Origin of the sequence: Kineosporia mesophila, from assembly GCF_021129235.1 — a bacterium.
Classification (GTDB): Bacteria; Actinomycetota; Actinomycetes; order Actinomycetales; family Kineosporiaceae; genus Kineosporia; species Kineosporia mesophila.
Genome location: NZ_JAJOMA010000019.1, coordinates 1 through 57,311, shown reverse-complemented (window position 1 = coordinate 57,311; position 57,311 = coordinate 1). Strand labels below are relative to the sequence as shown.

The 57,311-nt window shown below is 63.8% G+C and carries 53 protein-coding genes and 2 pseudogenes (1 of these 55 running past the window's edge); 33 read left to right on the top strand and 22 right to left on the bottom strand.

Annotated elements, in window-relative coordinates; genetic code table 11:
* The 5 genes in view from LR393_RS24510 to LR393_RS24490 are tightly spaced (at most 26 nt apart) and all read left to right on the top strand, a layout consistent with a single transcriptional unit that may run on beyond the window.
* Window positions 1-123 carry the final stretch of a hypothetical protein gene (locus LR393_RS24510; protein ID WP_231487054.1) on the top strand. 654 nt of this gene lie to the left of the window's left edge, so the window shows 123 of its 777 coding nt (coding positions 655-777); its start codon lies off the left edge, out of view; its stop codon occupies window positions 121-123.
* Window positions 120-2,564, top strand: a complete 2,445-nt coding sequence (locus tag LR393_RS24505; protein ID WP_231487053.1) for a hypothetical protein — start codon at window positions 120-122, stop codon at window positions 2,562-2,564. The genes LR393_RS24510 and LR393_RS24505 overlap by 4 nt, the downstream gene beginning before the upstream one ends.
* Window positions 2,561-3,493, top strand: a complete 933-nt coding sequence (locus tag LR393_RS24500) for a hypothetical protein (protein WP_231487052.1) — start codon at window positions 2,561-2,563, stop codon at window positions 3,491-3,493. Before LR393_RS24505 ends, LR393_RS24500 begins: the two co-directional genes overlap by 4 nt.
* 26 nt (window positions 3,494-3,519) lie before the next feature.
* Window positions 3,520-4,743: an OmpA family protein gene (locus LR393_RS36635; RefSeq protein WP_231487051.1), complete on the top strand. Its 1,224-nt coding sequence runs from the start codon at window positions 3,520-3,522 to the stop codon at window positions 4,741-4,743.
* 1 nt (window position 4,744) lies between these two features.
* Window positions 4,745-6,016, top strand: a complete 1,272-nt coding sequence (locus LR393_RS24490) for a hypothetical protein (RefSeq protein WP_231487049.1) — start codon at window positions 4,745-4,747, stop codon at window positions 6,014-6,016.
* An 18-nt stretch (window positions 6,017-6,034) separates the two neighbouring features.
* Here the strand turns inward: LR393_RS24490 and LR393_RS24485 are convergent, their stop codons facing one another.
* From LR393_RS24485 to LR393_RS37150, 3 genes are all read right to left on the bottom strand, one after another.
* Entirely contained in the window at window positions 6,035-6,511 is a 477-nt protein-coding gene (locus tag LR393_RS24485) for a hypothetical protein (RefSeq protein WP_231487047.1), read from the bottom strand.
* Window positions 6,512-7,505: 994 nt separating this feature from the next.
* Window positions 7,506-7,721, bottom strand: coding sequence for a Uma2 family endonuclease (locus tag LR393_RS24480; protein WP_231487045.1), 216 nt, complete (start codon window positions 7,719-7,721; stop codon window positions 7,506-7,508).
* A gap of 174 nt (window positions 7,722-7,895) precedes the next feature.
* The gene (locus tag LR393_RS37150) at window positions 7,896-8,333 is read right to left on the bottom strand and encodes a DarT ssDNA thymidine ADP-ribosyltransferase family protein (protein WP_407937345.1); all 438 of its coding nucleotides are present in this window, start codon (window positions 8,331-8,333) and stop codon (window positions 7,896-7,898) included.
* Between the two features lie 1,670 nt (window positions 8,334-10,003).
* Between LR393_RS37150 and LR393_RS24470 the strand changes: the two genes are divergently transcribed.
* Both LR393_RS24470 and LR393_RS24465 read left to right on the top strand, forming a co-directional pair.
* Window positions 10,004-10,687, top strand: a complete 684-nt coding sequence (locus LR393_RS24470; RefSeq protein WP_231487043.1) for a hypothetical protein — start codon at window positions 10,004-10,006, stop codon at window positions 10,685-10,687.
* Window positions 10,688-10,729: 42 nt separating this feature from the next.
* Complete coding sequence (locus LR393_RS24465; protein WP_231487041.1) at window positions 10,730-12,916, top strand: restriction system modified-DNA reader domain-containing protein; 2,187 nt, start codon at window positions 10,730-10,732, stop codon at window positions 12,914-12,916.
* Between the two features lie 325 nt (window positions 12,917-13,241).
* Here LR393_RS24465 and LR393_RS24460 read toward each other — a convergent pair whose 3' ends face one another.
* The 5 genes from LR393_RS24460 to LR393_RS24440 all read right to left on the bottom strand — a co-directional run bounded on the left by LR393_RS24460 (window position 13,242) and on the right by LR393_RS24440 (window position 18,247).
* Window positions 13,242-13,820, bottom strand: coding sequence for a hypothetical protein (locus LR393_RS24460; RefSeq protein WP_231487039.1), 579 nt, complete (start codon window positions 13,818-13,820; stop codon window positions 13,242-13,244).
* Window positions 13,821-14,305: 485 nt separating this feature from the next.
* The gene (locus tag LR393_RS24455) at window positions 14,306-14,449 is read right to left on the bottom strand and encodes a hypothetical protein (protein WP_231487037.1); all 144 of its coding nucleotides are present in this window, start codon (window positions 14,447-14,449) and stop codon (window positions 14,306-14,308) included.
* A gap of 67 nt (window positions 14,450-14,516) precedes the next feature.
* On the bottom strand, window positions 14,517-14,744 hold the full coding sequence (locus tag LR393_RS24450; RefSeq protein WP_231487035.1) for a hypothetical protein: 228 nt from the start codon (window positions 14,742-14,744) through the stop codon (window positions 14,517-14,519).
* Between the two features lie 305 nt (window positions 14,745-15,049).
* The gene (locus LR393_RS24445) at window positions 15,050-17,572 is read right to left on the bottom strand and encodes a GmrSD restriction endonuclease domain-containing protein (RefSeq protein ID WP_231487033.1); all 2,523 of its coding nucleotides are present in this window, start codon (window positions 17,570-17,572) and stop codon (window positions 15,050-15,052) included.
* Window positions 17,573-17,725: 153 nt separating this feature from the next.
* Window positions 17,726-18,247, bottom strand: coding sequence for a hypothetical protein (locus tag LR393_RS24440; RefSeq protein ID WP_231487030.1), 522 nt, complete (start codon window positions 18,245-18,247; stop codon window positions 17,726-17,728).
* A 19-nt stretch (window positions 18,248-18,266) separates the two neighbouring features.
* On the opposite strand from LR393_RS24440, the gene LR393_RS24435 reads away from it, so the two are divergent.
* On the top strand, window positions 18,267-18,557 hold the full coding sequence (locus tag LR393_RS24435) for a hypothetical protein (protein ID WP_231487028.1): 291 nt from the start codon (window positions 18,267-18,269) through the stop codon (window positions 18,555-18,557).
* Between the two features lie 198 nt (window positions 18,558-18,755).
* A pseudogene (locus LR393_RS37145) lies at window positions 18,756-18,944 on the top strand (DUF2188 domain-containing protein); the annotation flags it as partial.
* Between the two features lie 106 nt (window positions 18,945-19,050).
* On the opposite strand, the gene LR393_RS24430 reads toward LR393_RS37145, so the two are convergent.
* Window positions 19,051-20,742 (bottom strand): DUF6119 family protein, encoded by a 1,692-nt coding sequence (locus LR393_RS24430; protein ID WP_231487026.1) that lies wholly within the window; start codon window positions 20,740-20,742, stop codon window positions 19,051-19,053.
* Between the two features lie 457 nt (window positions 20,743-21,199).
* Between LR393_RS24430 and LR393_RS24425 the strand changes: the two genes are divergently transcribed.
* The 5 genes and pseudogenes from LR393_RS24425 to LR393_RS24410 all read left to right on the top strand — a co-directional run bounded on the left by LR393_RS24425 (window position 21,200) and on the right by LR393_RS24410 (window position 24,826).
* On the top strand, window positions 21,200-22,840 hold the full coding sequence (locus tag LR393_RS24425) for an N-6 DNA methylase (RefSeq protein WP_231487024.1): 1,641 nt from the start codon (window positions 21,200-21,202) through the stop codon (window positions 22,838-22,840).
* 2 nt (window positions 22,841-22,842) lie between these two features.
* Window positions 22,843-23,258 (top strand): annotated as a pseudogene (locus LR393_RS24420) (type I restriction-modification system subunit M N-terminal domain-containing protein); the annotation flags it as partial.
* 66 nt (window positions 23,259-23,324) lie between these two features.
* Window positions 23,325-23,891, top strand: coding sequence for an HsdM family class I SAM-dependent methyltransferase (locus tag LR393_RS24415; RefSeq protein WP_407937348.1), 567 nt, complete (start codon window positions 23,325-23,327; stop codon window positions 23,889-23,891).
* Complete coding sequence (locus tag LR393_RS35680) at window positions 23,795-24,166, top strand: HsdM family class I SAM-dependent methyltransferase (protein WP_331282978.1); 372 nt, start codon at window positions 23,795-23,797, stop codon at window positions 24,164-24,166. The genes LR393_RS24415 and LR393_RS35680 overlap by 97 nt, the downstream gene beginning before the upstream one ends.
* 6 nt (window positions 24,167-24,172) lie before the next feature.
* Window positions 24,173-24,826 (top strand): hypothetical protein, encoded by a 654-nt coding sequence (locus LR393_RS24410; protein ID WP_231487001.1) that lies wholly within the window; start codon window positions 24,173-24,175, stop codon window positions 24,824-24,826.
* A 699-nt stretch (window positions 24,827-25,525) separates the two neighbouring features.
* On the opposite strand, the gene LR393_RS24405 is transcribed toward LR393_RS24410, so the two are convergent.
* Window positions 25,526-25,720, bottom strand: coding sequence for a hypothetical protein (locus LR393_RS24405; protein ID WP_231486997.1), 195 nt, complete (start codon window positions 25,718-25,720; stop codon window positions 25,526-25,528).
* 408 nt (window positions 25,721-26,128) lie between these two features.
* On the opposite strand from LR393_RS24405, the gene LR393_RS24400 reads away from it, so the two are divergent.
* From LR393_RS24400 to LR393_RS24380, 5 genes are all read left to right on the top strand, one after another.
* Window positions 26,129-29,287: a type I restriction endonuclease subunit R gene (locus tag LR393_RS24400; protein ID WP_231487132.1), complete on the top strand. Its 3,159-nt coding sequence runs from the start codon at window positions 26,129-26,131 to the stop codon at window positions 29,285-29,287.
* Window positions 29,288-29,325: 38 nt separating this feature from the next.
* A complete protein-coding gene (locus LR393_RS24395) occupies window positions 29,326-30,930 on the top strand; it encodes a serine/threonine-protein kinase (protein WP_231486994.1) in 1,605 nt (534 codons plus the stop codon).
* A gap of 628 nt (window positions 30,931-31,558) precedes the next feature.
* Window positions 31,559-31,819, top strand: coding sequence for a hypothetical protein (locus LR393_RS24390; protein WP_231486981.1), 261 nt, complete (start codon window positions 31,559-31,561; stop codon window positions 31,817-31,819).
* A 126-nt stretch (window positions 31,820-31,945) separates the two neighbouring features.
* Window positions 31,946-32,206 carry a hypothetical protein gene (locus LR393_RS24385; RefSeq protein WP_231486978.1) on the top strand — a complete coding sequence of 87 codons (261 nt, stop codon included), beginning with the start codon at window positions 31,946-31,948 and terminating at the stop codon, window positions 32,204-32,206.
* Complete coding sequence (locus LR393_RS24380; RefSeq protein ID WP_231486975.1) at window positions 32,206-32,664, top strand: hypothetical protein; 459 nt, start codon at window positions 32,206-32,208, stop codon at window positions 32,662-32,664. The genes LR393_RS24385 and LR393_RS24380 overlap by 1 nt, the downstream gene beginning before the upstream one ends.
* A gap of 50 nt (window positions 32,665-32,714) precedes the next feature.
* Here LR393_RS24380 and LR393_RS24375 read toward each other — a convergent pair whose 3' ends face one another.
* Together LR393_RS24375 and LR393_RS24370 are read right to left on the bottom strand one after the other, a co-directional pair.
* Window positions 32,715-32,927, bottom strand: a complete 213-nt coding sequence (locus tag LR393_RS24375) for a DUF397 domain-containing protein (RefSeq protein WP_231486972.1) — start codon at window positions 32,925-32,927, stop codon at window positions 32,715-32,717.
* Entirely contained in the window at window positions 32,924-33,718 is a 795-nt protein-coding gene (locus tag LR393_RS24370; RefSeq protein WP_231486969.1) for a helix-turn-helix domain-containing protein, read from the bottom strand. Before LR393_RS24370 ends, LR393_RS24375 begins: the two co-directional genes overlap by 4 nt.
* 591 nt (window positions 33,719-34,309) lie before the next feature.
* On the opposite strand from LR393_RS24370, the gene LR393_RS24365 reads away from it, so the two are divergent.
* From LR393_RS24365 to LR393_RS24355, 3 genes are all read left to right on the top strand, one after another.
* Window positions 34,310-35,068, top strand: coding sequence for a SprT-like domain-containing protein (locus LR393_RS24365; RefSeq protein WP_231486965.1), 759 nt, complete (start codon window positions 34,310-34,312; stop codon window positions 35,066-35,068).
* Window positions 35,069-35,457: 389 nt separating this feature from the next.
* Window positions 35,458-37,248 (top strand): N-6 DNA methylase, encoded by a 1,791-nt coding sequence (locus LR393_RS36630; RefSeq protein ID WP_231486963.1) that lies wholly within the window; start codon window positions 35,458-35,460, stop codon window positions 37,246-37,248.
* Window positions 37,245-37,871: a restriction endonuclease subunit S gene (locus LR393_RS24355; protein ID WP_231486961.1), complete on the top strand. Its 627-nt coding sequence runs from the start codon at window positions 37,245-37,247 to the stop codon at window positions 37,869-37,871. The genes LR393_RS36630 and LR393_RS24355 overlap by 4 nt, the downstream gene beginning before the upstream one ends.
* A 438-nt stretch (window positions 37,872-38,309) precedes the next feature.
* Here the strand turns inward: LR393_RS24355 and LR393_RS24350 are convergent, their stop codons facing one another.
* From LR393_RS24350 to LR393_RS24330, 5 genes are all read right to left on the bottom strand, one after another.
* Window positions 38,310-38,762 (bottom strand): hypothetical protein, encoded by a 453-nt coding sequence (locus tag LR393_RS24350; protein WP_231486959.1) that lies wholly within the window; start codon window positions 38,760-38,762, stop codon window positions 38,310-38,312.
* A 2-nt stretch (window positions 38,763-38,764) separates the two neighbouring features.
* Window positions 38,765-39,184 (bottom strand): hypothetical protein, encoded by a 420-nt coding sequence (locus tag LR393_RS24345; protein ID WP_231486956.1) that lies wholly within the window; start codon window positions 39,182-39,184, stop codon window positions 38,765-38,767.
* Window positions 39,185-39,700: 516 nt separating this feature from the next.
* A complete protein-coding gene (locus LR393_RS24340; protein ID WP_231486953.1) occupies window positions 39,701-39,961 on the bottom strand; it encodes a hypothetical protein in 261 nt (86 codons plus the stop codon).
* Window positions 39,962-40,154: 193 nt separating this feature from the next.
* A complete protein-coding gene (locus LR393_RS24335) occupies window positions 40,155-40,361 on the bottom strand; it encodes a DUF397 domain-containing protein (RefSeq protein ID WP_231486951.1) in 207 nt (68 codons plus the stop codon).
* A complete protein-coding gene (locus tag LR393_RS24330) occupies window positions 40,358-41,152 on the bottom strand; it encodes a helix-turn-helix domain-containing protein (protein WP_231486948.1) in 795 nt (264 codons plus the stop codon). Before LR393_RS24330 ends, LR393_RS24335 begins: the two co-directional genes overlap by 4 nt.
* 348 nt (window positions 41,153-41,500) lie before the next feature.
* Here LR393_RS24330 and LR393_RS24325 point away from each other — a divergent pair, with 348 nt between their 5' ends.
* Window positions 41,501-41,833: a hypothetical protein gene (locus LR393_RS24325; protein WP_231486945.1), complete on the top strand. Its 333-nt coding sequence runs from the start codon at window positions 41,501-41,503 to the stop codon at window positions 41,831-41,833.
* 30 nt (window positions 41,834-41,863) lie between these two features.
* Here LR393_RS24325 and LR393_RS24320 read toward each other — a convergent pair whose 3' ends face one another.
* Entirely contained in the window at window positions 41,864-42,748 is an 885-nt protein-coding gene (locus LR393_RS24320; protein WP_231486942.1) for an SDR family oxidoreductase, read from the bottom strand.
* An 86-nt stretch (window positions 42,749-42,834) separates the two neighbouring features.
* Between LR393_RS24320 and LR393_RS24315 the strand changes: the two genes are divergently transcribed.
* Window positions 42,835-43,401, top strand: a complete 567-nt coding sequence (locus LR393_RS24315) for a TetR/AcrR family transcriptional regulator (RefSeq protein ID WP_231486940.1) — start codon at window positions 42,835-42,837, stop codon at window positions 43,399-43,401.
* 49 nt (window positions 43,402-43,450) lie between these two features.
* Here LR393_RS24315 and LR393_RS24310 read toward each other — a convergent pair whose 3' ends face one another.
* The gene (locus LR393_RS24310; protein ID WP_231486897.1) at window positions 43,451-44,083 is read right to left on the bottom strand and encodes a hypothetical protein; all 633 of its coding nucleotides are present in this window, start codon (window positions 44,081-44,083) and stop codon (window positions 43,451-43,453) included.
* Window positions 44,084-44,102: 19 nt separating this feature from the next.
* Between LR393_RS24310 and LR393_RS24305 the strand changes: the two genes are divergently transcribed.
* The 4 genes from LR393_RS24305 to LR393_RS24290 all read left to right on the top strand — a co-directional run bounded on the left by LR393_RS24305 (window position 44,103) and on the right by LR393_RS24290 (window position 47,617).
* Entirely contained in the window at window positions 44,103-44,885 is a 783-nt protein-coding gene (locus LR393_RS24305; RefSeq protein ID WP_231486894.1) for a hypothetical protein, read from the top strand.
* Between the two features lie 167 nt (window positions 44,886-45,052).
* Window positions 45,053-45,865: an ABC transporter permease gene (locus LR393_RS24300; protein ID WP_231486892.1), complete on the top strand. Its 813-nt coding sequence runs from the start codon at window positions 45,053-45,055 to the stop codon at window positions 45,863-45,865.
* Window positions 45,828-46,661 (top strand): ABC transporter permease, encoded by an 834-nt coding sequence (locus LR393_RS24295; protein WP_345718774.1) that lies wholly within the window; start codon window positions 45,828-45,830, stop codon window positions 46,659-46,661. The genes LR393_RS24300 and LR393_RS24295 overlap by 38 nt, the downstream gene beginning before the upstream one ends.
* Window positions 46,661-47,617 carry an ABC transporter ATP-binding protein gene (locus LR393_RS24290; protein ID WP_231486876.1) on the top strand — a complete coding sequence of 319 codons (957 nt, stop codon included), beginning with the start codon at window positions 46,661-46,663 and terminating at the stop codon, window positions 47,615-47,617. The genes LR393_RS24295 and LR393_RS24290 overlap by 1 nt, the downstream gene beginning before the upstream one ends.
* Window positions 47,618-47,640: 23 nt before the next feature.
* Here LR393_RS24290 and LR393_RS24285 read toward each other — a convergent pair whose 3' ends face one another.
* Together LR393_RS24285 and LR393_RS24280 are read right to left on the bottom strand one after the other, a co-directional pair.
* Complete coding sequence (locus LR393_RS24285) at window positions 47,641-47,982, bottom strand: DUF3024 domain-containing protein (RefSeq protein WP_231486859.1); 342 nt, start codon at window positions 47,980-47,982, stop codon at window positions 47,641-47,643.
* Between the two features lie 158 nt (window positions 47,983-48,140).
* Window positions 48,141-48,365, bottom strand: coding sequence for a hypothetical protein (locus LR393_RS24280; RefSeq protein WP_231486858.1), 225 nt, complete (start codon window positions 48,363-48,365; stop codon window positions 48,141-48,143).
* A 708-nt stretch (window positions 48,366-49,073) separates the two neighbouring features.
* Between LR393_RS24280 and LR393_RS24275 the strand changes: the two genes are divergently transcribed.
* From LR393_RS24275 to LR393_RS24260, 4 genes are all read left to right on the top strand, one after another.
* The gene (locus LR393_RS24275; protein ID WP_231486856.1) at window positions 49,074-50,039 is read left to right on the top strand and encodes an oxidoreductase; all 966 of its coding nucleotides are present in this window, start codon (window positions 49,074-49,076) and stop codon (window positions 50,037-50,039) included.
* Between the two features lie 152 nt (window positions 50,040-50,191).
* On the top strand, window positions 50,192-52,456 hold the full coding sequence (locus LR393_RS24270; RefSeq protein ID WP_231486854.1) for a HelD family protein: 2,265 nt from the start codon (window positions 50,192-50,194) through the stop codon (window positions 52,454-52,456).
* 262 nt (window positions 52,457-52,718) lie between these two features.
* Window positions 52,719-53,054, top strand: a complete 336-nt coding sequence (locus LR393_RS24265) for an excalibur calcium-binding domain-containing protein (protein ID WP_231486844.1) — start codon at window positions 52,719-52,721, stop codon at window positions 53,052-53,054.
* 248 nt (window positions 53,055-53,302) lie between these two features.
* Window positions 53,303-54,604: a plasmid pRiA4b ORF-3 family protein gene (locus LR393_RS24260; RefSeq protein WP_231486841.1), complete on the top strand. Its 1,302-nt coding sequence runs from the start codon at window positions 53,303-53,305 to the stop codon at window positions 54,602-54,604.
* Window positions 54,605-54,636: 32 nt separating this feature from the next.
* On the opposite strand, the gene LR393_RS24255 is transcribed toward LR393_RS24260, so the two are convergent.
* A complete protein-coding gene (locus LR393_RS24255; protein WP_231486839.1) occupies window positions 54,637-55,260 on the bottom strand; it encodes an ArsR/SmtB family transcription factor in 624 nt (207 codons plus the stop codon).
* 61 nt (window positions 55,261-55,321) lie between these two features.
* Between LR393_RS24255 and LR393_RS24250 the strand changes: the two genes are divergently transcribed.
* Window positions 55,322-56,731, top strand: a complete 1,410-nt coding sequence (locus tag LR393_RS24250; protein ID WP_231486836.1) for a serine hydrolase domain-containing protein — start codon at window positions 55,322-55,324, stop codon at window positions 56,729-56,731.
* The last annotated feature ends 580 nt before the right edge of the window (window positions 56,732-57,311 follow it).

Sequence of the window (57,311 nt, the reverse complement as noted above, 5' to 3'; positions counted from 1 at the left end):
GAGAAGGCTGAGACGCCTGAGGCGCGAGTGTCTAACAATAACTCCGGGACGACCTCGATGGGCGACGGGAGTCCGGCCTTCGGTCAGGTGACAGGCAAAGTCAGTTTCGGCGGCGGGTCATGAGTAATGAAGCCCTGCCAGATAGGCAAGACCCGGCTCCGGCCCGTGACGTCACCACACCCAGCAGCGGAAGCGCGCTGGCAGTGCCCGGCGCCGAAGCGCCCTCCCAAGGCGCCGAATCGTCGAGAGCGCCGAAGCCGGAATCGTCGGATCAATGGGGCGATGCTGACGGGGGAGAGGAATTCAACCCGCAGCAGTCGCGCCGGGACCGGCGGGCGCGGGATGAAGGAAGGCGCAACTTCTCGGCGTCGGCGGCCGGGAACCGACGTAGCCAGGACAACCACGGCACCACGACGATGGGTGACGGCTCGCCCGCCTTCGGCACGGTCAACGGCAACGTCATCATCACGGCGCGGGACCGGGCCGGCAGCCATGCTTCGTTGATCGCCAGCGAATCGATTCTGGAATTGGCAAAGTCGTTCGTGCCCTGGCCGGACCACGGAAAATCGTCCCTGACCCTACTGGTGCAGGCACTCTCGGCAAGGGTCTGCGTACTCGTGGGGCCCGTGGGCTCGGGCCGGACCGCACTGGCACTTTGCGCGCTGCACAATCTGCTTCCACTGGACGCGGCGCTGGCGCGCTTCGACAGCGGTGTGCCGATTGCTCGGCTGACGAAGGATGACTTCTCCTCGGCTGAAGGATTCGTGCTGGAAGCTTCGGAAGCGGTAGCGCGCCGGGGACTGCGCGCCGTGGTGGAGTGGGTGGACGGCTTGCTGGAGTCCGACCCATCCACCCGAGTGGTGTTGGTGGTGGACGAGGAGCCCGGCGAGCGGCTGGTCCAGGTTCCGGCTGCAGGCTTCGTGCGGCATCGCAAGCCCAAGCCGTTGACGGTTCTCACCCAGCTACTCGTCCGTCGCCACCGCTTGGGGCTGCAGTTCGACGGCCCCCGGGCCAGGTTCGTCGTCTCCCCCGAAGGTCAGTTCCAACCGCCGACGGACGACTACCTGCTCAGGATGCTGCCCAAGGAAACGTTGGCGACGATCGGCTCCGCCACCATGGAGCAGGTTGCGGTTACCGCCGCAGCGATAGCCGCGGCGGTGGCCTACGGGGAGAAGCCGGAGACGTATCTCCGGTCGTCGGTCCGGCAATGGGTGCGAGCAAGGCTGCTCACTCCGCAGACTCGTAACGAGTCATTGTCCGGCGCCGACGAGGAACCCGGCTCATCAGTCGAGAGCAGGAACGAGGATCTCCTGCTTTTCCATCGCTGTTTCCTGCTCTCGGCCGGGATCTTCAACGGGCTACCGCTGCGGACCGTTCTGGACCAGACCTCGGCCCTGACCCGGGTGATCCGCGGCGGCACAGCTACTCTGGCGGCGGAGGACACAAGTCAACGCTCTGTTCCGGCCCCCTTCAGTCAGACAAGTCCGCAGCTCTTGTCCGGCATCGAGGCCATGCAGGAGGAACCAGAGACAGACGGACGAATCTCGGGAGTGACCTCTGAGCGCCGGCCCATGTGGTTCAGGAATCCGACGGTGCCCGACGTCGTCCTTGAAGTGGTCTGGACCGAGCACCATCTGGCCTCCAGCGCCGTGCTGTCGTGGCTGCTGGAAACCGCGGTGGTGCGACGTGACCGTGTCGCTGCTCCGCTGGAGGTTCGGATCAGAGCAGCTCAAGCCGTGGGACGTCTGGCCGTCTACGACTTCGAGCAGATCATGGCGGTGGTCGAGACCTGGGCCAAGAGCGGCAGCATCTCCGGTCGTCGCGCCACCGCCCTGGCGATGGACCTGATGCTCCAGGACAGCACGACCGCACCGCGGACCTGGGAACGCCTGCAGGACTGGGCGCGCAACTGGGGGCTGCCGCGCCGCCTGGCCGCCCTGACGGTCTATGCCTACGCATTGGACATCGAGCACGTCGACGACGCCCTGGAGCTCGTCAATCGCTCCCGGTTCCAGAAGGACTACGGGTACGCGCTGGTTGCCAGCGTGGTCTGCCGGATCTACGAGCTGAACCTGACCGATCGTGTCAACGACCTTCTCAAGGAGTGGATCGAGGAGCACGAGCGGTCGGTCCGGACGATCCGGCGACTGCGCGGTTCGGAGCGCCTGGTCGTGCAGAGCCAATTGCCTGGCCACCTCGTCCTCATCCTGTTGTTCCTCGGGGACGAGGAGGCTTCCGGGACCCGGGGGCAACTGCTGCGCCAGTTCGACACCGATGTACAGATGCGCCGGCATGTCCTGGTGCTCTGGCGGATGGCGATCAGGGACCAGCGGGTCGTGCGGTTCGCGCTGAACCTGCTGGCGGACTGGATCAAGGATTCCGATCAGGACCCCTTGCTGGATCGGGCCTGCCGCAGCGTGCTGCGCAGTCTGCAGCAGGACCGCGGCTGCCGGGAGCACCTGAAGTTTCACGAACGCCTCTGGCGGGACACCTGGGTATTGGACTTCCCGCATGCCCAAGAGCTTTTGGACCAGGAACTAGGACCGAGAGGATCACGACGATGACCGAAGCTTCCCCGAACCGTCCGGCCGATGAAACCCCGGTGACCGGACGCGTCCTCAATCCTGAGCCGATGGCGCCCGTGGAGCCGCAGGAGTGGCAGCGGCCGGGCTGGTGGACGCGGGTGCGCACCTGGTTCCGCTCGCCGAAGTTGCCGCCCCAGCCCCAGCGGCATGTGCCGCGCTCGCCCGCTCTCAGCTTTTCCTCTCCCTCCCGCGGCGACGCCTACGACTTCAGTGTTCGGCTGCGCTGGATCTGGACGGGTGGTACCTGGGACGGTCCGACCATTGCCAGGGACGTCGACCGTTTCAAAGGGGAGGTGTGGGAGGACATTGCGGTTGCGGTTCGCTGTATTCTCCGCACCTTCCCGCCGGATGCCGCGGCGGAGGCGGAGTCGGCGCTGAACCGCAGACTTGCCGAGATCACTGCGCAGAAGCAACCGAGCGGCACCGACCTGCACTGGAGCATCCGGGCCGAGGTGACGCCGCACGAAGACGTCCGTCAGATCCAGCAGCAGGGCTGGACGCATCGCCTGAGCTGGAACGCCGAGCAGAAACTGGCTCTGGTGATGGTGTCGGATCTGAAGGAGCTCACCACCAACTGGCGAGATCTGCTCAAGCATGTGGGCATTGGCACGGAGGAGGAGCTGGCCGCTATGGACACGCCGCCACCGTTCATCGCCCGTCACCTGATCCGCTTGGCCACCCAATCACCCCACAAAGCAGCGGAAGTCGTCGACCTACTGGCCCAGGACCGGGACCAGCGTGACGAACGCCTTCTGGAGGCTGTCACCGGAGCCGTTAACGGTCTGGACAGCGTGAACCTGCTTGAGTACGACGTGACCTACGACTCCGCGTTGCGAAGTCTGATGGCGTGGGCCGGTCTTCCCGTCCCGCCGTTGCCCGAGGTCAGTGGGAACGGCAGTGAGCGATGATGAATAAAGCCTTGAGGTTCGCTGTGGTGGCCGCCGTGGCGATGGCGATGGTCTGGACAGCCATTTCCTTGGGGCGCAGCCCTGAGACCACCGAAACGGCGTCCGGACAGTCTGGAGCGACCGCAGAGTGTTCCGATCCGGGCGGGAGCGTACAAGGCAGCCAGGAGTCCGGGCAGACGGTCGTGCTGATCGACCGGAGTGCCTCGGCCCAGACCAGTGCCGTCTATGCGAAGGCGGTGGATCCGATGCTGCGTAGTGCCGTTATGGAAGGCAGGACCGTCTGGGTCGCGGGCTTCGATGCCTCAGCGACCGTACTCGAGGCCGATCGGGCGGTTACTGCCGTCGTCGGCAACAATAACAACCGTATCCATGCACGGGCCGAGGCATTGAAGTGCCTGCGGCACTGGGCATCTGCACAGACCGCGGCCAAGGCGGCGAACTCCGACGTCCTTGGCGCCCTGGCCTGGGCCTCCACGACGGCGTCGGGGGTCAGCCCGAAGATCATCCTGTCCAGCGACGGCCTGTCCAATACCGGATGCGTTGACCTCAACCTGCTCAGCCGGGCCGAAAGTCCGGCCACCGTGGCCGCACGGTGCCAGGCTACGCAGGAGCTTCCGGAGCTGGACGGTTTCAGTGTTCTTCTGGTGGGTCTGGGCCTTCCGGCCGGTCAGTCGAGTGTGGTCCGGGACGGGGACCGGCAGTGGCTGATCGAATTCTGGAAGGGCCTGCTCACGGCGGCCGGCGCGCGCAGCGTGGAGGTGGCGACGGATCAGGACAAGGTGTCCTTCCAGGCCGAACGCCCGCCATCGACACCAACGGATGTCGATGTTGCCCTGCCCCAGATCGCCAGGACCGAGACGGGAAGCACTAGCACGGTCAGTCTGAACGATCGGATGCTGTTCCTCACCGGTTCCAGCGAACTCGGCCCCACCGCCGAGGACGCCCTGGGGCAGGTGCTCAGCGACCTGCGCGAAGTCGATGGAACCGTGGCCGAGGTCACCGGGCACACGGACTCCCGGGGAACGCCGCGCAGCAACGAACTTCTCTCTCAGGCCAGAGCCCAATCGGTGTCTGCCTACCTGAAGGATCAGGGCTACCCAGCGACCCGGATCAGGGGTGCCGGGGAGACCGAACCCGACCCCGAATGCCTGGAGAAGGACGCACCCAAGGAAGAGCTTGCCGCCCGCCAGGCGTGCAATCGCCGGGTCGAAGTGGTCATCACCTTCGGCCAGCCGCAGGGGGGACGTTGACATGGAACAGTTCTCGCTGGAACCGCGCCTGACTCCGAACTGCGCTGCGTCACCTCTGTGCGGGGTTCAGGAAGCATGCGTCTGCCTCTCTCTGAACGACCACCTGAGCCGGGAGACGGAGGGCGATGTCCTCGGAACCGCCCAGATCCTGGCCCGCCGGGACAGCGCCGAGATCGTCGCCAAGGCGCGTGCTGACCTGCAGAACCAGACGCGGGCGCTGGTCGAGGCCAAGACAAGAGCCGGCGCTACCCTCTCCGACCTGGCTTGGTTTCTGCGCACTCAGCAGGTGCGGATCGCGGTCGAGAAGGCCGAGGAGACGGAGCGGCGTTACGCCGGTGATGGGGCTTACAACCGTCGCCGCCGCCATGCCTGGCCTCGGTGGCTGCCGATCGACATCGTCGTGGTCCTGATCGCGGTCTTCGACACCTGGTTCATCGGGACTGTTTTCGCCACTGTCTTCGATATCGATGCCAGCACGGCAGCGGGGAAGTGGCAGCTTCCGCTGGCCTACCTGCCGGGGGCCGTGCTGGTCGCCGCGCTGATTACCACGGGCGTATGGCTGGGCGAGTCAGTGGCGCGATGGCGCGAAGGTCGTCAGGGCTGGGCAGATGCGGACACCATCCCCAAGGTCGAATGGATCGTTCCCGGCATTTTCACTGCGGCCCTGTTCTTCACGGTCTTCCTGATCGCGTCGGCCCGGGAATCCTTCATCAGTGCCGCCGCGAACGACGAAGCTGTCCTGGCCGGCGGCACTTCACCAGGTGCGTCTTACATCTCCTCCGACGCCTTGATCTGGCTCTTCACGATGATCACGGTACTGGCGATCGGAGTGAAGGTCGCTCACCACAACGTACATGCCGAAAGCCAGGCTGCGGCGGACGAAGAACGCTTACGTTCCGAACAGACGCTTCAGGCCGTCCTGGGCCCGGCCCGCTCCGCCACTGAAGCACACGAGCTGCGCTGGGGCGAGCTGTGGGAGGCGCTGGCCAGCGTGGTCAGTTCGGTGAACGACATTTGGTCCAGCGAGGACTGGTTCCGGCGCCACCGCGGTACCCCGGACCAGCCCGGAACCCAAGGCCCAGGTTCAGCAGATGCTGGGGCGATGGCGGCTCTGACCCGGAGCATGCCGGACCCGCCTCCCGCGTTCGGCCCCATCCTGCACGGCTGGCAGGCACTCGAACGCAGCCCCTGGCAGGAATCGGCCCGGCGTCTGGAAGACCTGCAACGGGAGGCCGAAAACCAGGCCACGCATCCGGCGTTTCGAGAACCGTGATGCGTGGCCGGTTTCACTTCAGCTGGAGACGGAAATGACGGCCAGGTAAAGAAGAGAGAGCAGGAACATCAACGAAACCGCGAGGAGGGCACGGACGACGTTGTGGTTCTTGGCCACCGCGATCCGGGCCAGCACCTCACCCCAGCGTCGAGCGTCCTCCGTCATCGTCACCATGTCCTTCGGCTGGTGCTGATCGACGGAGGCCGCACGGGCTACATCGGGAAAGGAGAACCGACTGGCCGAATCGACCAACGGCAGCCTCGGCCGGTTTGCCTGCACCAGCCAGTAACCACCCGCAAGGAACGCCAGGACAAAAAGCGCTGCGGCCGGCCAGATGATCCCTGCAACGAGGCCGTCGGCTTCGACCAACTGCCCGGCCTGGGTCGCCGCGGCGGTGGATAGCGCGAGATAGGCGGCGGCTACACCACGTGCCTTCTCATCCGCCTGAAACGTGGCTTCCTGGAAAGAGGTCGCGATTGTCAGGGCGATCTGCATCTCCTCAGCAGGCATCAAGTGCTCCGAATTTACCGGGGGAGTCCGCAGACGCCAGGTGATGTGAATGGTTCGAAACTTCCGGCGCAACATGGGCCCTCATCTCAGCGGGGATCTAGGTCTCCCTCAGTAGCTCAGATCCCCGCGGGGACGAAAACGCAGATCTGGGTCATGTTGGGTTGTACGGCAATGACCCGTCTCCTGACGATCAGCGAGGCGATTCGTGCGCTGTCGCGTCAGCACGGGCAAGATGTGGCTGCGGGAACTGCTGCGGTCATGGGGTCCAGCGCCGCAGATCTTTGTGGCGTTAAAGCTCGAGGAAGTGCTCAGCGAGATGCCGGGGATGTCACTGCCTCGGATGAAGAGACCGACTTCGAGGTTGTGCTTTGACACCCGGGGGTGACGTTGGTGCTGGTGGCGAGCGCCGTGCTGCGGGACTGTCCAGAAAGATCGATCTGGCCGGGCTGATCAATGAATGAGTCCAGCTCAAGGACTTCGCCAACAGCGCTGGGGCTGTGGGCGGTCCATCGTTTCCCACCATCCAGCGCCGGGAGAGGGACGCAATACCAGGCTCGTTGTGGATGTCCAAAGATATGAACATCTTCGCCGACCCGGACATGTTGACACTGAACTCAGTAACCGAATCGCGCGTGAACTGGCCCATTGCCCGACTGCACCGCAAGCTGCCCGCTATCGAAAGCTGGCTGGCACCTTCGGCCGATGCGGCAAGGTGCTCTCAGTATTAGTTGTCAGGGGCGACGCTGCGTGGAGTCATGGCTCGATGCCTGCGCGTTGAGTAGCCTCTGGGGAATGCTTCCACGAGGGGACGATGCGGCAGCTTCCTGAGTAGGTCGCCGGCACAGGTTCTGACGGTCAGCAGGACACCCTGGGCGATCGTGGATCGTTGAGCGTGGTTGTTGCGGACCTACTCCAGGAGAACAGCAGCCGCCCAGGAAGGCCATGTGCCAAAAGTGAGGTACGAGAACGGATCGGTCGATCAGTCGATGACCAGGTAGGGCACGCCCCAGAATTCGTAGCGCTGACGCTTGATGCCCAGGTGCGTCTCCCGATTGGACGAGGTGATCTCGATCGCCAGAGCCAGGCCGTCGGGAAACACCCCTTCGCCTTGTCCTGGTATCTGTACGGTGCGGTCGGTCCGGTAGACGACCACGTCCGGGTTGGTGATCGTGCGGTTGGACCCGGGCTCGAACACGTTCGGTTCCAGATGGGCGGCTTACCCCGCTGGGACCAGGCTGTCCAGTTGATTGGCCAGGCGGCGGGCCAGGGCGCCGTGGGCGAAGCCAGGGTTCGGGGTCAAGAGGAGCACTCCGTCGATCAGTTCTAGGCCGGCCGACCGTGCGGTCGATGCTCGCCAGGTCAGAGATCTTCAGAGGGGCGTCGCGGGGCCAGATACGTGAGCTTGGCAAGAGCCCAGTCCTGCGGTGTCCACTCCTCGACCGGGACAGCGAGGTCGTCCGGGTTCGCTGGTGCAGCCGTCACCTGGTCCGTCGTGACCCTTCGTCACGACGTAGAGCATGGGTGACTTCGCAGCAATGTAGAACGGGACATGATCGTTGACACTGCTGGCCGGGTCGGAAGCAGCGAGGTCAACGGAGCGAGCGCGCCGCAGCTTCACACGGGTCAGCGCCACATTCTGCACCGGATCAACGTTGCAGGAAGCGCGGAGACGTCCGTCGGCAGCAATACCATGGAGATTAGCCTTGTGGGTGAAATGCCATACGATCCAATCATGAGGTCGGTCGACCTGAGGGCCGCGATCACCGACACCGACGAATCCCGAATCCGGGGTGCCTGACAGTTGCACTGAACCCCATCGCTCCTTCAGACGGCCTGCACAGTCGGGGGAAAGTCGCCAAATTTTAATGAACCTGAGTGTTCCATGATCTTAGGGGACTTGTGGCTGCAGATTTGGCCAAGGTGTCCGATTGTCGCCACCGGCCCATGTCGGCTTACTTCAACGTTTCAGGTTGTGGCCGGGACGGCGTTCGGCAGAATGGCGGTTTCGTTGGTGCGGAAGAGGATGTTGCGCTGGATGTGCATTCGGCCTGGGGGCACTGGCATGAGGGCGAGGTCGTTTTAGTCGGGGGCTTCCAACCAAAAGGAGTGACTCCTCGCCGCCGATGCGGACTCCGGCTTGGTCCCGGCCATGGCTCTGGCCGAGCATGCTGGTCTGGGTGAACTGGTGGACGATCGCGTGGCGATCGGCGGGGCGAACCCGGGCACGAAGATCTCCTCGATCGTGGCCGGAATGTTCCCCGGTGCAGATAGTTTCGATGACATGAACCGGCTACAGGCGGGTGCACCGGGCAAGGTCTTGACCAGAATACGGGCGCCCTCGAGCCGGGGACATTTGCGCGGGCGTTCACCCACGGCCACAACCAGCAGTTGGAGCACGTCCTCCGGCAGGTCGCGAATCTCCCTAGTCTGGCCGCAATGCTGCCCGGAGCAGACGCATTCGCGTTCGTGGACATCGACTCGGTCCACTGGAGACCTACGGAGATGCCAAGCAGGGTGCCGTCAACGGGCGCCTGAAAGTCAAGAAGACCCTGCGCCCGCTGATCGTCACCATCAGCGCCATCCTGTACCGCCCAGGTCGTGACCGGGATCGGCGATGCGTCGCGGTAACGCCGCCGACGTGCGCGGCGCCGACCGGTTCACGGGCTCCGGTTCACCGCCCAGATTATCCGACAGGCAAGCGCTTGCGGCGCCACCGGGATGATCGTGCTGCGCCGGGAACCGCAGTTTTACTCCGCGAAGGTCTTCGCCGCAGCGTTGCGTAACGGTGCGCAGGTCTCAATCACCACCGACGCCAAAGCCACCGCCCTGGCCCACGCCCCCTCCCTTCCAGGCCAACGCCGCCTGGGCAACCTGCTGGGTCGTTGCTCACAACCTCACCCGCGCCGCCGGTCGCCTCGCCGTCGGCCACCATCCGGGCCACCCCGATCCACGTCCCTGCCGGACCGCCACGCGATCCCGGCGCCTCGTCCTGCACGGACCTACCAACTAACCCACCGTGAAGGATTCACCAGGCTTCACGAAACCATCTCAGTCCGAGTATCTTCCGCCGCTTGACTGCTCCACCCACCAGCCCTCAGAAGCCAAACCGGAGAATCGGAAAGTGGAAAGGCCGGGCAGACCGGCTGGTCATTCCTGCCCACCCACGAATGCAAGATCAACTAAACCCGGGAAACCTGGACCCTATACCGTCGGTGGGTCCGGGCTGGGAATCAAAGGAGTTGATGCGATAGGAGTTCCAGGGTTGATGGTCATCGGCGTAATGGGTTTCCTGCTGGCCATTATCTTGGTGTGGAACCTGAGTAGTGCCGTTCGGAGGCCATATCCGCGATTCAATTGCATACCCCATCCGTCCGAAAAGTTAAAGCACCTGGTACTGCCTTCCGGGCACCCGATGCAGAGCTGACCTCGGTTATGGTGCCGTGGCGAGCTCAGCGGGCCTCCGGCAGAGGGGTACAGATGCGCGATCAGGTTCTCCAGCAGTTCACCGAAGACGCCGGCGCCGCGTTTGTCGAGGTGATCAGGAAAGCAGACCGTCCCGTCAGCAAGGGCGACATCACCGCAGGCATTGTGGACGCCGGCGCCGACTCCGCACAGGTCCAGCGGCAATGGGAGCGGCTGCGCGGTCATCTCAAGGCCCATCCCAACATCAGCAAACCTAAACCGACTCTCTACGAATGGTCGTTTGCGCCACGTCCATCGAGGGATTCCCTGTACCTGCTCGCCGAACAAGCCGGCAAACGAGGCCAGGCCTGGCTTGTCCAGGCCTATGTGGACGCCCTGGCAGACACCCTGGCCAGAGCCGAGACCACGTCATCGGGAGCCCACGGGTCGTGGAGCGACCAACGTGAGCTGGAGAAGGTGACCCTGATCGCCGACCTGGTCAGTTCCGTCGCCATGCTGGCGGCCGAAGGGCGGTCGACGACCGACATCGAGGACTGGCTTCTGCAGGAAGCTGATCGTCACCGGCTCAGCCCTATCGGCAGGATCGGGGAAGAAATCACCTATGACAAGGATCTGCACGAACCCAAAGGCGGTCGCCCCCGGGCAGGGGACCTGATGCGGGTGACCCGGCCCGGGTTCTCTTGGATCGGCACCGGACACCCCGTCACCGTGGTCAAGGCACTGGTCGAGCACCGATAGATCCCGGTCATCACAGCGGTCGGTCACGCGAGGGGGCGGCGGATGGCAGCGAGGACGACGCCGTTGGTGTCGGCGACCGGAATATCGGTCGAGAAGGTCTTCAGCGGAAAATCCTATGGCGTTGGATATTTTCAGCGGAGCTACGCCTGGGAACGGCCGCAGGTCGAACGCCTGGTCCAAGACCTGTCGGCTAAGTTCAACGCCCAGTGGGATCCGTCGCACACCGAGGCCAAGGTGCGGAACTACGAACCGTACTTTCTGGGATCGGTCATCACCTATCAAGAAGACGGTCAACGCTACCTGGCCGACGGCCAGCAGCGCATGATCACGCTGCTCCTGCTCCTCATCGGCCTTCACCGATTGACCGAGCACCGCGAAGACGGACCCGACCTCAACGCCGAGTTACGCACCCTGATCCGGGGTGACACCTCTATGGGTCGTAGCTTCGCCGTGCGCGTCGAGGACTACGAGCGGTGCTTTGAGAGTCTCCTGAACAACCAGCGATTCAGCGTCGACGGGGTCAGCGCTGACGTGCGCAGGGTGTGGGAGGCCTCGAACGAAGTGCTCAAGGCCTGCCGCGACGCGATTCAAGAAGATGCTCTGATCTACTTCGGCGTATGGCTTCTGCGGCGGGTCTCCCTGGTGGAAATCGACGCCGGCGGCCCCGAACGCGGACAAGAACTGTACGTTCTGATGAATGATCGAGGCGTTCGGCTCACAGCCCTCGATCTGCTCAAAGACTATCTGCTGGCAGGCGCACCCGATGATTCGGGCAAGCTGGATCGGCAATGGCAGGGTATGGTCAGGGCCCTCACCGCCGTGGACAAGAACGCGCCTCTCGACTACGTACGCACCGTTCTCCGTTCCCAGTACGCGCATCTCGTGCCCGTGGACGAGTCGGTGCGCTCCATCGAAGACGCGCCGCACGAATGGCTGTACCGGCATCGGGCTATTTTGCTCGGTAGCAGAAGAGCTAGCCACACGGAGCTTTTCACCCAATGGCTGGAGCCCCGCTACGACTCGTACACCAACCTCTTGCGGGCCGCGACGACCCTCGATGAGCACCTTTCGACTGTCTGGTTCAACGAGTACAACGGTCTGTCGAGACAGTTCGACCTGGTCATCGCTGCCGTTCGTATCGATGACTCGCCACCGACTGTTCTGCGTAAGGCCCGGCTCGTGGCCAACTACATCGACCTCTTCGTCGTCACCCAGGGGGTCATGGGGCGTCCATACACGCAGGCCGAGCTTGATGAGGAGGTCAGAGACCTGATGCCGGCGGTGCGTGAATCGCACACCATCGATGGTCTCAGTGATGTGCTCGGGCGGGCAGCAGTCGGGAAGTATGCTGCCTTCTCCTCAGTCGCAGAGTTGCAGTACAAAGAGGGCAGCAACCGTTCGTTCGTCGCTTACTTCCTGGCCCGGCTGACAGGCTGGATGCATCGGGAGATCGGCCATGACGTCGATGTGCAGAAGTACCTGGAGCGCCCCGATGAGGGCCGACCGTACGAGATCGAGCACCTGTTCACCAAAAGAACCGATGCCTACGCTGCAGAAGGACTGTCCAAGAACGAGATCCGACAACTCCGCGGAAAGGTCGGCGGCCTGGTACTTCTGCCCGGCTCGGAAAACGCCAGCTTCGGCGGAGACCTGCTTGACAACAAGATCGAGACCTACAAGCTCTACAACTGGCTGGCTGCGTCGCTGGCTCCCAGCGTCTATACCGGACACGGGAAGGTCGCCTTCAACAAGTTCTTGAACAAGTACGGTTGGAAAGACAGGTTCCACCCCTACGATCCCCAGGTCCGCTTGGCTGATCTCATCCGTGAACGTGGCGCTCTATACCGTGAGATGGCTGAACAAGCCTGGTCAGCAGCCGAACTCGGCCTGAAGCTCCCATCCGTGGCTGACCCCGTGCCGTCACCCAGACAGGTGGGAGGCAAGCGGGTGAAGCTGGCAGATCTCTTGCGGGCAGGTCTGGTGATGCCCGATGAGCGGCTGACAGGGGAGCGCCGCCGCCGACAATACAGGGGTACTTTGCTGGGCGACGGGCGCATCCGCACCGAGACCGGGGGGTGTTTCGAGTCCCCGAATCATGCCGCGATCGACGTCAGGAACGTGAAATCAGAGAACGGATGGACATTCTGGCAGGTCACGGAGAGCGGTGAGACGCTTGATGCCCTTCGCAGTCGGTATCGGGCGTTGCAGGAGGGGCAGCGCGCCGGTTGAAAGCGGCCGTCTGAGCTCGCCAGACGTTGTTTTGACCGTGGTCCGGTCCGGCCAGCGCATTGGGTTATCTCGTGCAAGACGATGCTCCAGAAGTAGCTTGCACGCCATCCGGCCAGCTGGGCCCAGTTCCATCGATCCAGTATTGATCAAGCCGTAACGAAACAGATAAAAAGAAACGGCGCGCACGTTTGTCGCGATGACCTGTTGTGGACTGATCAGCGTCAGGAGGCTGCTGGCCGCCGGCACCGAGGTGGCAGCTGGATATGAAGGGACCTTGGCGTGGCCCCCGCATACCCGTCAGTCGGTTCGCGAACTTAGCTCGTGCCTAAGTGGATTCACATCCGCAGCTGCATTCTGAGAGCTCAAGGTGAAGCCTGGCCGTAGCCGCTTCAGGCAGCCTGCTCAGATTCGCTTGGTCGAACTCCGTCTCGAGGCTCCGGTAGTGCGCAGTAGTCGGCCAGGTCTGCTCCAAGGCGCTCCAGGCCCGTTCGATCTGGCTCCGCCGGGACATGTCGTCGTGGGACGCCGGTGGGAGAAGAGTTGCCAGCAAAAAGTACGGCGCCAGGAGACGCGACGCTGAAAGCTCGATCGTGTGCTGACCGCCGAAGTAGATCTCGTTGAGAAGGATCTCGAATGTTGTTGCCGAGAGACCACTTAGCTGATGGTGCCTGGTTGCGGCCCTCCTGCCCACGTCGCCCAGGTCTTTCTGCGTAGGCGTTTCGCCGTATGCGGCCTTGCAGAACGCGGCCACGAGAGCTCGGGTCCAGACCGCGGACTTCTCGGCCTCGACGACGTTCGGCATGCTCATCAGCGCCGCGGCGTACGGCTTCGTCTGCTGGCCGAGAACGGCCTCGATCACACAGAAGGTGGCCTGGCGGGTCTCGGGCATCAAGATCAGGCTCACGGCGAATCTCCCTGGTTTGTGGTGATGTCGATTGAAGCAGCCACCACCGACAAACTTCGCTCCGTTCAGCGGCGCCCTTCAGCAGGCCACCAACCACGGTTGGGTGGCTCCACCGTTGACAGCCTCGTACCCGGCTCGCTTTGAGGAGGCAGATTTAACCCTCTGGTTGCCCGGCCAAATCGCCAGTTAATCTCTGCACGGTGCGATTTCGCGTGCGCCGCGGAATGGTAGGCAAGGCCTGCGGAAGCATTCGCGCCGACGGTGGGCACCCACTGCTCGCGGATGAGAGGGAAGGGGTACCAGCGCCCGTCCGGTCCTCGCCGTAGTCGCAGATGGACACCGGCGATCCCGCCCGCCCCTACTTCGATATCGCGGTCCGAGAATGCCGGCGTCGACGGATCTCGCCCACCGCCGCGCTCACCCCCGGGGCACCTCCGTGTCGGTGGGCACCCACGAGGTGCGCACATTCTCCTCCGGCAGGCCGGTCAGCCGAACGGCATCACCAGTGGGTCATCCGTACTCACATCATTCCCGGCAAGCATCGCGGTGGCCCGGCTCACCGCGTCCAGAAACTCCAGAAGTTCCCGGCCCGGCACACCCACGGCGTCGGTCACTTCGAATCTGAGCACGGCATGAGCGAATTCTTTCCGGAGCAGAACGCCCGCCCGTGGTGGTTTACGGGCGGGCAGCGCACTACTACGTGGTCAGGTTCGTCCGACCGCCGTCTTTGCGGGGCCGGGCGGTCTTGGGCGCCTTGGTATCTGCCCGTGTTGTCGGGGTGCGGGTTCCGGCCGGGGGCTGAATGTTCCGCAGCGACTCCACCAGTTCGGTGAGCCGGCGCGAGGTCCTCACGGCCTCCGGCAAACGGCCGGCGCGCAGTTGGGCGCCGAGCAGGCGGTACTCGGTGTCGACCATCTGGCTCATCCGAAGGCCGCGTTCTCCCGGGCCGGGCTGCGTTGATGCAGGCGCTTCGGGCACTGGTGAGTCGGTGCTCTCATGGCCAGTGGTCTGCCGTCCACGCGCGGCCAGACGGTTCGATCGTGCCATTCGGAGCTCCCTGGTGTCTTGAGTGTCAGGCGATTGTCTCCCGTCGGGGTTCTGACCCGTGAATCCTGTCGGAGATCGCGGCAGGTTCTTCAGCCGTCCTCACCGGCCTGTCGACCGCGAGCTCGATGAGGTCGCCGACCGTTGGCATTGTCAGCTGTCCTTGTTGGTGGACTCGCCCATCGTCAGGAGTTTGCCTGCCAGGTCACCTGCAAGAACCATGAGAAGGCATCAGCAAGCTGCTCCACTGCCTTCTCATCGCTCAGAACATCGAGCGGGAACGACGGCCGCAGCTGAATCTTGCTGGCCGACAGATCGATTCCGTCGATCGCGTTGAGGCGAAGCCGGAATTCTTCGCGCATCGCCAGGTCGTTGAACGGCGGGCGGGAGGCCATGTGCTTGAACACCACCTCGACCTTGCCCGCCGGGTAGATGGCGACGGGCCATGGCGCGTTCTCCCTGTTGAGCGGAGTTCGGACGACGGGGAAGCACGACGTCTGTGCGTTGTTCCCGTACACCAGCTCGCCACCATCGGCCGTCCATCGGTCGAGGAGCCTGAGCACTCCGTTCACAACGCTGATGTCGTTCGCGGTGGTGAGCTGGCCGAGGAACCGGTCGCGCCGGGCACGGTCCTGGCCGGGAGCCAGGTCAGGCAGCACCTGCAAGCCGTCGGTGGACAGACCGACGAGCTCGGCGAGCTCTTCCACCGTGACGCGCTGTCCGGGATCGGCGCGACCCGCGTCATCAATGGTCACGCCCTCGGAGCGGAGAATCTGCAGGGGATCGTCGTCCCGATCGGGGTTCGGCCACCGGAAACCCGGCGACACCGTTCCGCCGGCCTGCAGCACTCGATGGGCGTTGGGCGCGGGATGAGTACTCAAGCGCATGCCGAGGGGGACGGGGTGGGTTCCGATGAGCGCGGCGAGGTCGCCGTACGTGGTCCAGGAACCCGCGGGCAGCTCGGTGAGTGCCGAGTCGAGCAACTGCCACAGCTCGGAAGCGCCCGAGGGAGATTGCGAGCTCGGACCGGGCCAGATGGAAACCGCCCGCTGCGCGAGCACAGCTGCCCGGGCGAGGATCTGGGCACGACCCCAGACCTCGTTCTCCGCGATCTCCTGGTTCATGCGGACACCGGAGGTCGCAAGAACCGTCCGCTTCTTGTCGAACGGCCCGTTGCTCAGCTCGGAGTTGTAACCGGTCAGCGTCAGGTTTCCCAGGGTGTGCAGAACCTGGCTGTGTACGTCCTCGACTGTTTCGTCGGCCTCTAGACCGGTGCTCAGCGCTTGCTCCCAGAACGCGGTCAGGGTCTGCGGCAGGACATGTTCGATGGTGAGATTGGAGAGGTTGACCGGCTCCTTCGAGCCGAGGTGCTCCTCGAGCCAGCGCAGCACCAGTGCCCGCTGATGGGGCGCACCGTTGAAGTAGAACGACTGGTGCTCGATGCCTTCGAGGAGCTCACGATCGGTCGCGTAGTACTTCCGGCCGGTGGAGAGATAGTCGCGTACGGCTTCGTCGAGGGGGCGGTTCGCCCGCAGCTCGGCGACCGCGCCCAGAAGCACCCGATTGACGTTGTTGGTGGCCCGGCCCATCAGAAGCCGGCGCACCAGAAAGGACTCGATGATCGTCAGCGTGCGGGCCACCGTTGCGCTGTCCGCGGCTCCGGTGTCCCGCTGGTCGAGCAGGTGCAGGAGCAAGGGGTACACCGTGGTCGTGTCCCACGAGTAGAGCCGCTGCAGTCCTCGCCGAACATCGGCGTCGGTCTCCTGCTCGGGATGGAGAATCACCGCGAAGAGGGTTCCGAGCCGGGCGAAGCGCTTCACCGCGGCCTCGATCGCGTCCTCACCGGACAGACGGTTCAGACGCACCTGCTGGCGGTTGTAGGTGTCGGTGCGCTTGACCCGCGCGTCGTCACGCACCAGGTCGAGCCAGAAGAGCGTCTCGAGCTCGTCGCTGCTCAGCGTCTTCTGAAGAGGCAGCCACAGGTTGCTGTAGACCTTGTCACCGCGTGAGGGCAGCCGCATGAAGAGGTAGTTGCGCAGCAGGTCGCCCTGGGTGAGTTGCAGCCCGGTGTTGTTGAGCGACTCGAAAATCCGATGGACGTTGTCCCCGGCCTGCGCGGTCACGCACACCAGCGACAGTCCCTGGATGACCGCGTCTTCCACGGCGGCCAGGTCGATCGGGTTCCCGGCCTCGTCCGGCTGACGCAACTGGGACCGGAAGTAGTTGTACGCCTTGCCGATCGGATCGCCGGCTCCCGCATGCGGGGTGCTCTCCAGACATGACTGGTACGAGGCCCGGTCAACCTGAGTGGGCAGGAGCTTCGAGCGCAGCGATTCCTTCTCCCACTTATTGATCAGATATTGCTCGTTCAGGCGCTCGCGGTGGTTCGCGCCCTCGGACTCGCCCCGATGGTCGCGGATGGCGCACAGCAGCAGGCTCAGCGTGGTGAGGCGCTGCTGACCGTCGACCACGAGGAACTGCTGCACCCCGGCCGGGCCGTTCGCGGCGGCGGGAGCCAGGACCAGGGAACCGATGAAATGGGTGGTCTGGTGATCGACGGAGCGGTCTTCCGCCAGCTTGAGCACGTCTTCCCAGAGGCGAACGTGCTGCTGACGCGACCAGGAGTAGGTGCGCTGGTAGAGGGGCACCAGATACTGCTTGGTGCCTTCCAGCAGCACTTTCAGGGAGGTTTCGGCAGCGTGGACCAACGGGGCTCCCTGAAGAGGCGATCGGAGTCATCAGACTATTCATTTCGGCGCGATTTGTACGCCAAAGGCTTCACTTTGGAACCCAACGGTGTCGCTGGCGGCCTGTCAGTCTGAAGCCCAGACCCTTGGCCAGAGCTGCTTGTCCTGCACTGCCTATTGTGTCGGGTCCTGCGAAGGCGAAATCTGCGGCGGCTCGGTGTCCTCCTGGTAGGGAGCGAGCGTCGCCGGCAGCGGCAGGGAGTGCTTTTCGCAGAGCCAGCGGGTCTGGCAGTAGCGCTGGGCGTCGGCGGCGACGTTGCCGAGGGCCGTGAAGTTCATGCCGTCCCCGATCAGAATTCCCACGAGCGGGACGACCTTGGCTACGTTCTGGACCGGGACCCTGGCGCCCTTGGGCCCGAGGTGCTTCATCAACTTCTCCAGTGCCGCCACGAGTCGGTGATCCTCGCGCCTGTCCTCGTCGGCGTCGGGCTTGGCTTCGACGACGACCCTGCGATCGTGATCACCGTAGGCGTTGCCGTCGCTCTCGGGTTTCCCATCCCCGTCTCGCGGTTGGTCGCAACGCGAGGTCTTATCTTGGAGGCTAGTCTCATTCGGAAGTGGGGTGGTCGGCACACCGTAAAACTTCTGCTGCCCGCGGGCGAAGGGGGTGGAGCGGCTTGCAGCGAGCATCGCCACAGAGTCGAGTCTCACCGGCATGGCTTTGCCCACCGAAAAGGCCTTGAACGATGCCGACGAGGAGGTCTACTCGAAGGCGGTTCGGTGGGTATTCGAGAACACCCGGGACCATGCAAAGTTTCCGGTGGTCTGGTCTGAGCTGAAAACGTATGGACACGAACGTAACCTGCTCGGGTTGCGACCCATCGGTGTTGCTCTCGCTTCACTCGCCATGATCCCTTTGTCCCTTGGGCTATTACTGGGAAGCGATCTTCAGTTGCTTCCTTCCTGCCTCCTGTTCGCCGCGTGTATCGGCTCCGGCGTTTGGTGATGGAAGGTCCCAAGCGAGCGAAGGGCGGAAGCAGCCAGTCTCCGCTACGCGGAACGCCTTTTGGATGCGACTGCCGTTCTGCGTAATTGACCTCCAAGCTTCCTTGTGTGAAAGTCACGCAAGAGGAATGATTTAAGAACGAAAAGGAGAACGACGTATGCCGAAAATGCCGCTGGTCCATACCGTCCCGTCCGAAGAGGGGGTTGGGCGAACCGTCGGGAAGGCGCCAGCCGCGCCTTGAAGGCCTTCCCGACGAAAGCCGAAGCGACTGCTGCCGGGCGTGCCACGGCCCAGCGAGAGGGCACGGAGCATCTGATCCACAAGCGTGACGGCGCGATCGGGCAGCGGAACAGCTACGGCAACGATCCATACCCACCCCAGGGATAGCAGGTATCGGAGGTCCACACCTGGGCCTTCCTGGGAGCTTGCTCCGCGCTCCTTGAGCTAATGCTCGAGCAGCGCGGGTCAGGTGAGCGCCGCAGCGGGGCGGGGATCAGCTCGAGCGAAACTCCTGCGGGATGCCGACCACATCGACAGCAATGCCGCGGTTGTTCAGCTTCGACACGGCATGGCGCAGGGTGACCTGGGCGAAGGGGAAGAGGGTGTCGGCGGTCAGGGTGCGGCCGGTCTTGAGCATGATGCCGTACACCACCTTCTTCGGCACGAAGTCGGACGGAACTGCGCGGCCCTTGCCGTAGCGGTCCACGACGGCACAGAACCTCTCCCGGATGTCCGCCCGGGCCAGGTTCTCGGCGGAGGTGAGCCCCTGGAAGAACAGGTGGCTCAGCACATCGGAGCCTTCAGCCAGCTTGACGTGCACGAGCTCGTCGAGAGGGCCCAGGAGATCGCAAATCTCGAGTTCCGAGCGCCGGTCGGGGCGGGACTTGACGGTCCTGCGGTCCAGGGTGAGGAAGCCCGGGCAGGTATCGCCCACGCGGATGTTGTACTGCCGTTCGGTCTCGAAGTCCCCGTCAGTGACCTGCCAGGGCGGCAGAACCAGGGCGGCGGCGGAGTTGTCGAAGATCCGGTGGACGTCGCGCTCGAGGTCACTCAGGTATGTCGCGTCGAACTGGTACCACTCGCCCTCGCGCAGCGTGAAGCGCTCCGCGCCGATGGAAACGGATGCCTCAATCCAGTTAAGCAGCGAGCTGTGGCTGATCAGATCACTGGTGTCGTACGAGGCGTACAGGCGCATCTCACCGCGGCGAAGTGCGTTGAGACGCTTGCCCCGGTCCTGGCGCCGGGCGAGCAGCGCGATGTCGTCGGCAGTGGGGTGCAGCCGGGAAAGCCGGGCGCCGCCAGCGCAGACCTGGAAGCTGCTGGCGGTGCTGTATGCGTTCATCCTCTCGATGGGCACGGCTAGGGCGAAGGGCAGTTCGATCTCCCCGAGGAGAGAGTCCAGCCGGTCGTCGAGTTCGGCGATGAGGGTGGGGCAGTGCACCGGGACGATGTTCTCGATGAACTGCAGGTCGCGGTGGACGTCCCGGGTCCGCAGGATGTTCTCGAAGGTGCGGACGTCGGCGATGAAACCCGCCGGTGTGATGCCGAGGTGGGTGTGGATCGAGCTGGCCGTTTCGAGCTTCGGGGTGCGGGTGCCGCCCCGGCTGAAGGTCAGGGGCAGGTCGATGGTGCCGCCCTTGATTTTGCGCACCATCTGCGTGACCTGGTCGATCCGCATATTCCACAGCGGCGAGCCGCCCGGGACGAGCGTGCTGTCAACGCGGCCGTTCATGGCGGGGACCAGGCGGACGACGTCGGAGATCTCCGCAGGGTCGAGGCACCGCACCGCGAGTGACAGCCCGAAGGACCGGTCCTTGACCGAGTCCTCGATCCAGGTATGCGCCTTGCCGAACGTCGCGAGGTAGACCCGTCCGTCCACTTCCACGAAGAGAGCAGCTCCGAGACCTTCGGGACGGTGCCCGGAACCCACCTGAACACCGGTGAGGGTGAGCAGGTCGCCGACCAAGTCCGAGGGCTTCATGGCATAGCTCGCCGAGACGAGCACCGCCCTGGAACCAGCGAGGCCCGGGGTATCCACCGCCGGGTTTAGGTCCTGACAACCCTTGGTCAGGTAATCGAGCACCTCGTCGATCGAGATGCCCTCGATGAGGCGGTGCAGCGTCATGTTGCGGGTGTCGCGAGGGCGCCGCTGACGAGGCAGCCCGGTGCTGTTCGTGTTCGTCATGACTCTTCCCTTGGTTCGACTCGACCCTGTTCGCCGCGCCGGCGGCGGCCTCCACCTGTGAAGCGCTCTGGAAGCATCTCGATTAGATCAATAGAGTGAAAGCACTGTCAAACAGTTCCACCGCACGTATGGATTGACGGTGCTTTCACGTGTAGGTTCTTCCGCGTGAAGCACCCGGGCGGAAGTGAGGGCTGACGACGTGTCAGAGATGGAGAAGGCCCAGGTCACGGCCGCGGATATCGCCCGACTGGCGGGAGTGACTCGAGCGACGGTGAGCAACTGGCGCCGCCGTCACGAGGACTTTCCCGAGCCGGTTGGGGGCACTGAAAGCAGTCCTGCGTACGACGTTGAGGCTGTGCGCAGCTGGTTGGGACACAGAGAGGGGCGGTCAGCAGCCGCTCCGCTAGCCGACCTGCTGGCACGCCTCAGAGAAGCGCGGCCAGGGCAGGAGCCAGCTGTGGTGCGGTTCGCTTTAGAGGTCGCGAGTGGTCCCGAACCGCCGGACGAAGAGGGACGGCTGTACTCGTGGCTCACGGAACGACTTCGAGAGGCAGAAGGTCCGTGGCTGAGCGGTCCGGCGGAGGAAATAGTTCTGCTGGCCGCGCTGGCGGCTGTGCGGGCAGTGGGATCTGCCGCCGTGATCGAAGCCGTTCTCGATCAAGGAGCGGCTGGGGCCGGAGCCGTCCGGACGCCAGGCGTGGTCGCGAAACTCATGGCCGACCTACTGGCGATTCCAGAAAAGTCATACCCCGAAAGCATTTTAGATCCGGCTTGTGGCACAGGCGCTTTTCTGATTCAGGCACTTGACCACGGAAGCAACCGAGTGCTCGGCCAGGACATCGCTGAGCTGCAGATCGAGCTTGCTGCGGCGGTCCTACACGAACCAGCCGTCGCTGCTCAAGACGCAGTTCTGCGGGTAGGGGACAGCCTTCTCCACGATGCCTTCCGAGGGACGGCAGTCGATGGCGTCCTGTGCAACCCGCCGTACAACGTCCGCCGGTGGGGACACGACGAGCTTGCTTACGACGAGCGCTGGGTACACGGACTTCCTGCTCGGACTGAGTCTGAGTTGGCCTGGGTCCAGCACTCTCTGGCGCATCTGGAAGCTGAAGGCCTCGCCGTTCTCTTGTTGCCCCCCTCCGTAGCGCACAGGAACTCAGGCCGGCGCATCCGGCAATCCCTACTGCGGTCGGGTTCAGTACGTGCGGTCGTCGCACTTCGGCAAGGGGTCGCCGCCCCTCTCCATGTCCCCCTGCATGTCTGGATCTTGCAGAAGCGTCCTATCGGTGCCTCGGCCACGTCCCCAGTGCTCTTCATCCAAGCCGCTGACCTCGAGCTCACCGACGTACCCGCGATCTGGACTCGTTTCGTCAGCACTCCAGATACTTTCGAGTCGATCCCAGGTGTCGCCCGGTCCGTTCCCGTCGTGGAACTTCTCGACGAAGAAGCCGATCTTTCTCCCACCCGACACGTACGGACCAGCTCGCCCGAGCTGACCCCGGCGCATGCGGCCCAATCATCGGCAGCAGCTCGCGATCAACTCCGCTCCAGCGCTGACGAGCTCCTTCGACTACTGCCCTTGCTCGACAAATGGTCGCTTGCCGGGGACGAGCCCAAACGGTGGCGCACAGCGACCGTCGCGGACCTCCTCCGAGGTGGAGCCGTCTCTCTCGTCGAAGAACCGGAACCGGGGGACGTCCTCCTGCCGGCTCTCGTTCGCTCCCGAGCTTCCCAGGCGAGGGTCGTTGAGAACGATGACGAGGCCACTGCCGACTCGCTTCGAGGATTGCATGTGGTCCGGCCTGACCCAGACCGTCTGGACTCCTGGTTCCTCGCAGGATTCATGGGGGCCGATGACAACATTTCTGCCGCCAGCACGGGGTCGTCAATGATCAAGCTCGACGTCCGCAAGCTCAAGGTCCCACTCATGCCGTTGGCCGACCAGCAGCGCTTTGGCCAGGCGTTTCGACATCTGGCCGAGCTACGGCGTGCCGCCCGAGAGACAGCCGCCAGGGCCGAACAGACTGCCGCCGACCTGATGTCCGCCACCATCGCCGGCGCCCTCGTGCCGCCGGAATCTCCCATGTCCACACCTTGACGGTGCTGAATGCGGGACCATCGAACGTTGCACCGCCTGATGAAAGGTTGACATTGAACGACATCAGCAAGCAGAGCGAACTGGCCAACTTCGCCTGGTCCGTCGCCGACCTGCTGCGTGGGGACTACAAGCAATCCGACTACGGCAAGGTCATCCTGCCCTTCACCGTGCTGCGCCGCCTGGAGTGCGTTCTCCAGCCCACCCGTGACCAGGTGCTCGACGTCTACGAGCAGCGCAAGGACTCCGGGATGGACCCAACGAAGTTCCTCGAGCGCGCGGCCAGCAGACCTTCTACAACACGAGCAAGTACACCCTGGCGCAGCTGGTCAAGGACCACGCCCACATCGCCGAGCATCTGACCGCCTACGTCGGAGCCTTCTCAAAGAACGCGCAGGAGGTGCTGGAGAAGTACGACTTCGCCCAGCAGATCCGTCGGCTGGAAAGCGCGGACCTGCTTTATCAGGTCACCGCGAGGTTCGCGAGCATGGACCTGAGTCCGGAGAACGTTTCGAACCACCAGATGGGCTATGTGTTCGAGGACCTCATCAGGAGGTTCTCCGAGCAGTCAAACGAGACCGCTGGTGAGCATTTCACTCCTCGCGAGGTCATCGAGCTGATGGTTGAGTTGTTGATCGCTCCTGATAACGATCTCCTGAGCACTAAAGGTGTGTCGCGTACCGTGCTCGACCCGGCCTGCGGCACTGGCGGGATGCTCACCGCGATGGAAGAGCACATCCGTAAGCGCACTGACAACGCCACCGTGACCGCGTACGGACAGGAGTTGAATCCTGAGTCCTGGGCGATCTGTCGTTCTGACCTGATGATCAAAGGCCAGAACGCTTCCAACATCGCATTTGGAAACTCCTTCACCCAAGACGGGCACGCTGGCAAGCGGTTCGACTACTTGTTGGCTAATCCACCATTCGGTGTGAATGGAAGAAGGTTCGGGAAACGATCGAGGCTGAGCATGAGAAACTTGGCGAGAGCGGGCGCTTTGGGGCAGGTCTCCCGCGGATCAACGATGGCTCCTTTCTCTTCCTTCAACACATGATTTTTAAAATGAAGCCGGTGGACTCTAGCGGCAACGGTGGCAGTCGAATCGCCATTGTTTTCAATGGATCTCCTCTGTTCACTGGTTCTGCCGGTTCAGGTGAATCAAATATTCGGCGGTGGGTAATCGAAAATGATTGGCTTGAGGCCATCGTGGCCCTACCGGATCAACTCTTCTATAACACCGGGATATCCACCTACTTCTGGATCATTACCAATCGTAAACGCCCCGACAACAAGGGAAATGTTGTACTGCTCGATGCCCGTGGCTATTGATCAAAAATGCGAAAGTCGCTTGGTGATAAGCGTAAATACATCAGCGGTCGCCAAGTCGATGAAGTAGTTTTTCTATATTCGGATGCACTGCATATAGCTGAGGATCCCAGCCATCCGATGCATCGGCGAGTCAAAATATTTGCTAATGATGACTTCGGGTTCAATCGAGTCACTGTAGAACGACCATTGAAGCTCAGATTTGAAGTGAGTGAGGCCAGTATTCTCATTGCCGAGGAATCTCGGGCAATATCTAACCACATAGATTTAAGAAAGCTCACTGAGGTTCTCAAGACGCTATTCGGCCAGAAGTGGGAGACGAAGAATGTCGCGTTCGCTCATGTGAGGGAGGCGATGGGGCAGGCTGGACTCGAATGGTCGAGTAAGGCTGCTTTTCTCGCTGGAATGAGGGATGTCCTCGGTGTTCGAGATCCGAACGGTGAAATCCAAATGAAGAAGGATTTGCCTGAGCCGGATCCGGAGTTGCGCGATTTCGAAAATATTCCAATCGCGCAAGACCAAGATGCTTACATGAAGCGCGAGGTACTTCCGTATGCGTCAGATGCTTGGATCGACTCAGACAAAACGAAGGTCGGCTACTCCATAAACTTTGCCCGCCATTTTTTATTCGTACATTCCACCGCACTCTTTTCGGGAGATTGACGCCGATCTCAAATCGGTCGAGGCGGACATTACTTCGCTGCTATCGAAGGTGACGGAGGAATAACAGTGGGCTCACTGAGCACGGATTGTGGGCAAGGCCTAAAGTGGCCCGAGGACTGGCGAACTGCGCCACTATGGTCTTTGTTTGAGCGGGTGAAAGACGTAGGGCACCCACGCGAAGAGATGTTGAGCGTCTATCGGGATCACGGGGTTGTCAGAAAGGAGGAGAGGGGGGACAACTTCAACGCGACAGCTGAGGATCGAAACATTTACCAGCTCGTTGACAGTGGTTGGTTTATTGTGAACCGAATGAAGGCTTGGCAGGGAGCAGTCGGAATATCTACAATGCGTGGCATCGTTTCCGGGCACTACATTTGCTTCAAGCCCAGGCATCACGAAGACTCGGGGTTCCTCAACTGGCTCCTTCGGTCAAATCGCTACACGCTGGAGTATTCGCGAATCTCGCGGGGGGTGCGACCTGGGCAGCTCGAGGTTGATAACAATGATCTGAGAGTACTTCCCATTCGTCTGCCGGAGATCGAAGAGCAAAGGCGTATATCGGATTTTCTTCACGGCGAGACGCATCGCATCGATGAGGTCCTCCGAAAGAAGCAACGCCTCATCGATTTGATGTCGGAAAGTATTGATTCACGGATTCTTGAGCACGTCGGATCGAGTCCGCTCGTTTCCATGAATCCCTCAGTCGCGGAGCGTCCGATAAAGCGGATCCTGCGGAAAGTCTCCAGGCCGCCAGTGATCGAGGGCGAACTTGTGACAGCCTTTCGAAATGGTCGAGTTATGGCGCGCTCCCTCCGGCGTACAGAGGGCTTCACGAATGCCGCGTCCGAAACAGCCGTTGTTCAAGGTATAGGCATCGATGATGTGGTAATCCATGGCTTAGATGGATTTGCGGGTTCGATTGGAGCGTCTGAATCGGTCGGGAACGGCAGTCCTGTCTATCATGTCTGCGTTCCGGTAGCCGGCGCTGACCCTCGGTTTGTTGGGCGTCTGCTTCGAGTGCTCGCAGTCTCGGGCTACCTTGCATTGTATGCCGTAAGTACGCGGGAGCGAGCTGTGGACTTCCGGAACTGGCAACTATTGGTTCGATTTCGATACCCGATGTACCTCTTGCTGCGCAGCGTGAGATCGGTGAAAAATCCGTCTACTCGGGCCAATGCAAGACGCAGTTGAGCGCTCGCGAGTTTTGGCGATGGAGAGAAAGAACGCATTGATTGACGCGACTCTCTCCGGGCGCCTCGATGTTAGAACCGCGAGTGGGCGCGGCTTAGAAAGGGGCCTGTGATGGAAAGCGTTGGCCATGAATCAGTTTTCGGCGACGCTATTGTCGCCGATCTCTTCGAGCACGGATGGAGGGAGGGGACGGCTTCATCCTATAATACGGAGCTGGGGCTTGACGCCGGTGAACTGTACACGTTCATTGGAAATACGCAGAACGAAGAATGGCTGAAGTTAGTTGATCTTTATGGCGGTGAGGTCAATGAAGCCCAGCGAGGTTTTGCGAGGAGAGTTGATCAAGTCATTCGAACAGATGGCTTGCTGGATGTACTGCGTAAAGGGGTGAAAGATCGAGGAGTCTTGATCCGGCTCGCCTACTTTCGTCCGGACCTTGTTCTCGAGCAGGCGATCTTGGATAAATACCGCGCCAATCGTCTCACTGTGGTGCGAGAGCTATCGTATGCGTCGAAGCCTTCAGGGAAGGGAAAACGACTCGATCTGACCCTGTTCTTGAATGGTATTCCTATTGCGACGGCGGAACTCAAGAACGGTTTCACGAAGCAGAACGCAGACGACGCGAAGAAGCAGTATCGGACCGATCGGGATCCGACCGAGTTGATCTTCGCGCACCGGACGGTGGCACACTTCGCCGTCGATCAGGACTTGGTATTCGTCACCTCGCAGTTGCGTGGCGAGCGCACGCGGTTCCTGCCCTTCAACACCGGTTCGAACGGCCCCGGGAACTCCGGCGGTAAGGGAAACGCGGTCGGGGAGGGGTACGCGACCTCGTACCTGTGGAAAGAGATCTGGCAGCCGGATACCTGGCTCGATCTGCTCGAGCGGTACGTGCACCTGCACAAGGAGAAGGGTGCCGACGGCCGCATACGCAAGTCGCTGATCTTCCCTCGGTACCACCAGTGGCACGCGGTTCGGAGGCTGACGCAGCACGCAGCCCGGTGTGGAGCCGGCCGGGACTACCTGATTATGGCGTCGGCTGGCTCAGGCAAGTCGAACACGATCGCCTGGCTTGCGCACCGGTTGTCGTCGTTGCACTCGCCCACGGACGTCGCTGAGCTGGATCCAGACGCTGTGGAAAAGGGCCTCGAGCCTGGGAAACCGGTGTTCGACAAGGTCATCGTGATCACCGACCGTCGGAACCTTGATGGTCAGTTGCGTGAGACGGTGGGTAGCTTCGAGCAGACGGCTGGCCTGGTGGTCTCGGTTGACGAGAACCGCGGCTCCAAGTCCAAGCAGCTCGCGCAGGCTCTGTCCAGCGAGAGCGGCTCGATCGTGACAGTTACGCTGCAGACGTTCCCGGCGCTGGTGGATTACCTGCGGCGTGAGCCGACCGAGATCAAGGGCCGTCGCTTCGCGGTGATCGTGGACGAAGCTCACTCGTCGCAGTCCGGCGAGGCTGCCGGCAAGGTTCGCGAAGTGCTGGGCGAGTTCGGACTCGACGGTGACTCCGAAGACATGGGTGCGACCGAGGCGGCACCTTCGTCCGTTGGCGAGAAGTTGAAAGCCGAGGCGCGAAAGCGTAAGGGAAGCGGCAACATCTCCTACTTTGCCTTCACCGCGACTCCAAAAGCCAAGACGCTGGAAGACTTTGGGACTCTGGAAGAAGATGGCAAGTACCATCCCTTCCACACCTACTCGATGCGTCAGGCGATCGAGGAGGGGTTCATCCTCGATCCGCTGCGCAACTACGTCACGTACAAGACGTACTGGAAGCTGATGAACGAGAACCCGGATGACCGCGAGGTTGATCCGCGTAAGACCAAGGCGCTCCTGGCCCGGTTCGCGTACACCCATCAGTCAACGGTCACTCAGCAGGCCGAGATCGTCGTCGAGCACTTCCGGGCTCACACTGCAGGACGCCTGGGTGGTCGTTCGAAGGCGATGGTGGTGACGGCGTCACGGATGAGCGCGGTGCAGATGGCCCGATACATGAGGTCCTACATCGACGTGCAGGGATACTCCGGGCTTGGGGTACTGGTCGCCTTCTCCGGCGCGCTGAAGTACGACGGTGAGGAGACCACCGAGGTCCGGGAGAATGGAGGCCTCGCAAAGAGCGCTCTGCCCGAGGCGTTTGGGTACACGCGAGCCGATGACAAGACTGCCTACGTGCCTGGGAAAGAGCGTCCCGAGTTCCGTATCCTGGTCGTCGCCGAGAAGTACCAGACCGGGTTCGATCAGCCCCTCCTCACGACGATGTACGTGAACAAGACCCTGAAGGGAATCGCTGCCGTCCAGACACTCTCGCGCCTGAACCGGACAGCCGAGCGCAAGGGACAGGAAGACCTGGCCATTCTCGACTTCGTGAACGAGGCCGAGGACATCCGGGAGGCGTTCAAGCCGTACTACGAAGAGGCAGACACTTTGCCTACTGACCCGAATCTCCTCTACAACGCGGCGAGCGCGGTGATGAGCGCGCCGATCCTGGTCGAGTCGGAGATGACGGCGTTCGCCGAGGCGTTCCTCTTGGCCCGTGAAAAGGCTGATGGCGACAACGCTGCCTGGGTGAAGCTCCAGGAGACGCTGTACACCCACCTCGTGCCGGCGCAGACGCACTTCGCTGACCTGCTGAACAGCAGTGACGACGAGCAGGAGGAGCAGGCCGAGGGCTTCCGCTCAGCCCTGAACGACTTGGTGCGCAAGTACGCGTTCCTCTCGCGGATCGTGCCCTATGAAGACAGCGAACTTGAACGACTGTACGTCTTCGGCCGTTATCTGCTCACCCGACTGGCTCGTCGTCCTGACGGGGGCGTTGATATCGGTCAGATCGATCTCAGCCATCTCCGGATCGAGAAGACCGGTGAGTACGACGTCAGCTTGACCTCGGAGGGTAGCCAGACCCTGAAAGGGTTCGGGGACGGTACGCCTGGCAGCAAGGACGAGAAGACGCTCTTGTCTGAGCTGGTCGAACGCTTCAACGAGCGATTCGGGACGGAGTTCTCCGAGGCGGACCTGCTCCAGCCGTTCGAGGAGGCGATGGCCGATCCGGAGGTCCAGCAGGCCGCCCTCGTGAACGACGAAGAGAACTTCGGCCTGAAGTTCGAGCCGGTCTTCGAAGAAAAGATCATGAATCACGTGGACAGTGTGGCGAACCTGGGCAAGCTCTACTTCGGGGACCAGCCCGATGTTCGTAACACCCTTAACCGCTCTGCTCGCAGGGCGGCCTGGCGGTTGATCCGGAAACAGAACGGGTTGGACGACGTGGCCTGACACGTACGACGGCGAACCGGAACGGAGGACGGGGAGCAGTGGCACAGCAGATTCCGCATGCCCTTGCGGGAGGCCGGTACGAACTGGTCGAGATGATCGGGGCCGGCGGTATGGGGCAGGTGTGGCGAGGATTCGACGCAGTTCTTGACCGCGAGGTTGCGATCAAGCTGATCCGGAAGGACGTGATTGCTGGGCCTGAGCAGATTGCCGACTTCCATCACCGCTTCCAGCGAGAAGCCCGAGTCACCGCGAGGATCAGACACCACGGTATCCCGCAGGTCTACGACGCACTCCTCGACCCGTCTGGGGGCGACGTCTACCTGGTGATGGAGCTGGTCACTGGTGTGCCGCTCCGCCGGTTTATCGATCCGTCGAGGCCGCTCCCTCTGAGTTGGGTTACCGCGGTGGTGGCTCAAATCTGCACGTCCCTTTCCCACGCGCACGCGATTCCGGTCGTGCATCGCGATCTCAAGCCAGAGAACGTCATGGTGGGCGCGGACGGGGGGATCAAGCTGCTCGATTTCGGCATCGCCGCGCTGCTGGAGACCGGCGTCACCCGGATCACCTCGAGCGGCCAGCCCCTCGGCACCAGTCATTACATGCCGCCTGAGCAGGTCAAGGGCGGAAAGATCGCTCCGTACTCGGACCTGTACGCGCTCGGCTGCCTCACCCACGAACTGCTCTCTGGCGGCTACGTGTTCCAGGCAACCAACGACTTCGAGCGCATGCAGAAGCACGTGGACGAGGCGCCTCCGCCTTTGCGGTCTCTTCGGAACGACGTGCCGGCCGAGATCGAGGACTTGGTGTTGCGGCTGCTCGCCAAAGACCCCGATGCCCGTCCTGAAAGCGCCTTCGACGTCTACGAGGAGCTCTTGCCGTTCTTGCCTCAACCTGGCACGAACGCCGAGATGGTCCAGCCGACCGCGGGCAGTGGTGGCCTGACGAGGATGCCCGACCCTACGCTGCTCTTCCGTCGTCCGAATGCCCCGCAGAGACCAACGTCGGTGGTCGAGCCAACGACGGGTATCGCCCCGCTCACGCCCGGACTCCCCACTGCGCCTGGGAGCGTGCCGGATCCCCTGGCAGAAGAGCTGCGCCTCGGCGAGACTCAAGCTCTGAAGCTGGCCGAGGCCGGCAGAATTGAGCAGGCTGCCCAAGTGCTGGACGGCCTGATCAGGCGGGCGACGACGATCTTGAACGCCGGTAGCTTCGTGGTCGCTGAACTGCGTAGGAGCAGGGCTGGCTATCTGATGCTGGGTGAGGACTACGGCCGAGCACTTCCCGAGTTGGTGGAGCTGGCTGATCGATACGGTCGGCGCCGTGGTTCTGAGGACGATTTCGTACGGGGTTGCCTCATGGCTGCAGCCGAGTGCCTCGCCGCGCTGGGGCGCACCAGCGAGGCCCTGGTCGTTTTTCGGGAAGTGCTCGATGTTCTCGCGGCCGAGTCCGACGTCAGCGACGACGCCGTGGAGGTCCGTCTGATCATCGGGGTTCTCCTGATCACGGAAGGTTCCACCGATGAGGCCTTGCAAGCGCTCGACTCGTTGAGTGACGACCTAGAAATCATTGCACCGGATAGCGCGGTGCTTGAGGAAGTACGGGCTCACGGAGCCCGGTTGCGGGCAACTGGCCACGGCGGGTAAAAGGAGGATGGGCACTGAGTTTCCCCAGCCCGGGTGAGATCAACCTGGTGATGCAGCATTTGAAGCTGTGTCGAATCCAGGTCGAGGTCCATTACGATCTCGTACAGACATGGGACAGCACCACAAGAAGCACGGGGCCGGTGTGTGGCGGCGGAGTCAAGGTGATCGGGATGTCAAATCTCGGCACGACGTGCATTCTTACCCCCAACCCGAGCAGAATGCTGTTCCACGACTTTGGAACCGAAGATGGAGGCGTACTTTCCAGGACGCCGGTCTCTAGACGCAGCTGGCGCTCAGCGACGAAGGCCTTGAGGATCTTGTCTGGCGATGTCCAAGCGCTTCAGGATTGTGCGGACGGTCTCGGCATCGGGGACCCCTTCAACTCCGAGGATCCACCGGAGGTACTGCTTCACTGCACCCGACATCCGGAACCTCATTTCGACGGTTGGGCCAATTCTGAGGCCGCCATCGCGAGCCAGATCGAGCGTAGGGACCAAGCCGCCTCATCTTTGCTCCTTCGGGCCGAGACGGGAAAGTTCCGCTATGTCTCATTGATCCATGTGAGTGCATGCGCTAGCGTCACTGGCTCTCTACGGAAAGCAAGTATCGAATGGGAGCGGAGGGCTTCGTGGCTTCGATTGATGATGTTGTCGCCGCCTTGGAAGCGATGAAGAGTTCGCTGGACAGCACGTCAAACGAGCTGACCGGTGTCGCATCGGAGGCTGGCGAAACCCACGAGGCTCTCGCCATGCTGGGCGTCGAAGAAAGCGCCGGACACATGGAAGCCTGTAAGAGTAAAATCGAGGATTCGATCGCTCAGTTCGGTGCGGTGGTGTCCGCGATCGATGAGGCGATCCAGGAGGCGCTCGCAGCCAAGGGGTCACCTTGAAGCAAGGCGCAAGGGACGTCTGGCATCGCGCCTAACTCCAAGGACGGGATGCCCCGCGCCTCGACGGGCAACGGCGTGCGTCCCAAATTTGAGATGTCTCCCTGGGGCAGCTCGGCGGTCCGGCCCATGGCCAACGACTCGGCCAAAGCCGTTGAGAAGGCCGAGCAGCACGACGAGCCAGCGAGGCCCCGCATCGCCTCCTCCGTCAATCTTGACGTTGTCGCGAACTCGGCGGGTGCGGCCTGGGCGTTCGTGGGTGTGGTCACCCACATGCCAATTGAATACATCCTGGCCGGCACGGCCGCGACCAGTGCGATGAACATGTGGCAGGTCGTAACTGCCAAGATCGAAGATGTCCGCGAACGTCGAAAGGGTAAGGGGCGATAGTGCGCATCGATCCAGCAATCGAGCCGCGGGTGCGGGAGGCTTTCGCTGCTTCGGTGGCTGAGCAGCCCGAACGTTTTGACGAAGCGATCCGTGCTCTGGGCGACAACGACGACGATCTTCGTCGGGCGCTGGAGCTGGCGTTCAACGTGGTGGCGGCTGCTGCTTTCGCCATCGACGGAGGGCTCGCGCCCACCGAGGAGCGGCTCACCTATTTTGCGGAAGCGTTCTCCAAGACCCAGTCCTCATGGTCAGGGGTCGACCAGGCTGCTGCCCTGAGCTTCCTACGGGCGGTCACGAGCGGACAGGATCCCCTCGAAGTCATGACCGCCGGGGACGCCGCCTACACGGCGCACGCTCTCGGAGGATGGCTCCTCTCAGCGTTCCCGCGCGGAGAAGGTCTGCGGTGGGTCGACTTTCTGGACGGAGTGCTCAACGGGCTGGAGGCTCGCGACCAGTGAGTCTGTACGTGGCTGTTCCCAAGCCTGCACCTGGGAACAGCCAGCGTCAGTCAGCCGCTCAGGCCGTCGAATTCACCGGTCTTGGCACCCTCGAGCCAAGCCCTGAAGTCGTGCTGCGAAAGGTTGTGGACGGGGCTCATCGAACCGAGCTTGCTGTCGCGGATCTGGACGGCGCGGCCTGCTCGGCGCATCTCCACGCACTCGCCGGCGTCGCTGCTGGCGGAGGCCTTGATCCAGTGGTTGTTGTCGGGGTGGTCTGTCACTCGAACTCCTTGATGGGGACGCTCAACCGGTGTACGACCTCGAACGCTTCACGATAAGCCTGCACGTGTCGCTGTCCCTCTAAGTATCGAGCCCCGGTCAGCGCTTCCAGATAGACCACTGATGGGCGTTGAGCATCGGGGAAATCGAGCAGCGAGAACCTGGCTGCCATGCCCGGGTGGGCCCTCGATCGACGAGGAATCACGCGTACGTCAATGCCCGGGCGCTCGCTGAGCTCCGTCAGCGCTCGACGCTGTTCATCCATCACATGGGCTGAACCGATCTCGAATTCGAAGGCACCAGGCCCGAGGACGACGCGGATGATCCGATCACTGCGGTCGAGCATCGCCCTCTGCCGGTCTTCGCGCAGTTGGAGGCGCGTTCGAACCGTAGAAGGGCTTGCGATACCAAGAGTGTCGACCACAGCTTCGGCGTAGGCGCTCGTCTGGAGTACTCCCGGTACCAGTTCCGGATGCCAGTAGGTGAGACCCGAGCATCGCCGTTCACAGGCCAGGTAGAGATCCAGCCACCCCGGCACAGCATCCCGGCTGTCTTCCCAGAACGCCTCCGACTTGGCCATGTCAGCAAGGTGAATCAGCTCTTTGGCCTCCTCCGGATCCATTTCGTAGAACCGGCACAACGTCCACACGTCACCGGGCTCGGCCCGAACCCCGGTCTCGATCTCCCGTAGTTTCGTCAGGCCGAAAACCTTGGCCTCGGCAATGTCGCTCTGTGTTTTTCCGGCCTTCTTGCGGGCGGCTTCGAGACGAAGCCCGAGCTCGCTGCGGGCCAACTGTGATCCTGGCATGGTGCTGTCACCCCCGTGACAGTGCGTTCGACGATTGCGGACCTTGCAGGTTGCCCTACTCGGAATCCGAGCCTTGCCCCCAGGCGGCATTTTGGTGAACCGTATGCCGTGAGCGCAGTGGGTCGACAAGTCGCACTGTGAAACGTCTTACGGAGAGACCATCATGACACAGCCGCGAACGTGCCTTCCGCCACCGGACCTTCGCCGTTGCTGCCAACTGGACAACGGCGTCTTCAATGATCTCAGGCCACCCGCCTGACCTGGACCGCCCGCGCGTGCTTCATGCGAATACGGGGGAGGCACGCGCGGGCCCGCATCTGAAAGGCCCTGCCCACGAATAGATTCAGCGGAAGAGCCATCAGCAACGGACGAAGAGCTCGCTGGTCGATGCCGAAGCCATCGAACGTGAACGCTTCGTCGGACGGGATCAGCTAACCCAGCGCATTGATTTCGGCTTACTGGCTGAACCGGTCGCCGGCCGGGTGCATCGGCCGCGGATCGCGCTGGGGGAGTTGTTTGATCTGGACAGCCGGGAGGCTCGCGCGATCGCCGGGGCCGGTCGTCCATAATGGAGTAGTGGATCTCGGTGCGGCGGCCGTCATGGCGCGTGATTTGCTTCGGCAGCACGGTCTCGATGACTGGGAACTCGGCTTTGATCGGGCCAAGCGGCGGGCCGGCTGTTGCCACTTCGATCTGAAAGTGATCAGCCTGAGCATTCCGCTGACGGTGCTTCACCCGCAGGACGAGGTCCGGGACACCGTGCTGCACGAGATTGCGCACGCCTTGGTCGGCCCGGATCATGGTCATGATGATGTCTGGCGCGCTCAGGCGGTCGAGATCGGTGCGGCACCCGAGCGATCCTTGTCGGATGACCTGCCGAAGCTCCCCGGCAAGTTCACCGGAACCTGCCCCGAGGGTCACCAGGCCGAGCGGCACCGGCGACCGACCAAGCCGGCGAGCTGCCCGACCTGCTCGTCCAGGTTCGATGCGGAAAAGCTGTTCACCTGGACGATGGGCGACCTGTCGATCCGGATGTTGCCCACTTACGTGGCCGCCCTGGTGAGGCTTGTGGAAACCACTGGTTCGGCGGTGGCCGAGGAGCAGCTGGAGATGGACGAGGCGCTGGGCGGAGGGCGCCACCAGAAGGCTGTCATTGCTCGGCAGCAGCAGATCAGGCCGGGAACCCAGGTCCGTCTGAGCTCGGCTGCGGGAAAGTATGCAGGCCGCGAGGGTGTGGTGATCCGCTGGCTGAGGACCCGCTACGAGGTTCAGTGCGGTGAGACCGTTCTGCAGGTGCCGCCAGCCCTTGTGGTTGCGCGACCTGATAGGGCCTGAGGAATTACGTGAGCGGGGACACGGAGTAGGCCCGGTCTGAAAGCCATCTGTGTAACGAAACAATGAGGGCTAACGAAACACGCTCCGGACTTTGCGTGGTCCACGGGTACTCCTAGCCTGATGTCACTCCTTCGAACGGACATGAAGGATGAATCGGGAGGCATGGACCATGTGGCAATAGCTGGCGCACGAAGCGGGATGGGGGATGGCTGTGATCTGGGGTGGCCGCTCGGTGATCATCGCCTACCTGCACCTGGCGGATCGCTCGCAGGAGCGTGAGTTGTTGAAGCACGCGATGACCAGCGAGAACAGGACGAGTAGGTTCATCCGAATCAGGCGAACGGCGCCGCGAGACCTTGGGCAGCCGAGCTCGCGGAGCGGTGACCGACGTGGCTGAGCAGCAGGAAATTGCGGCGGCCGAGATCGCTCAGGCTCTGGGTGTGAAGGTGCAGGCCGTCACCAACTGGCCGATCCGGCATTCGAACTTTCCGTTGTCAACGAACCGTCGGGGTCGTACCAAGCTCTACGACGTCACGACGATGGCTGATTGGCTCGACCAGCAACCGATTTACCAGGCGTCATCAGAAGGTGACCGTACGTACGGCGATCGCTTCCGGCGGTCGCTGAAGCTGCCGCCGCGGCCGGCCGACGCACCCATGGCCAAAGCTCCTCGAAAAGCGTCGAACCGTCTGCCGGCGGATTCCTGGTCTTCGGTGACTCGGCCGTTCCCCGGGATGAACAGCTTGGGAGCGCACGATGCCGGGGTGTTCCTCGCGTGGCTGCGAGCCACTTGCCCTCAGCCATGGAGCCAGCTGATCCAGAGTGGGCTTCTTGTCGGGCGACCAGCGTCGATGCCTTTGGCCGCGGACTCGGGTGCCTTGCGCGCGCTCGATCCCCGATGGCCAGAGTCCGCACAGCTGGGGCTGGCGTTGCCCAAGCTTCGTCCCGGGCTGTTTCGACCCCCGAAGGAGTCGAACGGTCGAGACAGCCGGAGCAACCTCTTCTACCTGGCTCGTGCACTGAACGCGGCGCTCAGTGTTGTTGAAACGGAAGACCGGGCCGACGAGGCCAGCTCCGCCGTGGGTCGAGCACGGTCCTTCGAGGTCTTGCTCGATCGCCTCGCCCAGTCGCGCCAGAAGGTCCGCGACCACGAGGAACTCGGCCAGATGGGCTGGTACTTCACACCGGTCGGGCTGACGGAAGTCATGATCGACATGGTGGCGCCGACGGCAGGTGACCAGGTGTTCGACCCGTGCTGTGGCTCTGGGGAACTGCTGGCTGCCGCAGCCAGGCGGGTTGTGCTCCGAGGCGGCTCGACGGTTCGGGTGTCCGGAACGGCTGCAAACGAGCGTTCTCAGCGAACTACTCTGACTCACTTGGCGATGCAAAGCTTCAGCGCTCAAATTGAAGGACGCGTCGGTCGCCTGGACGGCGAACTTCCGGAACCGAGTGGCTGGGGTCTGGAGCCGGCGGACGTAGTGGTCAGCAACCCACCCTTCGACCTGGGCCGCTGGCAGATTGCGGATCTGACGCCGACGGGCGGCTGGGCCTACGGGACGCCGGCCGATCACGGGATCGAATTCGCTTGGTTGCAAAAGGTTCTGGCGCCATTGACCAGCGAAGGCCGGGCCGCCTTGGTCCTGCCGATCCGGGCCACCCATCCGCATCACCAGCAGGGACAGGAGATCCTCGGCAATCTGCTGGAGGCCGGCGTAATCCGTGCGGTGATCGAGCTGCCCTCTCATCTGTTCCGCGAGACGTCGGCTGCCATGTCCGTCTGGATTTTCGGACCTCCGCGACAGGGCGACCGCCGGGTGCTGATCCTTGATGCTGAAAAGCTGATCGGCGGTCAGCGCAACCATCGGGTGATCACGTCACGGAGCAGAGACGAGATCCTCAGCATCTGGAGTCGATGGGAAGGCGACCAAATGGTGGACGCCGCCAACGCGTCCGTTGCTGTTGGAGTGTCTTTCGACGACATCAGATCTCGTGGGGGAGTCCTCGCTTTCTCCCGTCATCGTCCGCCCCTGGTGTCGGCACCGATGAAAATACCTACTCTCGAGGAAGTATCGGTTTCGACTATTGACCTCCGCCGTACCCTGCACGAGCTCGAAGATGAGGCAGCAGCTCTGGCGGAACGGCTCGATCAGTTTCTCGATGCCTGGGAGGATGAACGATGACACCGCTCGAATCGGTGACCGGGCCGCACCCATCCGGTTGGGAGATCGCCACTCTTGGCAACCTGTGCGAGATGAAGAGCAGCCCGAAATCTCTGGAGGCTGACATTGCCTTTCATGAGGGCGTTCCCGTGATTTCGCCCGCGCAGATCGGCAACGGTCAGATCGACCTACTACTGGCTCAGCGTATCCCTCTCGACAAGGCGAAGAGACTCGAGCGACACCGCTTGAGACTGAACGACATTGTCATGATCCGTACCGGAGACCGTCTTGAACATGCTCTGCTCACGGGTGATGCGGCGGTTCAGGCGCCGATCGCCGGTGGGTCGTGTTTCCGGATCCGGGTGATCTCGGACGATCTCCTGCCGGAGTATCTGAGCTGGTACCTGAACCGGCCTGCGGTTCAGGAGTGGATGGGCCGGCGTGACTCGTCCGGAGTCGTCCGCCATCGGCGAATGGCCGAGCTCGCATCGTTGCCGATCCCGTTGCCGGCATTACCGGAGCAGTCGCGGATGGCCGAGATCGGCCGGCTCCTGGAGCGCAAGATCCGCGTGCACGAGGAGGCTGCCGACGTGGCCCGGCGGCTTCGGGACGAGGTAGCACGATCGATGCTGGCAGGCCGTTGATCCGGCGCCATGGGGAGCGCCGCTCATTTCTACATGAAAGCCCTCGCACCTACGCCTTCGCCCGGTTGAGTCGATTAGCCCATCGGTGCTTCTTCACGTAAGCAACCAGCCGCAGGGTCAGCGGCGCGATGCGGGGGCTGGAATTCGACGTCGTGGTGGTACTCAAGCCTGAAGACTTCGCTGAGAAGCGAAGTGGTCTCAAAGGGCAGCTATACACGAGTCTCACCAGGGCGAACCACGAACTCGGAGTGGTGCACAGCAAGCCCTTGCCCCGTGGGTTGAAGCCGACCAAGCGTCGCTCCGCTGTGCGCAAGCCACGAGCAGGCAGAGCTGAAAGTGCTGGACCGCTGGATCCGGATCAGAACGTCAAGGCGTCAGCGATCACGTGATTCCCCAGGCTGTGGGAGCCCATCTTGAGCAACCATCATTCAAAGCGGTTCATACGCAACCGCCATCGGCAGGCAGCGCGGCCAGTCGAGGAAGCAGCTCATGTGCGAGTTTGATCGCCGACGGGCGAAGGAATCCGCAGTCTGCAGCCGTCAAGTACGAGTCACTCAGCAGCACGATTCCATAGAGATGAACCGTAACCATGGAGGCGGAGTCAGTCCCCGCCAGAGCATCCTGATCGCCCTCGACACTGCGGAGGGCGGCCTCGACCATCCAAGCCTGAACCTCGCCCGCCGACTTGGCCGCCACCTGACGGCAGAATTCGAGCTGCTCATCACGGTTCATCGGACGGACGGTGCGATCGGCGGCCACGGAGAACGAGGCCAGCGACGCGGCCAGGAGCTCGATGCCGGGGGAGTTCTCGAAGGCCGAGTCGACGGCATCGGCGTCCAGCGGCAGGAAGATGCCCACCAGATCGGCGATGTCACGCTCGTTGGCTGCCATGCTCAGTCGTTCAGCTGCTCGTTCATGAACTCGACGACCTCATCCAGGAACGATTCGAATGCCGCCCCGTCGATGCCGAGTTCGCGACGGATACCGTAGGTGATCACGGTCTCGACACGTGAGATCTCGGCCGGTGGTACATCGTTGACCAAGTCTTCCTCGCCGTAGGCGTTCAGGATGACTCGCTCGGCGAGTACCGGGTTGAGCCCTTCCGGCTTGACCCACTCGTTCCTGATCCGGGCGATGAGATCAGCGGCCTGGGTAGGGCTGGGCTCGTCGGGGAAGACGCGATCCAGGGCGATAGAGAACGCGGCTACTCCCGCCTGCATCGACGTCTTGAGGCCGATGTCAGCGAGCGCTACCTCGGGGGCCCCTTCCACTCCGAGGACCCACCGGAGGTACTGCTTCACTGCGTCCGACACCGAAACCTCGTTTCGTGATTGAAGCTGAAAAGGATTGCCCTGCTGAAAGGTCGAGTACCAGGAGCCAGGTCACGGCTCGTTCTCCCATGGATAACTGGGACGGGTTGGCGGCTGTGGAGGTTCTGCTTCCTGCTCTGGGGTTCGGGCTCCTCGACGGATATGTTGCCAAGCGTACTTCCCCCTGAAAAGGACCAAGCCAAGCACCAGTCCGGCACTGGTCACCGTGGGGAGATCTGGGCTGGAAGTTGATCCGGGCGAGGCCATGGGTGGGTCGCCCGGAGTGCGAGTCGCCGTCGATGTCGACGTTGGCGGGTCTGGCAGCTTCTTGAAGGTCTCCAGCGCACCCTTGGTCATCTTCTCGAAGTGACCGACTACGTCGCCGGCGTCTCCGGCTTGTTGCGATACCTGCTCGAATCGTCGGCGTGCCTGGCCCCGAGCCGACTTCCGGGCTCTCGCGGGCTTCGGCGCAGGTGCTACTTCTGCGGGACCGGCGGGCGTGATGCCGGCGCCACCTCTTCAAGTGCCGGCAGCGACGCTCAATGTCAGTGTTTGGAGTTCTTCAGCCTTCTCCGACGCTGCCTTGAGAAGGTCCGCCAGCGCATCGAGTTCCTCCTTGACCAGGCCCAATCCCTCGGCAACGGACTCCGCTCCGAGCTCCATGGCGTTCGCGGAGGTCTCTTCGGCATTCTGAGAGACGGCGACGACCTCGTTCGTGGCTTCGTCGATCTTGCTGGCTACAGCGCTGATGGCTTCTGCGAGCTCGTCGATCTTCGACATCTGCCGTGGCCTCCAGTGCTGACGATGTCTGTAAGTAGTGAAACCTACACAATCCGCCAGATGGTGACCACGGGTAGAGGAAACCGTGACCTTTAGGGAAGCGAGGCACCTGGGGTGATCTGCGCTTGATCGAGCGGCGTGCTGACTGCCCCGGTCGTCCCTGTTGGAGAAGAAGGACGACCGAGGCGCTGTCTCAGCGGGACAGCAGATCGAACTCGCCCGACTTGGCGCTCGCGAGCCAGGTGGCGAACCCGGCTCGGTTCAGAGAGTGGACAGGGCTGCTGCTGCCGAGCTTGCTGTCTCTGACCTGCACGGTCTCGCTGGCCCGGCGCATCTGGACGCAGTCGCCGCCGCCGTTGCTGGCAGTCGCTTTGATCCAGTCGTCGTCCTGGTCTTTCATGCGAACTCCTCGATGGGGATGCTGAGCCTGCAGAGGTTGGAGAACGCTTCACGATAGGCCGAGACGTGCCGCTGGCCTTCGAGGTAGCGCGCTCCGGTCAGCGCTTCGAGGTAGACCACTGAGGGACGTCGATCTCCGTGGAAGTCCAGCAACGAGAATCGGGCTGACATGCCTGGGTGTGCCGGCGACCGACGGGGAAGTACCCGGATGTCGATTCCGGGACGTTGATTGAGCTCGCAGAGCGCCTGATGCTGTGCGGCCATGGTCTTGCTGGAGCCGAGTTCCAGCTCAAAGGCGCCCGGACCGAGCACGACCTGAACGACGCGGTCGTCACGCTCGAGCATTGCGCGTTGGCGTTCGTCACGTAGTCGGAGGCGCGTTCTGATCGCCCCGGGGTCGCGGGTGCCATCGGTACCGACGACGGACTCTGCGTAGGCGGCGGTCTGGAACACGCCGGGCGCGAGCTCCGGATGCCAGTAGCTCAGCTTCGAGCACTGCCTCTCGCAAGCCAGGTAGAGCTCGAACCACCCCGGCACCGCATCCCGGCTGTCTTCCCAGAACGCCTCCAACTTGGCCATGTCCGCAAGGTGAATCAGCTCTTTGGCCTCGTCCGGTTCCACCTCGTAGAACCGGCACAACGTCCACACATCACCGGGCTCGGCCCGAACCCCGGTCTCGATCTCCCGCAATTTCGTCAGGCCGAAAATCTTGGCCTCGGCGATGTCGCTCTGTGTTTTCCCGGCCTTCTTGCGGGCGGCTTCGAGGCGAAGCCCCAGCTCGCTGCGGGCCAACTGTGATCCTGGCATGGTGCTGCCACCCCCGTGACAGTGCAATCGACGATTTCGGACGTTGCAGGTTGCCCCCGCTCGGAATCCGAGCCTTGCCCCAGATGGCATTGCGGTGAACCGTAAGCCGTGAGCGCAGCCGGTCGACAACTGCTACTGCGAAACGTCTTACGGAGAGACCATCATGACACAGCCGCGAACGGGCCCTCCGCCACGGGACGTTCACCATTGCTGCCCACTGGACAACGGCGTCCTCAATGATTTCATGCCACCCGCCTGGCCTGGACCGCCCGCGCGTGCCTCATGTGAAAACGGGGGAGGCACGCGCGGGCCTGCATCTGAAGGGCCTTGCTCATGGGACAGATTCAGCCGCAGAACGATCAGCCGTGGGCCAAGATCTCGCTGGTCGATACCGAGGCCATCGATCGTGAACGCGTCATCGGACGCACGCAGCTGGCCGACGATTACGTCTTGGTCCGGGTGGCTCAGCGCGTTGACTTCGATCTGCTCGGCGTACCGGTCAGCAAGAACGTGCACCGGCCGCGGAACGCGCTGGGGGAGTTGTTCGAGCTGGACAGCAGGCAGGCCCGGGCGATCGCGGGTCATTTGCTGGCTGCGGCCGACTTCTTTGACGTCATCGCTGGGACTGAAGCCCAGCGGCGTCCACCATTGGTGGCTCGAAGGTGAGGATGTGACCTCGTCGGGTGCAGGTGGGGCTCAGGGTTCGATGTTTTCCAGGTCGTCGAGGAGACGCGGGTGCTGCGGCTTCCAGCCAAGGGCCTGGCGGGTGTGCGCGCTGGTCGCGGGCTGATCGGCGGCGAAGCTCGGACCCATGATGGGGCCGAAGGTTTCGGTCGGCAGCGGCTGCACCGACAGGCCGAGGCGACGGCCGATGACCGTCGCGATGTCCCGCACTTGGTCGCCCTCGTCGTTCACGGCGTGCCAGGCGGTTCCGGCCGGCGCCTGCTCCAGGGCCAGCCGGAAGAGCTGCGCGGCGTCGAGCGCGTGGACGGCTGGCCAGCGCTGAGTGCCGTCGCCGGGGTAGCCGACAACGCCGCTCTGGCAGGCGATCTGGGTCAATGCGCCGGCGAATCCGCCGGTTCCGTGGTTGTGGACGGTGCGGGGGAGGCGAATGGACGAGCTGCGCACCCCTCGGGTGGCCAGTTCCAGCACCGCGATGCTGGCCCGGACGCGGTCGCCGCCCGGTCCGTCGGTGGACGTCGGGTCGGCCTCGGTGGCGGGGCGTCCCGGCACCACGGGTGTGCCCGCGGCGATGACCAACGGGCGGTCGCTGCCCTTCAGCACCGAACCCAGGGTTTCCAGGGCCGCTGTCTCCTCGGCGATCGACGCGGTCACCGCTTCGACGCTGCTGTAGTCCTTACCGAACGCTGTGTGGATCACTCCGTCGACCTGGTCGGCGCCGGCCCGCAGAACGTCCAGGTCAGCCAGGCCGCCGCGCAGCGGTTCGGCCCCGGCCCTCCCGACCGCTGTTGCGGACGCATCGGAGCGGGCGAGGGCGAGGACGGTGTGGCCGTGGTCGAGTAGCTCGGTCACGACGGCAGAACCGATGAGGCCGGTGCCGCCGGTGAGAAGGACGCGCATGTCATGCTCCTGCGAGTGATGGGACCTTTGTCCCGTCACCGTAGCACCTGTGACGGGACAAAGGTCCCATCAACTATGATGAGCGCATGGCGCGATGGGAACCGGATGCTCGTGAGCGCCTCGTCCTGGCTGCGCTCGACCTCTTCGTCGAGCAGGGCTACGACGCCACCACCGTCGCGCAGATCACCGAGCGGGCCGGGCTGACCAAGAGCACCTTCTTCCGGCACTTCCCCGACAAGCGCGAGCTACTCGTGGTCGGTCAGGAGGCGCTGAGTCGTCTGCTGGCAGAGGGGATTGCCGAAGCGCCGGACACCGCCGGCCCGCTCGACGCGGTTGCCGACGGCCTCGTGCGTGCGTCCGAGGCGATGGGTCCGGTGGTTCGCGAGATCGGTCCCCGGCTCAAGGTGGCCATTGCAGCCAGTACCGAACTCCAGGAACGGGATGCGCTCAAGAGCGTCGGTCTCGCTGCCGCGATGACGACGGCCCTGGTCGACCGGGCCGTGCCCGAGACGACTGCGGCCCTGGCCGGTGAGATCGGCGTTCTGGCTTTCAAGCGGGGGTACGCCGCCTGGGTCGAGAACGACCGGTTGGACTTCGCTGCGCATGCTCTTGAGGCGCTGAGCGAATTCCGCGAGGCCAGTGTCTCTTTGTAGCAGACGCGAGATCACCTACGTCGTAACAAGATCGACCCCGCAGTGCCCTTCAGCGGGTGAGCTGAGGAGAATTCAGCTCAACGATCTGGGTACTCGAGGTGCACCGAACGCGGAGAACCAGCTGAACTGCTTCGCCGAGTGGACGGGTAAAAGCCGTACGAGCCTGCTGTTTCAGGACTATCGGGTCACCCACCTGCACCCGGACATCATTCCGATCAGAGCGACGCTGAATGAACACCTGAACTGATGCTGTTGCTTCCGGATCGGCCTCGCCCCCAACCGTCATTTCCGCGGAGAACTGGCTGTAGGCGGCCGGCAGAGGGTAGGTCACTTCATGCTGGACGTCGTCGGACTGGTTCGTCGGGCAGGACAGGCCAAGGTTTCGGCCCTCGGTCTCGAGAAAACCAGCGCCTGCTTTCGGTGACAGGTCGGTCAGGTAGCGAATGTCGGAAGCTGTGACGGCAGTGGTTTCCGGCGGCGAACTGGTGGTCTGGCTCGACCCAGCGGTGGGCGGGGCGCCTGACACACTGGTCTGCGGGTCTGCCGATGCATCACCGGTCTTGGCCGGGACGACGAAGACGGCAACGGCCGCGGCGGCTCCGATGATGCCTGCCAAGGTGCCGACGCAGGCTACCCAGAACTCGGCCGACCGGCCGCGCAGACCGAAACCCGATATCGACATCTCTCCAAGTTCTCACGTCTTGGGCTTCGAAATTGCAGAATCCAAGAATCCCTGCGCGAACACAGCTGGCGTTCTATCGTTCCCCTTGCCGGTAGATGTCGAATTCACGGATGTTGAAACGCTGCTAGGGGGAAACTCGGTGTTGTTCAGGATTCGCAGTCCACTCATGTGGGCGTTTGTGGCCACGGTGCTGTCGGGGGTTTCTCTGGTGGTCGCGGTCCTCGCCCTTGAGCGAACCGGATCGGTATCGGTGCAGGCGGCTTCGCCCGAGCAGACCAGGGCGGGCGCCGGCACGGCGGCACCGACCACTGCGGCGCCGGATCCGGCTACTCCCACCAGTACTGAAGCGGAACCCACCGGAACAGATGAGCCGCTCGTCACCAAGCTGCCGTCTCCAGGAGCCTCGTACGCGCCGGTCCGGGAAGACGTGCAAATGCGATTGGTTACTGGAGACACACGCTACGTCGATCTGGACCAGCCGCTCGTCAACGCCGAAAGTGCCGCCTATGACCTGTCGTTCAGGGCAGGATTCGCGCAGCCGACGTTGAGGTTCAAGTCGGCCGATGTGGCAGTGGGAAAGTCGCCGACCGTCACTCCCGATGAGTGCGCTCAGGAAATCCAGCTCTCTCCCGTCGACGCCGAAGTCGAAGTGAGCCAGGACCTCGTGCTCTGTGCGGTGACCAACGGACTCGGGGCCGTCAACGAGCCGGCCCGCACGAAGATGGCACGTATCGTGGTCAATTCCGTGTCGAAGGACAACGCCGTGAATCTAACCGTCACCACCTGGGAAATTCCGCGCTGATCGAAGAGATCACCAAGGCGTCCGGCTCGGTGCCGACCAGAGCATCGCGATTCCTTGCTGTGAAGGCTCCTGTGAGCTAGGACGTCATCGCTGGAACTGACGCCCATCGGCGTCCACCATTGGTGATCCCGAACTGAGACGCAAAACGGCCGCTAAGATCCAGATCAATGCGCACTCGGGTGTGGTTCCGGATCCACTGGCGGATGTTCGTCGCCGGCTGGCGGAGGGGATCCCGATACCGGGCAGCCGCTCTGGGTGGGCTGGTCGCCAACGCTACGTTCGGTTTTCTCAAGGCCAGCATTCTGGTGGCTGCGGTGCGGGCCGGGGGTGGGGAGATCGGGGGCTACGATGCCGCGTCGATCACTGCGTACACCTGGTTGTCGCAGGCGCTGCTGGGGTCGGTGAATCTCTCGGGGCGTAGCGATCTCGCGGTGCGGATCAAGGACGGCAGTATTGCCGTCGACCTTCTGCGTCCGGTGGATCTGCAGACCGCCAGTACCGCTCAGGAGGTGGGCAGGGCGCTGTTCGCGCTGCTGCCGCGCGGTGTGCCGCTGGTGGCGCTCGGTGTGCTGGTCGGGGGAATGCGTCTTCCTCTGGAACCGGTGACCGTGGCGTTGAGCGCGGTCAGCATCGTCGCGGGCACGACGCTGTCTTTCCTGACGGTCTATCTCGTGGCCGTTGCCGGGTTCTGGAGCGTGGAGACGCGGGGGATCCAGACGGCGTACATGATTCTCTCGGGTTTTCTGGCGGGCCTTTTCGTGCCGGTGACGTTGTTTCCCGGCTGGTTGCTCGCGGTGGCCCGGGCGACACCGTTCCCGTGCATGCTGCAGACCCCGATCGATGTGCTGTCCGGTCGGGTCACGGGGTTCTCGGCGGGGCAGGCGGTGATCGTGCAGTTGGCCTGGATCGCGGGAGTGCTGCTGGTGGGACGGTTGATCACCCATGCTGGGCGGCGTCGTCTGGAGGTGCAGGGTGGGTAGTCGGACCCGTCCCTACCGGGCGCTGCTGGGGGCCCGCATGCGCGCTCAGAGCAGCTATCGGGCCAGCTTCGGCCTGGACCTGGTCAGCTCGCTGCTGATCGGGCTGGTGGAGCTTGCGGAGGTCTGGGTGCTGTACCGGGCGGTGGACGAGATCGGTGGCCTGGATCTGACGGCTGCACTCGTGGTGTTCGGTCTGGCCGATACCGCTTTCAGCATCGCCGATCTTCTGGTCGGGCACGTCGACCGGCTGCCGGACTATCTGCGGGCCGGAACCTTTGACGTCTTCTGTCTGCGGCCCCAGCCTCTTCTGGCGCAGCTGATCACCAGTGACATCAGCTTGCGGCGTCTGACTCGGGTGGGGGTTGGGTTTGCCGTGCTGATCGTGGGTCTGATCGCCAACGACGTGACGCTCACGCCGAGCAGTGTCCTTCTTGTCCTTCTCAGCCTCCTGACCGGTACGGCCATCTGTACCGGCATCTTCGTCGCGGCCGCGGGGGCGCAGTTCTTCCTGATCGACGCGGCGGAAATGACGAACAGCGTGGTGTACGGCGGGCGTTACGCGGCCAACCAGCCGGGATCGGTGTGGAGCAGGCCCCTGATCGCCGTTTTCGGTTTCGGCGTGCCCATGGCCTTCACCGGCTATCTGCCGACCCTGACCCTGCTCGACCTGCCCGTACCGTGGAATCTGCCGGACTGGGCGGGATGGCTGGCGCCCCTGGCGGCGATCTGGATGTGGGGTCTGGCCGGGCTGTCCTGGCGCACCGGTACCCGGCACTACCAAGGAGGCGGCGGTTGATGCCCATCATCCAGACGGAGGCGCTCACGCGACGGTTTCGCCTGCGCACCAAGGGTTTCAGGAGCCGGGAGATCACGGCGATCGACGACCTGACGATCAGCATCGAGGCCGGCGAGTCGGTGGGCTACATCGGTGCCAACGGGGCGGGGAAATCGACCACGATCAAGATGCTGGCCGGCATTCTCGTGCCCTCGTCCGGTACAGCCCTGACCTGCGGACTCCAACCGGTCTCGCAGCGCCGGCAGTTGGCTCGCCGGCTGGGAGTGGTCTTCGGCCAGCGGTCTCAGCTCTGGTGGGACCTGCCCCTGGCCGAATCGTTCCGGATCCTGGCCGCCATCCACGACCTGAGCCGGGACCGGGAACGTGAGCGCACCGCCGAACTGGTCGAGAACATGGAGCTGGAAGAGTTTCTCGCGACTCCGGTGCGTCAGCTCTCCCTCGGTCAGCGGATGCGGGGAGAGGTCGCGGTTGCCCTGCTGCACTCGCCGGAACTGCTGGTGCTGGACGAGCCGACGATCGGTCTGGACGTGGTGAGCAAGCAGCGTCTGCGCGAGTTCCTTCTCGCGGAACGAGCCGCGCACGGAACGACCCTGCTCCTGACGACGCACGACATGGGTGACGTCAGTCGGTTGTGCGAGCGCATCCTGCTGGTCGACCAGGGCCGCCTGGCCTACGACGGGAGCCTGGCCGGGCTGTCGCGGACGGTGGCGATGCGCCGGGTGCTGGTGGTGGACCTCGCCGAGCCGACCCCCGACCTGCACGACCTGCCGCACGCCGAGCATCTCGGGAGTGAGGCTGACGGTCTTCGGCAGCGGTTGGCCTTCGACCCGGAGGTCACGACTGCCGCGGCTCTGCTCGCTGCGGTTTCCGAACAGGCAGCGGTGCGGGATCTGTCGGTGGAGGAACCGGATGTCGAGGATGTGGTGCGACGGGTGTACGTGAGCCGGGGGCGTTGAGGTCGTTCCACCGCAGCAATGCTTCAGCCCCAGAAAATGGCCGTCGGATCCTGGTTGATCTCGGTGAGCAGCACGTCTACGTCGGTATCGGCCGGGAGGCGATCGTAGATGTGAAACTTGAGGTTACGGTCGCGCCAGTACAGCGACCACTTCTTCGTCGACTTCGTGTAGCGGAGCCGGGCGACGGGAAGCCTGGTCCACTCGGGCCCGGCCTCCGGGCGCCAGGGTGGGCGGCATTCCACGATGGTCACATGTCGCTCGGCGATGTCCGCCTCGACCCGCACCTGGTCGCGCGCGTGCTCGGGAACTCTGGCGCTGCACCACTCTTGAATCCGCGCCACATCGGTCTCCGGCAGGATCGTCATGGCGGTCAGTCTGCCGTACCGGGCCACCTCGGCTGGAGCAGCTGGTGGCCCGCCTCCTGAAGGACTTAGTCCCCGGCTGCTCTAAATCTCGCCGATCCGGTGATGAGGGTGTGACGGGCGGCGCTGAGCCGGAGACCGGCTCAGCGCCCGGCAGAGCCTCAGCCCTGGTGGGCTTCCAGCGTCACCAGCGACGCGGCGAGCGCGTAGAACTTGTTCGTGCCCAGGTCGCGGACCGTCTTGATGTTGAAGTCGGCGGCCAGGTGCTCGGCGTGAGCCTTCGTCACACCGGACAGCGCGGAGACCGGGGCGTCGAGGATCTCCGTGATGCTGCTGCTCTCGAAGCCCTTGTCCAGCGCCTTGGTGAGGTCAATCGCAACGGCCATGTGTAGCTCCCGAGATGTCGTGTACCGGGACTTTCGCCCGGTATCGGCGACGAGCCTGCCACGGATGGGGCGGATGCGACGAATGGTGCTGTTCGGGGTGCAGGGGAGCTGCTGCACGGGGGCAGCGGTTCTCCGGGTCCGGTCTGCCGCTTGTCTGACGGACCGCCGACCGCGGAGCCAGGGCCGTGCCGCAGATCTTCGTCGTGAGTAGCAGTGCGGCGACCGCCCGGGGTCTCGGCGCCCGACCCGCCGGAGGGGGCCTTACCCAGGATGGCTGAGGGTTCCCGAGGGCTTTCGAGCGCTGTGTACACCTGGTACATCCGGTACCGGATGTACCAGGTGTACACAACAGCCGCCCTCCGCTCCGGGTGCCGCGTTTCCGGGGCCGGCGTGGGACATTCCCTGGTTGTGTTGGCTCATTGTTGATCTCCGGCGTCATGGGGGGCCGATGCACGAGGCCAGATTGCTTCTCGACCACGAGACGCTGGTCGCACTCGTCAGGCGCTCCTGAAAAAGCTGTCGGACCACACGCCGCTGCCTGGTCATGCGGGGCCGGCCGGTTCCTTCTGGAAGCCAGCCGACTGCTGGGGGAGACGGAAGTCGATGGTGACGTGTCGTCCTCAATTGGTGCCCTTGCCCGAAGCCAGCCGCGCTGGGTGGGTGCAGCTCTGCCTGGAACGATGGGCTCGGCCTTCTTAGCGTGGGGCCATGGTTTCTTATCAGCGCCCGATCGGATCCGGCTTCGGTCCGAAAACGACTACTGCAGAGATACTTGCCGGTGTTGACCTGGCCGGCCAGGTCGCCGTCGTGACGGGTGGATATTCCGGTATCGGTATTCCCACGACGCTGGCCCTGGCCGGGGCGGGGGCCACCGTCGTTGTACCTGCCCGCCGGCCGGATGCCGCCGCTGCGCAGTTGAAGGGGGTGAAAGGTGTCGAGATTGCCGAACTCGACCTGGCCGATCTCGCGAGCGTGCGGGCATTCGCGGATTCGTTCCTTGCCGGTGACCGTGGGCTCGATCTCTTGATCAACAATGCCGCCGTGATGGCGATGCCGCTGACACGCGTGGGGCCGGGCTGGGAGGCGCAGTTCGCGACCAACCATCTCGGTCACTTCGCGCTGACCAGCCGCCTCTGGCCGGCGCTGGTCCGGGACGGGGGTGCTCGCGTCATCAGTTTGAGCTCGGTGGGACACAAGGGTTCCGACATTCGGTGGGACGATCTTCAGTTCCACAACAGCTACGAGAAGTGGCGTGCGTACGGGCAGGCCAAGACCGCCAACGTGCTGTTCGCCCGGCATCTGGATCGTCTCGGTGAAGCTGTTGGGGTGAGGGCCTTCTCGGTTTTCCCGGGGGGTATTCGGACGCCGTTGCAGAGGTACATCACGATGGACGAGATGGTGGCCCTCGGGTGGATGGACGAGGAGGGCAAAGAGATCTATCCGTGGAAGACGCCGGACCAGGGCGCCGCCACCACGGTCTGGGCGGCTACCTCGGCCCAGCTCGCGGGGATGGGTGGGGTCTACTGCGAGGACGCTGACGTGGCTGTCATCTCTGACCTCGGTACGGAGGAAGGGCAGGCCCGCGGGGTCAACCCGCATGCCATCGATCCGGCTTCTGCTGAACGGCTTTGGGGGCTTTCGGCAGGGCTGACCGGTACGGGTATCGACGTCTGAGGTGACGTGCGCCGGGTAGTCCGGGGGAACGTGGTCAATTCGTGACAAAGTCTGCCTTCGCGGTGCTTGCTCTGGGTGAATGATGAGTAGGCCTGCGTGACGGGAGGGTCCTGTCCGCCCTTGTCCGAGGCCCTGCCCGCGAAGGGGAACGAATGACTGCCGGACCCGCCGACGAGACCGAGATTGCCCGGGAGCAGCAGTACTTCGACCTGGCGTGGGAGGCCCGCGAGCGTAGTCGTCAATCCCTGGGAGCGGCGGCGGCCGCCGTGGCGGGTAAGGCGTCCGTTGCTGTCGGGAAGGCTGCCCGGGGGCACATCGAGCAGCTCGGCGACCCGGACGAGGCAGTGGCGATCGGGCGGTTCGACCCGAGCGACGGTGAGGCGCTTTACGTCGGCAAGCGAGTCATCACTGACGCCGACGGTGAACTGCTGGTCATCAGCTGGAAGGCGCCGGGGGCGGCTCCGTACTTCACGGCGAGTTATGACGATCCTCAGGGTGTGGCCCGCAAGCGCACGTTCGAGGTGGACCGGAACCGCATCCTCGGGTTTGACGACGTCGTGTTCGCGGATCTGGCTGCCCGGGTCAGTGAGCTCACGGCCCTCGAGTACGAGGGCATCGACGACGCCGTTCTGCGTGATCTGGACGCGTCGCGGACGGGCGAGATGCGGGACATCGTCCAGACCATTCATTCGATGCAGTACGAGCTCGTTCGTTCTCCGCTCGAGCAGCTCCTGGTCGTGCAGGGAGGGCCGGGTACGGGCAAGACGGTGGTCGGTCTGCACCGGGTGTCCTGGCTCCTGTTCAACCACGCTGCTGAGCTGGCCCCTTCGGACGTGCTGGTGGTCGGCCCGAACCCGACGTTCACGCGCTACATCCGTCAGGTGCTGCCGGGGCTGGGCGACCACCAGATCGAGCATCGCGACCTGCGCACTCTCGGACCGCAGACGAGCACCGGCCGGGACGAGCACCCGACCGTGGCCCGGATCAAGGGCGAGTTGCGTATGACGCACCTGATCAACCGGGGTCTCGTGCAGCGGGTGCGTTTCCCTGAGCGGGCCGATCGGCTGGACGTCGGTACGGCTGCCGAACCGGTGGCTTCCCTGACCCGTTCCGAGGTCGAGGAGGCACTGGGTCGGTCCATCAATCAGGCGCGTAGCTACCTGGGCGGTCGCGCGGCCATGCGCAGCTGGATCACCGCGACCGTGACGTCGCGGATGCCCTGGGGATCGCAGGCGCCGGCCGCTCCGGTGGAGGCCGCCCTCGAACGGGTATGGCCATCGCTCACCTCACAGACGTTCCTGCGCGACCTCTTCGGTTCGCGGGATCGTCTTCTGGCCGCTGCGGGAGAGCAATTCACCGCGGCCGAGGTGAGGATGCTGTTCCGGCCGGCGTCCGACCGGGTCTCCGACGAACACTGGAGCCTGACCGACGTCGCCCTTCTCGACGAGGTCGACACGCTCCTGAACGGTAGCGGCGCGCTGTTCGGGCACATCGTTCTGGACGAGGCCCAGGACCTGTCACCGATGCAGTTGCAATCGGTACGTCGCCGCAGCAGAACCGGTTCTTACACCGTGCTGGGCGATCTCGCGCAATCCACAGGACCCTGGGCCCGGGACGGCTGGGAAGACCTCGTCGCCGCCCTGGAGTTCCGGCATCCGGCGTCGATCGTGCCCCTCAGGCTCGGATACCGCGTGCCGCAACAGGTCTACGCGCTCGCGGCACAACTACTTCCGTATTCTGCTCCGTCGGTCGAGGCACCGTCGGTGGTGCGGGTGGGCCCGGCCGATCCTGACCTGCGGCCGGTCGGTGCCGGGGATCTGGGTCCGGAGGCAGTCCGGGCCGCGCGCGATTACGCGGCCCGGGGATTGTTCGTCGGCATCATCTGCGCCGACGAGCATCGTGCCGCCGTCGTCGAGGTGCTGAACGCTGAGGGCGTTCAGTTCCAGGACACGCGCGGAGGTTCCCTGGGTACGAGCATCAACCTGGTCGGGGCGGTGGACGCGAAGGGCCTGGAGTTCGAGGCCGTCGTCGTGGTCGAACCGGAAGCGATCGCGGCCCAGGGCACCCATGGCCTCCGGCTGCTCTACGTGGCGTTGACCCGGACCACGAAATTCTTGACGGTGGTGCATTCTGGCGAGGTTCTGCCAATCCCGGGCCGAGATTCCCCGGAGCGGTCACAGGCGGTCGAGGTGACGTCTCTACAAGAGGACGCACCGGGGCACCAGCGCTCCCGGGCCTCGAAAGCTGGTCGGTCGCCCAAGGCTCCCGATACGGGGCTCGACAAGTTCAGCGCCGACTTCGCCACGGCCATGGGCGTCAGCCTGGCCGAGAACGTTGCCGCTACGGCGCAACCGCGGTTGTGGACGGCCATCGTTACCGCTCTTGCCGACGAACTGGAGCGGCGGCGTGACAAGTGATCGGTCCTGGCCTCCCGTGGCAGAGAACGGCAGACCGTCCGGCAACACTGGAGCCCAGCCGTGTCGTGGGCCGGCTCAGCTTGGCCGGCTCAGCTTGGCCGGCAGGCGTCGCGGCGGTGCCGGATGCGGAGGACCTGAATCGACGAGGGGCTTGCCGACCCGGATGTGACTGGTGCGACCGTTCGTCGTGCGTCCGGCCCAGAGGTCCTGAATCTTCCCGATCGGCCCACGCATCACGTGGATCTACCCTAGGGTCACCGCCATGAGACGCATTGCAACAATCGGTGTCACGGTGCTGGGCCTGGCCCTGGTCAGCCTGACCGGAGTCACGACGGCTTCGGCCGCCTCGGCCGGTTCGGTTCACACCATCGCCGCCGAGTCGCACTTCACGGCCGCGGCCAAGGCGAAGAAGTACAAGAACTGCACCGCTCTGCACAAGGACTACCAGCACGGCATCCGCAAGAAGGGCGCCAAGGACAAGGTGCGCGGTTCGAGCACGCCGGTGGCCACCCGCCTGATCCCGGTCCGCACCCCGCTGTACAAGGCGAACATCACGATGGACCGCGACAAGGACGGCGTGGCCTGCGAGGCCGCCTGACCGTGCGCAGGTGGGACGGGACGGTCTGATTCACGTTCCGTTCCACCGGACTTCGGTAGCTGGGGGCAATTCGGCGGTGTCCACCGGGAAACCTGAAACTCCTGTGCAGAATCCGATTCAGGGCCCCTGCGTGCGACTATTTCCCTATGGGAAACGGTAGAAAACGGACACCGAATCGTGCGGCTACCCGGCGCAACCCACCCGCGCCCGCTGGCCCCGCGTCCGTTGCTCCGCCTGTGGATCTGGAGGTGGATCTTTCGCAGGTGCCACCGCTGATGCCTGCGGCCCGGCTGTCGCCGGGGATGGTGGCCATGGTTCCCGACGTGGCGGCCGAGCAGCTCGACCGGATCGGCCGGAGCCGGCACCGGTACGAGGCCGAGCTGAGTCTGCTTGCGCTCTGTGAGTCGCTCGACGAGAACATGCCGACCGAGTTCACCAGCGCGTCAGCCGATCTCAACACCGCCAACATCCTGATGCTGGTGATCGAGCATCTGGTGCAGACGCCCAGCCCGTCGGTGCTGGGCCTGCTGATGGTCGCGGCTGACCTCGGGCCGGTTCCCAGTCGCCGGATGGCGGCGGAGGCTGCCCGGCAGCTGAAGGCGGCCGGGGTGCAGCCGCCGCGGTGGGCTCACGCCGCGCCGTTGAAGATGCTGCGGGCCTGGGGCCACGGTGATCGCGTTCCGGATGAGCACAGTCTGGGAGTCGTGTTCTCCTACGGTCATCGCGAACACGGCTTCGTCGTCCCTTTCGCGGGTGACGACCTCGGTTTTCAGCGGCTGAAGCAGGTGTGGGTCCAGACGCCCGAACTCGTCGACCAGTCGCGGGCCGCCGTCCGGGAGCTCCCGAGGTTGCGGTCGGTCAACTATCACGAAGAGCTGGACGACACGAACGTTCTGGACCGGCTCCGGGAGGTGCTGGAGACCGGGCCGGAGGCATCGACCGAGGGCCGGCCCGACTTCCGGGTGCGTACCTACCTTCTCCACCTGCGGGCGCGTCAGCTGGCCGCAGCCCTGGGCGAGCCTGACGTGGAGGCGTCCTACGACCTGATCCTGGCCGACAGCATCGAGCGCGGTGAGCATGCGATTCCCGCTCCGGCGCCGACCGGGTACCGGATACGCCTCACGCTGGAGGGAAGCCGGCCGCAAACCTGGCGCCGGATCGCGCTCGGCAACGACGTGACGCTGCTGAAGCTGCACGAAATCGTTCAATGGGCCTTCGAATGGCAGAACGTGGACCTCTACTCGTTCGCGGCCCATGAGATGGAGGACGACGACCCGGATCCGGTGCCCGGCGCCCGCCTCTCCTACACCCGGCTCGGCTCACTCCTACGTCGGCCGGGCACGTCCATCGCCTACCTCTACGGCGACAGAAACCCCTGGCTGGTCACGATCGAGTCAGAAGACGCGTTCGTACCCGATCCGAACGTCAAGTACCCGCGCCTCATCGAAGTCGGCGGAGGTGTGCCGGGTGAACCAGGTGAGGCCGACTACGTGGACGAGGTCGATCTCCGGGATGCGGGGATCGGGAGCGCGGGAACGGGGAGTCGCTGATCAGGAACAACCCGTACCCGTGGACGCATGTCCTACTGCTCGTCGGTAGGTGGGCTGGATCCGTCAGGAGCTGAGACGGGAACGAACCGCACCGCGGCGTGAACCGTGCGATCGCCCGGCCGGGCTTCGGGTCGGGCGCTCAGTCGGTAAGGGGCGAGCAGCTGCATCACCTCGGCGGTCAGATCACGCAGCTCATCCGCCGACAGACGCAGGGTGGAGTTGCTGACCAGACCGGCATCCCGCCATTGCGGGGGTTCCTGATCCTGCGCCATTCGCACGACGAATTCCTCGACCGTCGCGGTGGATGCCTGCAGCATCGCCTGGGTCACCGCCAGGTCCAGCCCCTGAGCCTCCGCCGGCTCGGCGTCGATGGTGGCCATGTCCACGTTCCACGCGGGTACCACCGCCTCCCAAACGCGTTCCCGGCCGTCACCGCGGCGGCCGGCGTCTCGCACCAGTCCCGTCGCGGCCAGCTGACGCAGGTGCCACGAACACGCACTGGCACTGAGATCAACGACCTCGGCGCACTGAGTAGCCGTCGCGCCCCCGCGTTCCTGCAGGACATCGAGCATGCGCAGCCGCGCGGGGTGGGCCAGCGCTCGCAGGACCGAAGGGTCGGTGAGCCGAACGCCGGGCGTCCGTTCCGGGGGAGCCATCGCGTCAGCATATGTGAAGGCGTTCCTTGACATTTATGTGTGAAGGAGTAGCTTCACACATATGACGGCTTCAGCCGGGACGGCGAGAGATCTGCAGGAGCGGCTGGAGACGGACCTGTTCCGGCTCGGCTCGGCGGTAGGAGTTCCGGGCGCTTCCGTGGCCCTGGCGTTCGGCCCCCACGTGGTCGAGGCGGCCTTCGGGGTGGTCAACACCCGCACGCGCGTCCCGGTCACGACCGACTGCCTGTTCCAGATCCAGTCGATCACCAAGATCTTCACGGCCACGCTCGTCCTGCAGCTCGTCGATGAAGGGCTCGTTCAGCTCGATCGGCCGGCGCGGGACTACCTGCCCGAGTTCCGGACGGCCGATGCGTCAGCGGGAGAACAGATCACGGTGCGACATCTCCTGACACACACGGGCGGATTCGAGGGCGACCTGTGGCAGCCGACGACGTCAGGTCCGGACGCGCTCGACCGGTTCGTCCGCGATCTCGTGGCCCAGGCATCGCAGCACAGTCGGCCGGGGCAACGCTTCTCGTACTGCAACTCCGGCTTCGGCACGCTCGGCCGGATCGTCGAGGTGCTGCGCGACGCGACGTACGAGCAGGCTCTCCGACGTCACCTGGCGGAACCGCTGGGCATTACGGAGCTTGCGTTCTCGGCGGATCAGGCTCTGGCGTTCCGGACGGCGATCGGTCATGTGCGGGCCACAGCCTCGGCCCCCTTGCGCCCGACCCGGGAGTGGGCGCTCATGCCCCCGTCGAACCCGGCCGCCGGCAATCAGCTGGCGTTGTCGGCCGGTGGGCTCCTGGAGCTGGGGCGTCTCTTCCTCTCCGGGGGACGGGCGTCGAACGGCACCCGACTGCTCGGTGAGGCCTCGGCCGCGCTCATGCTTCATCCCTGGTTGCGGCACCGCGGCGTGGCGGATTCACATCAGGGACTCGGCTGGCGCCTGCCGAGGCCGGGCGTCGCCGAGCACGGTGGCGGGGCTCCGGGGGTGGCGACGATGCTCCGGATCGTCCCCGAGCAGGGCCTGGCGGCAGTCGTGCTGACCAATGCGGACGCGGGTGGGCAGCTCACGCAGCAACTGCTGGACCCGCTGTTCGCCGATCTGGCCGGGATCGCACCGCCCGTCGCCGTGACGGCGCCCGCTGTCGCGGCCCGGGTAGGCCATCCGGACCGATTCCTGGGCCGGTACTCGACCCGGCAGTTCCGGTTCGAGGTCACGAGCGACGATGAAGGACGTTGTTGGCTCACCAGAGAGGCCCGGAACGAGACGGTGACGATGGATCGCCGGGCCGGCATCGCAACGATGGTCGACCGGAGGGAGATCCGGCCTCTCGAGCACGACACCTTCGTGGCCATGAGTGAGGACGGGGGAGTGGCCGGCACCTTCACGTTCCTCGAGCAGGGGGACGACGGTCGCTTCCGCTTCCTGGCCAACGACCGCGTTGCCCCCAGGGATGCGTAGCGACGTACCCGCGCCTGGCATCGATATCCGGTTGTGACGGGGGTCGCCCTGGGGTAGGCAACTGAGGCCCGAAAGCCCTGGTAATGTTCTTCAAGGTTCTTCGGCGGGTCGCTTCGGCGGACGTCGACTCCACGGAAGCAACGGACATGCAAGTGGCCGGTTCCGGGGTGATATAAAACCTTCCCTCCACAGTAAAAGCTGAGAGTCGTTGCGCGTCCTCCGGGATGGGCTTCACTCTTTATGGCTATTGCTGTTCCGGGAAAGCTCCATCGTCGTTTAAAACCGCGAAACACGGATTTGACCGGCGAGCAACACAGGGTCTACTGTTTACAACGTCGCCAGGACGGAACGCCGAAAGGCAGGAAGTTCTGAGCGTCCGCTCCTTGAGAACTCAACAGCGCATCTGAACAACCGATGCCAATTGATCAACCATTGTGGTTGGTCCTTGGCTGATGGATCAGGCTTCAGGCATGACCGGCCCCCGTCGGTGTGTCTGGTTATGGGTCTGGTTTTTATTGGTCAGGATTTGCAAGACTATCTTCGCAGTGATTCTTCTTCTAGAAGATTATTTACGGAGAGT

Excerpts from the sequence above, each read along its gene's own strand:
- LR393_RS24490 (WP_231487049.1), top strand. The coding sequence starts at position 4,745 with ATGGAACAGTTCTCGCTGGAACCGCGCCTGACTCCGAACTGCGCTGCG.
- LR393_RS24465 (WP_231487041.1), top strand. The coding sequence starts at position 10,730 with ATGGCAGCGAGGACGACGCCGTTGGTGTCGGCGACCGGAATATCGGTC.
- LR393_RS24485 (WP_231487047.1), bottom strand. The coding sequence starts at position 6,511 with ATGCAGATCGCCCTGACAATCGCGACCTCTTTCCAGGAAGCCACGTTT.
- LR393_RS24270 (WP_231486854.1), top strand. The coding sequence starts at position 50,192 with ATGACTGCCGGACCCGCCGACGAGACCGAGATTGCCCGGGAGCAGCAG.
- LR393_RS24310 (WP_231486897.1), bottom strand. The coding sequence starts at position 44,083 with ATGTCGATATCGGGTTTCGGTCTGCGCGGCCGGTCGGCCGAGTTCTGG.
- LR393_RS24450 (WP_231487035.1), bottom strand. The coding sequence starts at position 14,744 with ATGAGCCAGATGGTCGACACCGAGTACCGCCTGCTCGGCGCCCAACTG.
- LR393_RS24290 (WP_231486876.1), top strand. The coding sequence starts at position 46,661 with ATGCCCATCATCCAGACGGAGGCGCTCACGCGACGGTTTCGCCTGCGC.
- LR393_RS24300 (WP_231486892.1), top strand. The coding sequence starts at position 45,053 with ATGCGCACTCGGGTGTGGTTCCGGATCCACTGGCGGATGTTCGTCGCC.
- LR393_RS24500 (WP_231487052.1), top strand. The coding sequence starts at position 2,561 with ATGACCGAAGCTTCCCCGAACCGTCCGGCCGATGAAACCCCGGTGACC.
- LR393_RS24470 (WP_231487043.1), top strand. The coding sequence starts at position 10,004 with ATGCGCGATCAGGTTCTCCAGCAGTTCACCGAAGACGCCGGCGCCGCG.
- LR393_RS24385 (WP_231486978.1), top strand. The coding sequence starts at position 31,946 with ATGGCCAACGACTCGGCCAAAGCCGTTGAGAAGGCCGAGCAGCACGAC.
- LR393_RS24505 (WP_231487053.1), top strand. The coding sequence starts at position 120 with ATGAGTAATGAAGCCCTGCCAGATAGGCAAGACCCGGCTCCGGCCCGT.
- LR393_RS24410 (WP_231487001.1), top strand. The coding sequence starts at position 24,173 with ATGCGAAAGTCGCTTGGTGATAAGCGTAAATACATCAGCGGTCGCCAA.
- LR393_RS24320 (WP_231486942.1), bottom strand. The coding sequence starts at position 42,748 with ATGCGCGTCCTTCTCACCGGCGGCACCGGCCTCATCGGTTCTGCCGTC.
- LR393_RS24340 (WP_231486953.1), bottom strand. The coding sequence starts at position 39,961 with ATGTCGAAGATCGACGAGCTCGCAGAAGCCATCAGCGCTGTAGCCAGC.
- LR393_RS24280 (WP_231486858.1), bottom strand. The coding sequence starts at position 48,365 with ATGGCCGTTGCGATTGACCTCACCAAGGCGCTGGACAAGGGCTTCGAG.
- LR393_RS24255 (WP_231486839.1), bottom strand. The coding sequence starts at position 55,260 with ATGGCTCCCCCGGAACGGACGCCCGGCGTTCGGCTCACCGACCCTTCG.
- LR393_RS24275 (WP_231486856.1), top strand. The coding sequence starts at position 49,074 with ATGGTTTCTTATCAGCGCCCGATCGGATCCGGCTTCGGTCCGAAAACG.
- LR393_RS24355 (WP_231486961.1), top strand. The coding sequence starts at position 37,245 with ATGACACCGCTCGAATCGGTGACCGGGCCGCACCCATCCGGTTGGGAG.
- LR393_RS24325 (WP_231486945.1), top strand. The coding sequence starts at position 41,501 with ATGGGACAGATTCAGCCGCAGAACGATCAGCCGTGGGCCAAGATCTCG.
- LR393_RS24405 (WP_231486997.1), bottom strand. The coding sequence starts at position 25,720 with ATGGATTACCACATCATCGATGCCTATACCTTGAACAACGGCTGTTTC.
- LR393_RS24435 (WP_231487028.1), top strand. The coding sequence starts at position 18,267 with ATGGCTTTGCCCACCGAAAAGGCCTTGAACGATGCCGACGAGGAGGTC.
- LR393_RS24335 (WP_231486951.1), bottom strand. The coding sequence starts at position 40,361 with ATGAAAGACCAGGACGACGACTGGATCAAAGCGACTGCCAGCAACGGC.
- LR393_RS24350 (WP_231486959.1), bottom strand. The coding sequence starts at position 38,762 with ATGGCAGCCAACGAGCGTGACATCGCCGATCTGGTGGGCATCTTCCTG.
- LR393_RS24415 (WP_407937348.1), top strand. The coding sequence starts at position 23,325 with ATGGACCTGAGTCCGGAGAACGTTTCGAACCACCAGATGGGCTATGTG.
- LR393_RS24430 (WP_231487026.1), bottom strand. The coding sequence starts at position 20,742 with ATGACGAACACGAACAGCACCGGGCTGCCTCGTCAGCGGCGCCCTCGC.
- LR393_RS24295 (WP_345718774.1), top strand. The coding sequence starts at position 45,828 with ATGCTGGGCGGCGTCGTCTGGAGGTGCAGGGTGGGTAGTCGGACCCGT.
- LR393_RS24265 (WP_231486844.1), top strand. The coding sequence starts at position 52,719 with ATGAGACGCATTGCAACAATCGGTGTCACGGTGCTGGGCCTGGCCCTG.
- LR393_RS24285 (WP_231486859.1), bottom strand. The coding sequence starts at position 47,982 with ATGACGATCCTGCCGGAGACCGATGTGGCGCGGATTCAAGAGTGGTGC.
- LR393_RS24400 (WP_231487132.1), top strand. The coding sequence starts at position 26,129 with ATGGAAAGCGTTGGCCATGAATCAGTTTTCGGCGACGCTATTGTCGCC.
- LR393_RS24250 (WP_231486836.1), top strand. The coding sequence starts at position 55,322 with ATGACGGCTTCAGCCGGGACGGCGAGAGATCTGCAGGAGCGGCTGGAG.
- LR393_RS24315 (WP_231486940.1), top strand. The coding sequence starts at position 42,835 with ATGGCGCGATGGGAACCGGATGCTCGTGAGCGCCTCGTCCTGGCTGCG.